Below are 57,588 nucleotides of genomic sequence, written 5' to 3'. Positions count from 1 at the left end.
TGGTACACCCGAGTGGACTCGAACCACCGACCCCTACCATGTCAAGGTAGTGCTCTAACCAACTGAGCTACGGGTGCACTGTTTGAATTTCAAAATTTATACTCTTTGAAGAGAGTGGTACACCCGAGTGGACTCGAACCACCGACCCCTACCATGTCAAGGTAGTGCTCTAACCAACTGAGCTACGGGTGCATCGCAAAATTTAACAAGCTATTCAAAAGCGTTGCGCCTTGGAACGAACGCTATATTAGGGGCATAGCGCAGGGCAGGCAAGCAAAAAAAACAAATTTGTCGTCAAATGGTGAATTGCTGTGCAACTTGCCCAGTGTTTCAACAATGCCGCCGATAAAACCGCAATTTTTTATTCGCTTTACTTCAGAGAATGCATCGAAATCAAACTGATAAACCAAAAGGCGAGCACTGTCGCTCGCCATTAATGCAATCAATGGTGAACACTGTCACCTTCAATAAGGCTCAAATGCACGCCATGCTTTTGGATGTAACGCAGACGAATGAAAAATAACAGCGCTGCTGAGGTCAAGCCCGCAATCAATCCTGCCCAGAATCCATGGGCGCCCATCGCGGGAACGATATGGTCCGTATAAGCTAAGGTATAACCGAGTGACATACCAATCCCCCAGTAGGAAAACAGCGTGATATAAAAAGCGCTGCGTGTATCTTTATAACCGCGAAGAGCACCCGCTGCGACCACTTGAACTGAATCAGATAATTGATACAGGGCTGCCATCAACATCAAGCTGCCGGCTAAGGCAACCACTTCAGGATCACCATTATAAAGTTTCGCAATTTGGAATCTAAATAATACGGTCAAAACCGCTGTCGTTAGAGCAAGGGATAGTGCCAGCCATAAGCCCACTTTAGTAACCACCGCGGAAATATCAGCGCGATCACGGCCTAAGTAATAACCAATCCGAATCGATACCGCGATACCGATAGATAACGGCAGCATAAATACGATGGCAGAAAAGTTGAGTGCAATCTGGTGACTTGCGACCACTGTTGCGCCAAGTGGCGCGAGTAATAGCGCTATGATGGCAAATAAACTCACTTCAAAAAACAGCGCCATTGCTATCGGCATGCCGAGTTTGGTCATTTTCTTCATAGTTTCAAAGTCTGGGCGATGAAATTTACTGAAGGGAGCTAAAGCCGCGAATTTTTTATGCAACTGCATGTAAATGGTCATGGCAACTAGCATGGCCCAGAATACGAGAGCAGTGGCGATACCACAGCCTGCACCGCCCATGGCCGGTACGCCAAAGTGTCCATAAATAAAAATATAGTTAGCGGGGATATTTACGGCTAGACCGACAAAACCAATGACCATGGTCGGTAATGTATAAGAAATCCCTTCACTACAGCCGCGCAGCACTTGATATAGTACAAATGCGGGCGCGCCCCATAAAATACCGTCGAGATATCCTATGGTTAAGCGGTATAATTCAGGCTCCAAGTCCATGTGGCCAAGCACAAAGGGTGCTGATGCAAGGAAAACCATCACACCAATGCCGCCTATAATGGCAAGATAGGCACCTTGAAAGGCCAAAGGTTGGATAGCTTTTTGATTATTAGCTCCATTGTAGTGGGCAAATAAAGGCGTAAAAGCCATCAGTAAACCTTGGACGAACAGAATAGCGGGTAACCAAAGGCTAGTGCCGACCGCAACAGCGGCCATATCAACCGCGCTAACACGGCCCGCCATAACGGTATCAATAAAGCCCATCATGGTCTGAGTGACCTGAGCTATTAGCACCGGCAGCGCCAATTGGATTAAACGTTTGGCTTGATAGCCTGAATGATTCATAAATACAGCCTTTAACGATTAAGCGAGCAGAAAATGTTTACAGGTATAGTTCAAGCCACCTGCGAGGTGGTTGCAATACATAAGAAAGATGGCCTAAATACCCTTGAGGTAGCGTTCGAACCTGATTTGCATGAGGGACTTGCGATTGGTGCAAGTGTGGCAAATAACGGGGTATGTCTTACTGTGACTCAGGTCGTTGATGATAGGGTATTTTTCGACGTAGTGGAAGAGACCTTGCGACTGACGAATCTGGCTAATTTGTCTATAGGTCAAAGCGTTAATGTTGAGCGTTCGTTAACTTTCGGTAGTGAAATTGGTGGGCACATTCTCTCTGGCCATATCCATACTAAGGCCAAAGTCATCGATATTAGCCATACAGAACAGCATTATGATCTGACACTGGGCATTGAGCCTAAATGGATGGATTACATTTTTTATAAAGGTTTTGTTGGCGTTAATGGCTGTAGTTTAACGGTTGGCGAGGTGAGTGACTCCGGTTTTAAGTTGCACTTAATTCCTGAAACCCTAAAACTGACCAATTTAAGTCAGTATAAAGTGGGTGGTGAACTCAATATTGAGATCGACAGCCAAACACAAATTATCGTCGACACAGTCGAGCGCGTGCTGGCCAGGCGTTTTAACGAACAAGCACGTTAGTTTTGTGACATCGCAGCGTGTAGTGCAATCTCGTTTAATAGATTTGCTCGTCGTCTGAATCGATATACAGCTCAACCGTTCGTCTCGATTCATCGATGTGTAAGCGTAAGTGAATCGGATTACAACAAATTCGGCAGTCATCGTAATAATCTTGGTCTCCACAGCTGGCATCGATACTGATATCTTGATGGTGCCCGCAGTGGGGACAAGCAATAACTTTGTTCATGACTCTCATGGTGCAACTCCTTATCGCCAATAGAGCGAATCGCTCTGCTCAATCAACGCATCTCATACTTCGTACGCTTATCGCTTATATTGTCTGCACTTTGACGATTTCGAAACCTGAGTGCGCTTTATGTGCTTCCTATTTGAGTATACAGCAGAGTGCAGTGCACTGACTTAGATGAAGTCGGTCTCAAAACGCAGCATGATAGACCTTCTGGTTAAATATTTTCTTGTTGGATCATTATCTCTTCTAAAAACTAGTCCTTTGCCGTCACTAACCCCTCCATTTCATTGCTGTGTAACACGCCATCGCGGGCATCTTGGGTAATATCCAGCGTTAAACGCTGCATCTGTTGCTCAAGTTCACTTTTAATATCAACGAGTAACACTTGAGTATCAATCAAAGATTTGCTTGTGATTTTCACCTGCGGCTCAGGTAAAGCGGTTGCTGTGTGCGTGAGTGTTACAGCCAGTAGAATGCAGTTCAACATATCAACTCCCTTGTCATGTTTTCAGTGATGCCCAATAAACTGGCGCTAGAATAGGGGAGTTAGATGACCAAGAAGTTACCAAGACACTGCAAAATCATGAATTTGCTTTTTGTTTCCAATCCCAATTCTGGTCAATATGCTTGCGCCTTTTAGCTACAATCCCTTAGAATAAACGCCCTGCTACGCAAGGCGGCTAAGACTCCTGTACTGTCTTAACCTAGCGAGCATTTCTCTTACATTAACTAAAACCAAGTGGCCCTACGTGTGGGTCACCACTGGAAAGGACATTTCATGCCTGTAATTACACTTCCCGATGGTAGCAAACGCGAGTTTGCTCATACTGTATCGACCCTCGATGTTGCCGCCGATATTGGCCCTGGTTTAGCGAAAGCTTGTATCGCTGGCCGCGTTAATGGCGAATTAAAAGATGCTTGCGATCTCATTGAAACCGATGCTGAGCTATCAATCATTACCGCCAAAGACGAAGAAGGTGTTGAAATTCTTCGCCATTCTTGCGCGCATTTATTAGGTCACGCGATTAAGCAAATGTGGCCAGAAACCAAGATGGCGATTGGTCCTGTTATCGATAATGGCTTCTACTATGATATCGACCTTGAGCACAAGTTGACTCAAGATGACATCGACGCATTAGAAAAGCGCATGCTTCAACTAGCAAAAACTAACTATGACGTAGTAAAACGTGTCGTTAGCTGGCAAGAAGCCCGTGATACATTCGCTGCGCGCGGTGAAGATTATAAGATTGCCATTCTGGATGAGAACATCAGCAAAGACGCGACGCCTGCGCTGTATCATCACGAAGAATACACTGACATGTGTCGTGGACCGCACGTACCTAACATGCGTTTCTGCCAACATTTTAAATTAATGAGCATTGCCGGCGCTTATTGGCGTGGCAACTCAGAAAACAAGATGTTGCAACGTATCTATGGTACCGCTTGGGCCGACAAAAAAGCCTTGAGCACACACTTAACCCGTCTTGAAGAAGCGGCTAAGCGTGACCACCGTAAAATCGGTAAGCAGCTCGACTTGTATCACATGCAAGAAGAAGCACCGGGTATGGTGTTTTGGCATAACGACGGTTGGAGCATCTTCCTCGAATTAGAAAGATTCATTCGCCGTAAGCTAAACCAATATACTTACCAAGAAGTGAAAGGCCCATTAATGATGGACCGCGTGTTGTGGGAACGTTCTGGTCACTGGGATAAATACTCAGAAGCCATGTTCACGACCAGCAGCGAAAACCGCGAATACGCCATCAAACCAATGAACTGCCCAGGCCACGTGCAGATCTTCAACCAAGGGTTGAAATCTTACCGTGATCTGCCATTGCGTATGGCTGAATTTGGTTGCTGTCACCGTAATGAACCTTCAGGCTCGTTACACGGATTAATGCGTGTACGTGGCTTTACGCAAGATGACGCCCATATTTTCTGTACTGACAGCCAAGTTCAAGAGGAAGTGAGTGCCTGTATCCAGATGGTTTACGATACTTACGCGACCTTCGGCTTTGAAAATATCGTAGTAAAACTGTCGACTCGCCCAGAGAAACGTATCGGTGACGATGCGATGTGGGACAGAGCGGAAGAAGCACTTAAGCAAGCTCTGCGTGCCAATAATATTGAATTCACTATTTTGCCAGGCGAAGGCGCGTTCTACGGACCAAAAATCGAATTTACTTTACACGATTGTTTGGACCGAGCGTGGCAATGTGGTACTGTGCAGCTCGATTATGCGTTGCCAAGCCGTCTTGGTGCAACTTACGTTGCCGAAGATAACAGCCGTCAGACCCCAGTGATGATCCATCGTGCTATTTTAGGCTCTTTGGAACGATTTTTGGGTATCTTGATAGAAGAATATGCAGGACGTTTCCCAACTTGGTTAGCCCCAATGCAAGTTGTCGTGATGAATATCACCGATAAACAGGCTGATTATGTTGAAGAAGTCGTAAAATTCTTCAAAGAACAAGGTATTCGAGCGTCTTTTGACTTGAGGAATGAGAAAATAGGCTTTAAAATACGCGAGCACACCTTAAGGCGTGTCCCTTATTTGTTGGTCGTTGGCGATCAAGAAATGGAAAATAAGGAAGTAGCGGTGCGTACCCGTGATGGTATCGATTTAGGTAAGATGCGACTTGAAGATTTCGCCACTAAAATCCATCAACAGATTTCGCTCCGTAGTCTCAAATTGTTGGAGGAATAGGTCATAAAGATCAAAAAAACAGCAGGGCGTCAGCCGGCCCCTAATAGAATCAATGAAGAAATCACAGGTGTACCAGAAGTACGCTTAACAGGCATTGATGGTGAAGCTATTGGTGTGGTAAGCATCAGAGATGCTCAGAATTTGGCAGATGAAGCAGGTGTAGACCTAGTAGAAATCAGCCCAAATGCTGAACCTCCAGTATGTCGCATTATGGACTACGGTAAGTTCCTTTTTGATAAGGCTAAGTCAGCCAAGGAACAAAAGAAGAAGCAAAAGCAGGTTCAGGTCAAGGAAATTAAATTCCGTCCTGGAACTGACGAAAACGACTATCAGGTAAAACTACGCAACCTGATACGTTTTCTGGAAGACGGGGACAAAGCGAAGATTACGCTTCGTTTCCGAGGTCGCGAAATGGCACACCAAAACCTGGGTATGGATCTATTGAACCGTATCAAGGCTGATTTGGACGAGTATGCGGTTGTTGAATCTTTCCCGAAAATGGAAGGCCGACAAGCAATTATGGTGCTAGCGCCTAAAAAGAAATAAGTAGGGCAAAACTTAAAGTAGCAAAGGTCTATGGCCTTTGCTCGCCTTGCTTTTTATTAAACATCCCAATGCGGAGTTTTAGAAATGCCTAAAATGAAAACAGATAAGGGTGTAGCGAAGCGTTTTAAGAAAACCGCTAATGGTTTCAAGCGCAAGCAAGCACACTTACGTCACATTTTGACGAAAAAAAGCACTAAACGTAAACGTCACTTACGTGCCAAATGTTTAGTATCAAAAGCTGACGTTCCAGCAATCGCGCGTCAATTACCTTACGCTTAATTTAGGAGTTTAGAAAATGCCAAGAGTTAAGCGTGGTGTAACCGCTCGTGCTCGTCACAAGAAAGTTTTAAAACTAGCTAAAGGTTATTATGGCGCTCGTAGCCGTACTTACCGTGTTGCTGTTCAAGCAGTAACTAAAGCTGGTCAATATGCTTATCGTGACCGTCGTCAGAAAAAACGTCAATTCCGTCAACTTTGGATTGCACGTATTAATGCTGCCGCTCGTCAAAATGGTCTGTCTTACAGCCGTTTCATCAACGGTCTGAAAAAGGCGTCTATCGAAATCGATCGTAAGATTTTGGCTGACATCGCTGTATTCGACAAAGTTGTATTTGCAACTTTAGTTGAAAAAGCAAAAGAAGCGTTAAACTAAGAAATTAGTTTGTTGCTGTAGAGAAGGGACCATTTGGTCCCTTTTTTTGTGCGCCATTTTTGACTTAACCTAATGATGTTATTTACCTAAACACTTATAAGCGCCCATCTAACTGGTACAAGATTAAGAATCGTGAAGGAAAGACACGTGCGCGCGTGAACAGTACTTACTGGTAAGCCCGCAAAAATTTTGCTATTGCTTAACGATTTTGACCTAAAAAAATAGCAGGCTAAACCTGCTATTCGTTGAAAAATCGAGTCTAGTTACTTCTTAGCGTCTAAATAACGCTCTGCATCGAGTGCAGCCATACAGCCGGTGCCAGCAGAAGTAATGGCTTGACGATAATGTTGGTCCATCACATCACCACAGGCATAAACACCTTCGATACTGGTTTGCGTGGCGTTACCTTGCAAGCCACTCTGAACTTTTAAATAACCGTGGTTCATTTCCAACTGGCCTTCAAAAATACCGGTATTAGGGCTGTGACCAATAGCGACGAACACACCAGCAACGGCTAAGTCAGTGATCGAGCCATCTTTAGTGCTCTTCATCTTCAGACCTGTCACACCCATGGCATCACCAACCACTTCATCCATGGTTTGATCTAAGTGAAGGATGATGTTGCCATTGGCGACTTTGTCCATCAGACGGTCGATTAAGATTTTTTCTGAGCGGAAGGTGTCACGGCGATGGATGAGGTGAACTTCAGCAGCAATATTGCTTAAATACAATGCTTCTTCAACGGCGGTGTTGCCGCCACCGATAACTGCGACTTTTTGATTGCGATAGAAGAAGCCATCACAGGTTGCACAGGCTGATACACCGCGACCTTTGAAAGCTTCTTCTGACTCTAACCCTAAGTAACGGGCAGAAGCGCCAGTTGCGATGATCAGTGCATCACAGGTGTACTCGCCATTGTCGCCTTTCAAGCGGAAAGGGCGCTCGGTTAAAGTGACTTCGTTAATGTGATCGAACAAGATTTCAGTATCGAACTTTTCAGCATGCTTCTGCATACGTTCCATCAAGGCTGGACCCGTTAAGTCGTCCGCGTCACCTGGCCAGTTTTCAACTTCAGTCGTCGTGGTTAATTGACCGCCTTGCTGCATACCTGTGATCATCACAGGTTTTAAATTCGCACGCGCAGCATAAACGGCTGCGGTATATCCTGCTGGGCCTGAACCCAAAATCAATAAGTTACAATGTCTGACCTGGCTCATTTTTATCTCCGTGCCTTTAGCAAATTGCAAGGATTGTAGGGAATTTACCTGTGGGGGTAAAGTGTTGGAGGGCGATTCTTTTAGATTGCACTAATCGAGTCCATCCGTTTTAGTATGGAGAGTGTCAGTTTTACTTTACTGTGAATAAATAGCTTAAGTGTGAACCACGAAATGAAGCACGGGATGAGCTTGTATAAATATGATGGTGCGATCGTAGTGGAGCCTATTTCTACCCAATAAAAAATCGGCCTCAATAGTATCGAGACCGATTTGAATTACATACTAAGTAAAGCCAGCTTAAATCCACATAAAAAGTTAAGTTAATTAAAAACTTATACTAATAGTGTCGCAGGAGATGTGAACGCTAAGTTTAGGGCGTGAGCCACTTCCTTACACACCACTTTACCGTGCATGACGTTTAAGCCATTAAGAAAATGCTTGTCTTGCAACAGCGCTTCTTTATAGCCTAAATTTGCTAACTTGAGAATGTACGGTAAGGTTGCATTATTAAGCGCAAATGTTGAAGTACGAGCGACCGCACCAGGCATATTTGCAACACAGTAATGCACAACATCATCAACGATATAGGTAGGATCTTGGTGAGTAGTGGCATGTGAAGTTTCAACACAACCGCCTTGATCGATCGCCACGTCAACGATAGCGCTGCCAGGTTTCATACGTGAAATCATGCTACGAGTAACCAATTTGGGCGCCGCAGCACCTGGAATTAGTACACCACCGATCACAAGATCGGCCTCAATAACATGACGTTCAATTGCATCCGCAGTTGAGTAAATGGCTTTTACAGCAGAACCGAATTGCACATTTAAACGACGTAGAGCATCAATACTGCGATCAAGCACAACAACATCAGCACCCATACCAACTGCTACTTGTGCTGCATTAGTACCAACCATACCGCCGCCAATAATGACGACTTTAGCAGGCTCAACCCCCGGTACGCCGCCCAATAACATACCGCGGCCACCAGAAGATTTCTCTAATGCCATAGCGCCAGCTTGGATTGACATACGACCAGCGACTTCAGACATAGGGGCAAGCAAAGGCAGGCCACCACGATCGTCTGTCACAGTTTCGTAAGCGATACATACGGCACCACTTTTGATTAAATCTTCAGTTTGCGGTAAATCTGGAGCAAGATGCAGATAAGTAAATAAAATCTGATCGTGACGCAACATAGCGCGTTCAACTGCTTGAGGCTCTTTTACTTTTACAATCATCTGCGCTTTAGCAAAAACTTCAGCAGCAGTCGCTAAAATTGTGGCGCCAGCATCAATATAATCTTGATCTGAAAAACCAATACCTATGCCTGCATTTGTTTCAACAAAAACGTCGTGACCTTTGATCGCCAACTCGCGAACACTAGAAGGAACCATACCGACACGATATTCGTGGTTTTTAATTTCCTTGGGAACACCAATAATCATCTTTGAGCCTCAATTGCCTGAAATCCCACTTTTAATGGGCATAATTGTTATTTTATCGTGACCTGAACGTGATTAATTCAGGGATATCTAGTATAGTATCGGCGACGCAGTTTATGCTGCTGAACTTTCGGCATACGTAGAATAAAATGTTGTTTTAGTGATAAAGCAAGGTTAAATAAATGGCATATAATAAAAAGAGTCCTGTAAAAGACTTGGATCGCATCGATCGCAACATTCTTAATGAACTACAACTTGATGGCCGCATTTCAAATGTGGAATTGTCAAAAAGAGTCGGACTAAGTCCAACTCCGTGTTTAGAAAGAGTAAAACGTCTCGAAAAGCAAGGTTACATCAATGGCTATACCGCATTGGTGAATCCTCATTTCTTGGGTGCATCCCTACTGGTATTCGTGGAAATCACATTAAGCCGTGATACTCCCGAAGTGTTTGATAAGTTTAACCGTGCAGTGCAACTACTCGATGATATTCAAGAATGTCATCTGGTTTCAGGCGATTTTGACTACTTACTGAAAACTCGTGTTTCAGATATGTCGGCTTATCGTCGCTTGTTAGGTGAAACTTTATTGAAATTACCTTCAGTTTCCGACACGCGTACTTATGTTGTGATGGAAGAAGTTAAGCACACCAGTCGTGTAGCGATAAATCATCTACTCTCAGATATCTAAATTACCCTGATTGTTTGGTTTTACAATAAGGGGCTTAGGCCCCTTATTTATCAGTAACGTCGATATATTCATCTCATTTAACGCCTATTACTATTCGCCTTGTATTGCCCTTAAGTTTGCTAACTTAGGGGCTTCTTTTTGTGGCATTTTTAAACAAATTTGTTAACGGAAGTGTTTGTGTAATAACTCATTCCTCCCTAAAAGCACACTAAAACACCTCAATAGACTAAATTTTGCCAATCATGACCAATTCTGTATAGAAAAACAGGCTAATGTGCTCCACATTTAGTGGGATTCTGGTATCGTTAGCCCACCTGTTTTCACTTTTATGGATTACGTCGTTTGTCTCAAGGAAATAGTGTACGCACGCTCACTGGCCTGCAACGTCTGCTGGAAGGCGGACTCATCATTTGTTGTGTTCTCGCCACTTATATTTTGCTCGCATTGACGAGTTTTAGTCCGTCTGATCCTGGTTGGAGTCAGTCGCATTTTCAAGGCGATATTAAAAACTGGACCGGAGCAGTAGGGGCTTGGATTGCCGATATTCTGTTATATTTCTTCGGCGTTACGGCTTATATCATGCCAATTATTGTCGCATCGACGGGTTGGTTATTGTTCAAACGTGCCCATCATTTACTTGAAATTGATTACTTTTCAGTGGCCCTGAGATTGATAGGATTTTTACTGATCATTCTAGGATTTTCTGCTTTGGCGAGCATGAATGCCAACAATATCTACGAGTTTTCGGCAGGCGGAGTGGCGGGTGATGTGATCGGTCAAGCCATGTTGCCGTATTTTAATAAACTCGGCACTACCTTATTACTGCTGTGTTTCTTGGGCTCAGGCTTTACGCTGTTGACTGGGATTAGCTGGCTGACGGTGGTCGAGAAAATCGGCTTAGTCTCTATTTGGATTTATAAAAAGTTAAAATTATTGCCGCAAGCGATGAAGCGTGAGCATGAAACCGAGGATACCCGTGGTTTTATGTCCGTGGTGGATAAGTTTAAACAGCGCCGTGAATCCCAATATGTGCTAGAAAAGCCCCCCATAGTTGAAAAGCCTAAGGTGCGTGAGCGTCATATTGGTCGTAGAGCTGAGATAACCCCAACGCTATATGCTGCCACTGATGATATGGTCATTGAACCAGAAGGTATTATTACTGAAACTGAGAATAATTCGTCGCCAAAAAACAAACTATCGGCGCTTGCAAAAATTCTGAGCTTGAATGGCAGTAAAAGTAAGAGTGCACAACGGGTTGAGCCACAAATCGATAATGATGATTTGGCCGCCCATGGCAATTTTGAAGCGCCACCTTGGTTAGCTGAACCTCAGCATTCAAATGCCGATGAGCAAGGTAGTGCCGATTTTAATTCGCATTCATTCGATCATGATGACAATGAGCCAGTGTTTAGCAGTCAAGCATTTACAGAAAATGAAGACGATGAAAGTCTCGGTTTTAGCGATGATGACGTCATTGATTTTGATACTAAAGTGTCAACAGGTGCAGTGAATCAAGCGCAGCGTAATAAGCAAGATCAAAAAGCTAAAATTGTCGATGGCATTGTGGTATTGCCAGGACAAGAAGACAAACCCGCACCGAAAAAACCGATGGATCCTCTGCCGAGTATTAACTTGCTCGACATACCTGACCGTAAGAAGAATCCGATCAGCCCAGAGGAATTGGATCAAGTCGCTCGCCTTGTTGAGCTTAAATTGGCCGATTTCAACATCATCGCCAATGTGGTGGGTGTGTATCCAGGCCCTGTGATCACACGCTTTGAATTAGAATTAGCGCCGGGCGTTAAAGCGTCAAAAATCTCTAATCTATCAAAGGATTTAGCTCGTTCATTACTGGCTGAAAGTGTGCGCGTGGTTGAAGTTATTCCGGGCAAGGCTTATGTCGGACTCGAATTGCCCAATAAATTCCGCGAAACCGTGTTTATGCGCGATGTGTTAGATTGTGCCGCCTTTACTGAGAGTAAATCCAACTTAACTATGGTGTTAGGCCAAGATATTGCTGGTGACCCAGTTGTTGTTGATCTTGGTAAAATGCCACATTTATTAGTAGCGGGGACTACAGGCTCTGGTAAGTCTGTGGGTGTAAACGTGATGATCACCAGCTTACTGTATAAGTCTGGCCCAGAAGATGTACGCTTTATCATGATCGACCCCAAAATGTTGGAATTGTCTGTCTATGAAGGTATTCCGCATTTGCTATGTGAGGTAGTTACCGACATGAAAGAAGCTGCCAATGCGCTGCGTTGGTGTGTCGGCGAGATGGAGCGTCGCTACAAGCTGATGTCTATGATGGGCGTACGTAACATCAAGGGCTATAACGCTAAAATTGCCGAGGCGAAGGCCAATGGCGAAGTGATTTTAGATCCTATGTGGAAGTCTTCTGACAGCATGGAGCCAGAAGCGCCTGCGTTAGATAAGCTGCCATCGATTGTTGTCGTTGTCGATGAATTTGCTGACATGATGATGATTGTTGGTAAAAAAGTTGAAGAGTTGATTGCCCGTATTGCCCAAAAAGCGCGTGCCGCAGGCATACATTTAATTCTTGCAACCCAAAGACCGTCAGTGGATGTGATTACCGGCTTGATTAAGGCCAACATTCCCACACGTATGGCGTTCCAAGTGTCATCGCGTATCGATTCGCGCACCATTTTAGATCAACAGGGTGCCGAAACCTTGCTTGGTATGGGTGACATGTTATTTTTGCCACCGGGTACTGCGGTACCGAATCGTGTTCATGGTGCGTTCGTTGATGATCATGAAGTTCACCGTGTCGTTGCCGATTGGTGCGCCCGTGGCAAACCGCAATATATCGAAGAAATCCTCAACGGTGCCAGTGATGGTGAACAAGTATTATTGCCTGGTGAAACCGCAGAATCAGACGAAGAATACGATCCGTTATACGATGAAGCAGTCGCCTTTGTGACTGAAACTCGTCGCGGCTCGATTTCAAGCGTACAGCGTAAATTTAAGATTGGTTATAACCGTGCAGCCCGCATTATTGAACAGATGGAAGCACAAGGTATTGTTTCTGCTCAAGGCCACAACGGTAACCGTGAAGTCTTAGCGCCGCCAGCACCAAAACATTATTAAGCCGCGCTAAGGCGTAGCTTTGATACACCCAAGGGTTTACAGGGTAAGGAATAAAATGAAAAAACGATTATGCGCTGTGTTGTTAGCTTCACCTTTGCTATTTAGCTCGGCTGTGTTTGCCGATGATGCGCAGCAGCTCAGGGAAAAATTGATTGGTACCGCGTCACTAAAAGCCGATTTCAAACAAACCGTAACAGATGTCAATAAAAAGGTTATTCAAACAGGGTCTGGCATTTTTGCCTTAGCGTATCCGAATCAATTTTATTGGCATTTAACCCAGCCCGATGAATCGCAGATTGTCGCTGATGGTAAAGATTTGTGGATCTACAATCCTTTCGCCGAAGAGGTGGTCATCATGGATTTTGCTGAAGCAATCAATGCATCTCCCATCGCATTGCTCGTCCACCGCGACGATGCGACTTGGTCACAGTATTCAGTGTCCAAGAAACAAGATTGCTATGAGATCAAACCTAAGGCGATTGATTCGGGCATATTGTCCGTCAATGTGTGTTTCAAAAATACCCAGTTAGTCAACTTTAATGTTGCCGATGATAAAGGTAATTTAAGCCTGTTTGATTTAAGCAATCAGCAAGCCATCACAAATAAAGACAAAGCCTTGTTCACCTTTGTGATCCCAGACAGCGTCGATGTTGATGATCAACGTCGTAAAGCAGCGCATTAGGCTATCGCGTGAGCAGTTTATCGTTTAATTTTGCACCCGATTTTCGTCCCTTGGCCGCGCGCATGCGGCCAAGAACGATTGGCGAGTACATAGGTCAAGCCCATTTACTGGGTGAGGGCCAACCACTACGCAAAGCATTGGAAGCTGGGCGCGCCCATTCCATGATGTTGTGGGGACCGCCGGGCACAGGTAAAACAACCTTAGCTGAATTAATCGCACATTATTCAAATGCTCACGTTGAGCGCATTTCCGCGGTCACCTCTGGCGTTAAGGACATTCGCGCCGCGATTGAGCAAGCAAAAGCAGTTGCAGAATCTCGTGGCCAACGTACTCTATTGTTTGTCGATGAAGTCCACCGATTTAATAAGAGTCAGCAGGATGCCTTTCTGCCATTTATTGAAGATGGCACAGTGATCTTTATCGGCGCGACCACAGAAAATCCGTCTTTTGAAATCAATAATGCCTTACTCTCGCGGGCAAGGGTCTATCTTATCAAGCGCTTAAGCCATGATGAAATCGCCCATATAGTGACTCAAGCCTTAAACGATAACGAGCGCGGTTTAGGCCTACGACGATTTGTAATGCCAACCGATGTGCTCACCACATTGGAACAACTTTGTGATGGTGATGCCCGTAAAGCGTTAAATCTTATTGAGTTGATGAGTGATATGCTCATCGACGGTGGCACCTTTACCACTGAAATGTTAATTCAAGTGGCGGGGCACCAAGTTGCTGGTTTTGATAAGAACGGTGATCAGTTTTACGATTTAATCTCGGCTGTACATAAATCCATTCGCGGATCAGCACCCGATGCCGCGTTGTATTGGTTTTGTCGAATATTAGAAGGCGGTGGCGATCCGCTTTACGTGGCAAGGCGCTTACTGGCGATTGCCTCTGAAGATGTGGGCAATGCCGATCCTGCGGCGATGACAATCGCACTGAATGCCTGGGATTGTTTTCACCGTGTTGGCCCCGCCGAAGGTGAGAGAGCAATAGCACAAGCCATTGTTTATCTTGCCAGTGCGCCTAAGAGCAACGCTGTGTATACCGCATTTAAGGCGGCGCGTGCGTTAGCTCGCGAAACAGGGCAAGTCGAAGTGCCGCACCATTTACGCAATGCACCGACTCAGTTAATGAAAGACATCGGCATGGGAGCTGGGTATCGATATGCCCACGATGAAGCCAATGCCTATGCCAGTGGTGAAAATTATTTCCCCGAATCCCTGCAAACAGCACAGTTTTATTTTCCGACTGAGCGAGGGTTTGAGAAGCGGATCAAAGATAAATTGGCGCAATTAGCCCAGTTAGATCAAGCCAGTGAGAACAAAAGATATGACTAACATCTTATTAGTGGCTTTCGGCGGGTCAATTGGAGCAGTTTTACGCTATCTTATTTCAATATTCATGATCCAAGTATTTGGCAGCAGTTTTCCTTTTGGTACACTGTTGGTTAATGTTATAGGTTCATTTTTTATGGGCGTAATTTACGCTCTGGGGCAAATGAGTCATATCAGCCCTGAACTCAAAGCGCTTATAGGTATCGGTCTATTAGGTGCTTTGACAACGTTTTCGACTTTCTCTAATGAAACCTTGTTGCTGATGCAAGAAGGGGATTGGCTGAAGGCGATTTTGAATGTGGTGTTGAATCTAAGTCTATGTTTATTCATGGTGTACTTAGGTCAACAACTGGTTTTTTCTCGCATTTAACTATTAAGAATATATCACATGTTAGATCCTAAATTTTTGCGCAACGAATTAGAAGTTACCGCTGAGCGACTGGCTACCCGTGGCTTTATTTTAGACATAGCTCATCTCATTCAATTAGAAGAAAAGCGTAAGTCACTGCAAGTGGCTACCGAAGAATTACAAGCGTCGCGTAATGCCATCTCCAAATCCATTGGCCAAGCTAAAGCCCGTGGTGAAGATGTTGACGCAATCATGGCGCAAGTGGGCGATTTAGGTTCACAGTTGGATGCCAAAAAGATTGAACTGGCCGCTGTACTTGAAGAAGTCAATGCCATTGCCATGTCTATGCCTAACCTGCCTGATGAATCAGTACCAATGGGTGCCGATGAAACAGAGAACGTTGAAGTGAGACGTTGGGGTACGCCACGCACTTTTGATTTCCCGATTAAAGATCATATCGATTTAGGCGAAGGCCTAAACGGCTTAGATTTTAAAAATGCCGTTAAAATTACTGGCTCACGTTTTATCGTAATGAAAGGCCAAGTCGCCCGCTTAAACCGCGCCATTGGTCAGTTCATGTTGGACTTACATACCACAGAGCACGGTTATACCGAAGCCTATGTGCCATTACTGGTAAACGAGGCAAGCTTACTCGGCACAGGCCAGCTACCTAAGTTTGGTGAAGACTTATTCCACACTAAACCTGCGACTGAAGAAGGCCAAGGCTTGAGCCTTATCCCAACCGCAGAAGTGCCATTAACGAACTTAGTTCGCGATAGCATTGTTGATGAAGACGAGCTGCCAATAAAGTTAACAGCGCATACTGCATGTTTCCGCAGCGAAGCGGGCTCATACGGCAAAGATACCCGTGGTCTGATCCGTCAGCACCAATTCGATAAAGTTGAAATGGTGCAAATTGTTAAGCCTGAAGATTCAATGGCGGCACTTGAAGCGCTGACAGGTCATGCTGAAACTGTGTTGCAACGTTTAGGTTTACCGTATCGAACAGTGATTTTATGTACTGGCGATATGGGCTTTGGCTCAAGCAAAACCTACGATATCGAAGTCTGGTTACCAGCACAAAATACCTATCGTGAGATTTCTTCTTGCTCAAACATGAAGGATTTCCAAGCCCGTCGTATGCAAGCGCGTTACCGTGTGAAAGCAGACAATAAGCCTGCGCTATTGCATACGTTAAACGGCTCAGGTTTAGCTGTAGGTCGTACTTTAGTGGCTATTTTAGAAAACTATCAAAATGCTGATGGCAGTATCACAGTCCCTGAAGTTCTGCGTCCTTACATGGGCGGTTTGACTCAAATAGGCTAATGGAACACAAAATAATACTATGGATAAAGGCCAGCGCTATCTCCGTTGGCTTTCCTATACCGCTGTGATTGCAGTATTTTTTGCTGTAATGCTTGCCACCGTAGGCAAAGCCATCTGGGTTGTGTTAGAAAACGTCAAATAACCCTATCAACTTTGTTCAAGTAAAAAGAAAGGCATGTTTCCCAAGGGAACATGCCTTTTTGTTTGTATCATGTTTACGTGATGACTTAACCCTTTGCCATTAAATACACTTAGCTGGTTTGGGCAGGCCCGCGATTTTCGTTGCTTGTTTCGCAGGTCCAATCGGGAATAGGGTATATAAGTATTTTGAATTGCCTTTGTCTGGTCCTAAGGCTTGGCCAATGGCTTTAACTAATACACGGATAGCAGGGCTCGTTTTATATTCGAGATAGAAATCTCGAACAAAGTTAATCACTTCCCAATGGGCTGGCGTAAGTAAAATTTGCTCTTCTGCTGCTAACAACAGGGCCATATCGGGTTGCCAATCGTTAAGATTTTTTAAATAACCTTGATGGTCACGGGCGATTTCTGCGCCATTAAATTGCAATGGATTTACCACGTTATCACCTTGTCATGGAGTAATGATTGAGCCACAAACTCATTGTAATCGATAAGCATCACGTTCTTTAAACGTTCGGATAGGCCACGTGCGATAACATCGTCTTTTAAGACCATCAACTTGAAGGGCGATAATGCCATTGCCCACTGGCGCAGCAGTAACGCGTTAACGCCATCGCTCGATAATAAAATCGCATCTTCCTTACAGGCGTAACGTAAACAAAGTTTCAGCGCGCTATCTCGACTGGGAGATGTTTGAATATGATGTAAAATCATTAGAATACTAAGACCTCATCCACTTGGTTTAAATGGGCTGCGATGGCTTCATCGTTGATTACTGTGACTGGGATCGACAGTAAGCCATGGCTTAAGCCGTAATCGGCTAAGGATTGCTTACAGACTAACACAGAGCCAATATCATACAGCGGCAGTGCTTTAAAGGTGGATATGTAATCTTTAGCACCGATAAGCTCAGGCTGTTGCTCTTTAATCAAATGCAACACACCTTCATCAACAAACACTAAACTCACTTCTTGTTCGAAGCTAGCGCTAAGCAGGGCAAGATCTAAACCTTCGCGGCCACGAACAGTACCATGTGGCGAGCAGCGAAATAGGATACACAATTTTTTCATAGTAGCCCTGAGAGTTAAAAACTGATCAAACGATCGGCCGATTCAATACCTGTGATTAGCTCACCTAAACCGCCCATGATAAATGACTCGCCCACATTCCAGTGGCTAAGGCCATTCTCGCTGGCATCTTGCTGACTCACAATGCCACGACGTAGCGCTGCAGAAACGCAATTGACTAACGGGACCTGATGGGATTGCGCCAGCTGTTTCCAGTCACTGATCACATCGTTTTCATCGGAGGCGGGTAAGCTTAAATCTGTGGAGTTATACACGCCATCTTGATAAAAAAACACACAGATAATCTGATGCCCAGCTAAAAGTGCAGCTTGGGAGAAGCGTAAGGCATTAACACTCGCCGACGTGCCATAAGCGGGCCCGTTCACTTGGATAATAAATTTGCTCATTTAAAATAAAAATGGCCCTAAAAGTAGGGCCATTCTAACGCAAGTTAAGCTAAAAATCGCTAACTAGGATTAGTCATCGTTGCCTATGCCCATCAGGTGCAACAGCGCGATGAAGAGGTTTAAGAAGTCTAGGTATAACGAGATAGTCGCGCGAATGTAATTAGTTTCGCCGCCATTGACGATACGGCTAGTATCAAACAGGATAAAACCTGTCATCAGTAACGCCAAGCCCGCGTTAATTGCCATAAAGGCAACACTGTTACCCATAAAAATATTAATCACAGCGGCGGCGATCACCACAATCAAGCCGGCGAACAAGAATCCACGTAGGAAAGAGAAATCTTTCTTAGTGGTCACGGCATAGGCTGATAACGCAACGAAAATCACTGACGTTAACCCCAGTGCTTGCATGATCAGCTGTGGACCGTTTGCCATACCCGCGTAGTGATTGAGCATGTAGCCCAGTGAAGCACCTTCCATACCCGTAAAGGCAAACACCCAGAAGATACCCGCTGCAGACTCGGCTTTACGTAACGTGACAAACAACAGTACTAGGCCACCAATCGATAAACCAATGGAGACTAACGGACTGATATTTAATGCCATTGCCAAACCCGCACACAGGGCAGAGAAGGCCAATGTCATCGATAACAGCATATAAGTGTTTTTAAGAAGTTTGTTCACTTCCAGTGTTGACGCACTCGTCGAATATAAGGTTTCTTGGGTCATGTTGATCTCCGTTGACACATTTCCAAACTGATCATTTTGATTTTTTACAGCACACTAAGTTCCCGTAAAATCCTAAAATGAACTTAACTGGTGCAATGATACCGTACATGAGATACGGGTGAAAGTCATAGAACCATGAATAACAAATTGTTAATCTTCAAAATTTTACTCAATTATTTATTTCAACTTTAACTGCAAAGCAAAAAAATAAGATTCTTGTATCTGCGTCTTCATCCACTATGAAGGTAAAGACTTAGTCTGTACATAAGCAGACGGTACACAATCACACTCAATGCTGATTTCAATGACTAGATCAGCATATTGAGTTTAAACCAAGCTTAAGCCAGCCACTCTTTGTGCAATTTTTCAGTATCGCCAAGATATTCCAGCACCCAAGCGAGCGCAGGCGACATCTTGTCAGCATTCCAGGCCAAGCAACAAGGGCTTGTCTGCTTTGGATTTTCCAGTTTTTTTTCAACGAGCGCACCCGCCTTAATAAACACGCTCGCTAAATGCACTGGCATATAACCGACGCCTAAACCTTCACGGAAACAGTTAATGGCACGGATCCAATCAGGTACGACTAACCTGCGTTGATTCTCTAGTAACCAAGTCATACGTTTTGGAATTTCCCGAGAGGTATCTTCTAAACAAATCGAAGGAAAAGGGCGCAGCTCATCGTCACTTAATGGGCGGTCAATACTGGCCAAGGGATGATTTTTACTAACAAGAAACGCCCACTCAATATCCCCCATGTCTTTATATTGGTAAACGCCACCGACTGGAATTGCGGTTGTCGCACCAATAGCAATATCACTGCGACCCGTGGCGAGCGCTTCCCAAACACCGTTAAAGACTTCAATACGAATAATTAATTCAATATCATGGAAGTGTCGATAAAAGTCAGCAATTAATACGCTGATCCTGTCGGCACGGACGATATTATCAAGGGCTATGGACAAGGTGGGTTGCCAACCATTTGCCACGCGCTGAGTGCCACGTTTCATCTCGTCCATCTGCGTGAGCAAGGTTCTGGCTTGCTTCACAAAATGTTCACCCGCTGGTGTTAACGTTACGCTGCGATGATGCCGTTCAAAAAGAATGACGCCGAGTTCTTCTTCTATTTGCTTGACCGCGTAGCTCACGGCAGAGGGCACTTTATGTAGCCGATTCGCCGCCGCGGTGAAACTACCTACACGAGCCACAATATCAATGAGTTCTAGCGCTTGTTCTGAGAGCATAACTGACGTCCATTCCAATGAAAATAATTGATAGCACAAGTCAAAAATAAACGTTTCCAATAAATTTAACAAGTCTTTAGACTGTACACTTTAGTCAATCCGACCCGATTATTTTATGAAAACGTCTAGTAACACCTTTGTAAACATAAAGTTCTTTATGTTTCTATTCTATTTAGCCATGTTGAGCATGCTTGGCTTTATTGCCACTGACATGTATTTGCCTGCTTTCAAAGCAATTGAAGGCTCATTTAACAGCGCACCATCACAGGTGGCGATGTCACTGACCTGTTTCCTTGCGGGTCTTGCCTTAGGTCAGCTGCTTTACGGCCCGTTAGTCAATAAAATCGGCAAACGTTGGGCACTGATCTTTGGCCTTGTTTTATTTGCCATTGCTAGCGTGTTTATTGCCAACAGTGATTCTATATTAATGCTCAATACCGCGCGCTTCTTCCAAGCCATTGGCGCCTGTAGCGCAGGGGTTATTTGGCAAGCTATTGTGGTAGAACAATATGATGCCGATAAAGCCCAAGGTATTTTCAGCAACATTATGCCATTGGTCGCATTATCGCCTGCATTAGCACCGATCCTTGGCGCTTATATTCTGAACGAATTAGGCTGGCGTGCAATCTTTATCTCCTTGTGTGTTATCGCTTTTCTGCTGGTATTGATGACCTTGTACTTTGTTCCAGGCAAGAGTCAACATAAACACAGTGAACATGTTGCTGTATCTTATGGGCAAATTTTGAAAAACACCCGCTATTTAGGCAACGTCGTGATCTTCGGTGCCTGTTCCGGTGCTTTCTTTGCCTACTTAACTGTGTGGCCGATTGTGATGGAAATGCACGGTTATCAAGCGACTGAAATTGGGTTAAGTTTTATCCCGCAAACCATCATGTTTATTGTCGGTGGTTATGCGAGTAAGTTACTGATAAAACGCATTGGCGGGCATCAAACACTCAATATCTTGTTGTCAGTTTTCGCAGCCTGCGTTATTTCGATCATCATGTTCACGCTGATTTATCCCGCGAGCACGATTTTCCCACTGCTTATTTCGTTCTCGATTTTGGCCGCAGCTAATGGCGCTATTTACCCAATAGTCGTGAACAGCGCGCTACAGCAGTTTAGTCAGAATGCCGCTAAGGCCGCAGGATTACAGAACTTCTTACAGATCAGCATTGCCTTTGGTGCATCAAGCTTAGTCGCTATGTGGGCAAGTCTTGGTGAAGTGGCGATTGGTTGGGGTATCCTATGTTGCGCTATTTTAGTTGTGGTCGGCTATATACTTAAGAGTCAACAAGAGTGGGGCGACTTTGCCAAACATTTCACTAAGCCAGATCCCGCACGGGTAGGCATAATGTCCGATGTGAAGCCAAATCCAGCGGATTGAGTGTAATAGCAACAATCGGCGCATAATTGAGAGTTAGTGCTTTACAGTCAACAGACTTACTTATATTATGCGCCTCGTTCGGAGGGGTGGCAGAGTGGTTTAATGCACCGGTCTTGAAAACCGGCGTGGGTTTATAGCCCACCCAGGGTTCAAATCCCTGCTCCTCCGCCATATTTTACGGAAAAGCCATCAGCAATGATGGCTTTTTTGTTTATATAATTTGAACCCTAGGTTCCTCATTCTAAGCTCAGTTCCTCCGCCAGATTTCGTCAAAAAAGCCGCTAAGCAATTAGCGGCTTTTTGCATTTTAGCTATTTTAGCCTTGCGTTTCTGATCCGAAACGCAGTGCCTCAGCCATATTTCACAAGTAAGACCATCAGCAATGAAGACCTTTTTTGTTTGTATTATTTAACTCTAGATTTCCTCATTCAACATGATGCCTGACAATCTCAGCCATCATTACACTTTGGGGAGTTTGTGTTGGATCATGGCAAGAGCAAAGGAATGCCAATCTGCATTAGCATAGCAGCTCACCAGATCCCGGAGTGTTGTCGGTCTGCCAGCATTACCCACCGGTTGCAAAATTATCGGCAAATTCAGCGCATTGAAGTAATCCCGCCGCTCCACCACAAAAAACTGCTTCTTGTAGGGGAGTAGCAATGTGTCCTCAACTTGCGCATTAAAATCACGCGCGGCTAAATAGCCAGTAAACCAATGATTGAGTAATGTGTCGCATTGTTTAGTATGGAATAAACTTCCCCAATCATCCCCAAGTATGGCTTGACCCGACAGGACTCGCTGGCAATGATGAAAATCGATAAACCCTAGCTCACGTGTAATCACTTGTTGGCAATGCTTAAGCTGGAGATCTGAGTGTGATATGCCCAATTTCGCCATTAAGGTCGCGACTCTTTGCTTGGCTAACGGCTCACCCTGCTGACAAGCTTTGAGCAGTTTTTTAGCGCGAGCTTTGGTTTCATTTAATGCGATGGCGTTTGAGTCTTTCATCTTGGCTAACTTCATTTTGCATTACCTCCATGACAGACTCGATTTGCTCGTGGCACGTGAATGAAAGGCAAAATACTGATGATCAATAAACTCAAGAGACAAGCTAAAATGTCCGCAATTGGAAAGGCCATCCATAACTCAATCAAAGCGTTTGGCATAATATTAATGTTTAATGCACCTGTGATAAATGAAATATCTGCAAAGGATTGTTGAGGTAACAGGACCAGCAGGGGCAGTAACAAACCATAGATTTTTATCCCAGATAATAGCAATGCAAGCTTAGGGCGATTTGTGCCTTGATACACAGCAATCGCAATACCTGTGATCCCCGCCAAAGGTAGGGTGATAAACGTCACACTCGAGATTTTAATACAGGCGGCTATGAGTGCGAGGTCATCGGTGAACACGCGAAATACCGAGTTAGGAAAACCCATAAATACGATTGTCACTATACTCAGATAACAGCAGGTCAAGACGATTCCCCATTTAGCACACGCTAACACCCGAGAAGATGCCATCGCCCCATAGTTATACGCACTGATTGTTTGTGCTGCACAGGTAAGTGCCATGAGCGGCAGGGCGATAAAGATATTAAAGCGTCCGATCAAACCATAAGCGCTAATCATGTACGCAACCTCATTCGCCGCTGGCGTATGGGGCACTACATTGGCTAAATGACTGACTAAAATATGATTTACCGATGAGATCACGCAGGCAATCCCAAGATATGACAATAATATCGGGCTACCCAAGCCAAGAATCGCTTTTATCTCAGTGAGATTGAGCTTTATCTGCTCCATTCTAAAACAAATAGGCTGGGTAGCTTGCTTATGAAGCACCTGTTTACTGGCAAAGCGGTTATTTGAGACAAAATAGACAACAGCGATAAATAGACTCACACATTGACCCGCCACCGTTGCCCACGCCGCACCACTCACGCCCATCTCCAAAACAGCAATAAAGAGTGTATCGAACAAGATGTTCATGACCGCCGACAACAAGATAACCAGCAGCATCAACACGACTTTGCCTTGTGCTCTGAGTAAATCGCCGCTAAGAGATAACAAAAAAGTGAATAGACTAAAACAGAGAATGGGTTGTAGATACTCTGTAGCAGCTAAGGCAAGTGTTGAGCTTATCCCAAGAAATGCCAATAAATTGTCAAGCTGGGCGAGCGACACGATAGTCACTATCAGGCCGTAAGCTAAGGCTAACGCAAAACCAGTGTTCGCGATTTGACTCGCCTTATCAAACTCGTTTGCCCCTAAAAATCGGCTTACTAAGGTCGCAGTACCATTTCCTATCATGCAGGCCAAAGCAAAAATCATCATTTGTAACGGGAAGGCAATCGTCACCCCAGCCAATGCATCGGCACCGATGTATTTCAAAATAAAATAAGAGTCGACTAAGTTGTAGCTGCCGCTGAGCATCATGGCCAATGCCATGGGTAACGCAAAGCGCAAATACAAAGTAGGGATAGCTAACGTACCTAAGGACTCAGTTGACTGAGATCCTGAGTGATATTTCCCGTGGGAGGGCATTTCGGTGGATGCCAAGGGTACAATGTCAGAAGGTTCAGCATTGATACCGGCGGGTTTGAAAGTGTTAGCGGTTGCATGTTTCACAAACAATTCTCCTAAGTTTATTGGCATTCCGCTAAGCCAAACTTATTTGATTGCTGTGGGTTCGATATGAAATCGATTCGCAACGCTGTTAATTTATCAGAGTGATATCATCTTTTGCGGACAGGCTTCTCTGCAACCTGCCGCGTATTATTCTTACTCATCCGCCCGATGTCAATCATCAGCTTGTCGTATTTGACGGAGGCATTTAACCACTTCCCAGTAGATGAGCGATAAATGACGCCATCCAACAAGCCACTTAAACCACTTTCTGTACCGCAAGTTATCGCAAATTCAGTGCCTAGCGATAATATAAGAGTCTGTTATACAAACTTCCTTTTAGTTATGACACAAGCTGTCGCATCTCTGCGTATAATATTAAAAAATAACGAATTGAGGTGCACTATGGATGGTCTAGTTATTGAGTCAATCAGCCTACTGACCTTGCTTGAAGTGGGTGATGCCTACATTCCGCTCCGCTCTGATGTTATGTTTTGCCAGCTGCCGTTTGCTGTAGTAAAAACGTTATTGTTGATTTTACAGCTCGGGGGTAGGGTGTTGGTTCGACCTTATTTAAGGAAATTGAATTTTTTGCATAAATACTAACGACTCTAAGATCATGCTTCTTAAAACCCACATCATTACCGATGACGAATGTGGGTTTTAACCTTAGTGTCTATGCTTTAAGCTAAATCGTAAGTATATAAGTTTTAACAGGCAACATTGCTTCATTATATGAGTGATAATTGCATCGGTTTTTGTTGCTGGCGTATTTGCAGTACATCTTCAAATTGGCAAAGTGCCAGCACGCGCGACGAGAAGTAGCAACAAACCATCATCAAGTCCCCAAACACAAACTTAGTTAATCGTACTAATACCCAAATAAGAGCAGGTAAGATGGCCAGAAGATATCGGCGAAAAAAAGCAAATTTCAGTCTGCCGCGAAACCTCATTCTGAGTGGCCACGAACACAAAACTGTGGCTTTTCATACAAAATGAGTTTGGGAAATACGTAGAAACCACGAGTTAGAAAATACGATTTTCTTTGGGAGGCTTCAAATTGTCATAATTTATGATTTTAAGCGCTTTTTTGTCAAAAAATATGATTTTAAGCGCTAATAAATCAATCTGCATCTGATTGAAGATTGCCGAAATATGACTTTATTCATATTTAATAATATAGTTTTTAAGTAATTTATCACTCTATTTTTATCAGAAGTGTAAGCATGGAATTAAAACGAAGACTATTTGAATTCAACGAAGACAATCTTTTGAGATAAAAAAGCATGATCAAAATAACTATAGGCCCTCCGGTATGATGGGTTTTTCTTGGTCGAAAGTTCCGATCACTTGGAGGGCTATTAGTTCAAAGTTTCTTATCCCGAGTTCAGGTTAAATAAGGCTCCACGCACTGAAGCCAGCTACTGTATAACTGTCAGCAATTACAACTGTTGGAGTTTATAGCTCGCGCTAGAAGATAGGGGTTTTCATGAAATGACATTTATCCTTACTGCAGCTCTGGTGCGATCTAGAGCGGGAAAGCCGTAAAGTCAAACAGCTAGCAGAGCAGCATCTGACTTAAATTAAAGGGAAGAGCAGTGAGCTACAACAAATGCAGTAAGTACTGCAGCAGCTATCAGATTGCAGCACTGGCGACCCCTGCTCACATTATGCCATTTGGGCACAACTGGTACTGGGTAACATCACAGAAAATAAGCCTTGACCTTCTCCCTGTAGCAAGGTGCAGAATTTTAGCTGCCCACTTAGTAAAGGAGATTTACGATGTTAACGTTAAAAATTACCGATATGACCTGCAACCACTGCTTTGGCTTGATCAACCGTGCAATAAAGGAACTGGACGCCGATGCAGTCGTAACAGCAGATCTCACCAGCCGTAGTATCAATGTACAAAGCAGCCAATCGCAAGACGAAATACTCGACGCTCTGGAGGATATTGGATATCCGGCCAAACCCGAGTCAACCTGTTGCAGTGTAGATAGAAGCAGCAAGTCGCAAAATACCGCCAATTGACAGTACACCTTAGTGGAGGCTTGAGCTGTGTGCAGTGAAAGTTGCATGTACGGTTCTTAGGAGAGCAGCACCTAGTAACAGAGGTGCTGCTTATCCGCCCATAACGAGTTATAAATGGATATAATTTAAGGACAGAGTAATTGAATTTGTTTCCAAAAATGTAATATCACCGCCAATATAATGGTCTGACTCTGTATACCACTGCACCTGCTCCGGTCTAATTTTATTTCAGCACTTAACTTTGAGGCAGTATGGGTAGGTGCGTGTTGGGATAATGCCTTCGTTGGGCGTTTCTTTGGTAGCTTAAAACACGATTGGATTTTTAATATTGCTCAATCAACAAGAGAGTTTTTGAAGCTAGATGTGACTGCTTAAATGAAATATTAGAACTTGGAGTGACGTCATTTTGCTAATGGTGAACTGTCAACTGTAGAGTTCGAAAATTCTCAATTAAAATTGTCTAGTATGGGTTGAACAGTACACTGAACGCTCACAAACAGAAGTAAATCTAATGCAATTAAGGCAATGGCACTCATGCGCTAGCCTTGATCAAACACCTGAGGGATCTCCACGAATTTAATCATAGTATCAGCTCTTCTTCATTTTGATTACTGCTCAGTCTGACACTTAAGGCCAGAACATCATTTCCTTATTTTAGCTTGTATCTGCTTAGTTCTAAGCTCTAAGTTTGCGAGCTTACATTCCTCATACCCAAGTAGTCGAACGGTAAAACTCGCCAGTGTTTAATGCTGTTTGCTTGGAACTGCAATCAGGCCATTTCTGCTGTCAGCCCTAACATGAATGCAACCCGTCGGCTAAAGCTGCCAGCAGTAACAACACTTCCAATCGCTCTCATTTGTAAGTGCAGTGGTCGTAGCAGCCAAGGCCGTATGTCTGGCTTTTTTGTCGAGGAAGTTTTCTTCTATGTGCATGCCTTAATACTTAGCGATTTTCGTCGCTGATCATGATTTTTTCGTCATCAGAGTTAGACTTCGCTGTGTCTCGCAAGGCCCCCTTACTAATCAAAAAAAACACTTGACCTTCTAAGCGTAGTAAGCCGGATAAATACAGTAGGAGCTACCTCGGCTCAGCAAAACTAAATGTCGACTGCTATCGAGAAAGGAAAAAATGATGAAGGTCAAACGCATAACCATAACCACTGTGGCGCTAAGCGTTGCACTCGCTATCGCAGGATGCAAGGAGGCTATTCCCTCTGTCAGTCCCGCAAAGCCACCAAGCGTTCCGGTGGCCGAAGTGATCGTTCGTCCGGTGACGCCATTTGTCGAACTCACAGGTTCGCTGACCGCGGTCAAGCGGGTTGAGCTGCGCCCGAGGGTTGCAGGCTATATTCAGAACGTAAGCCTGCCCGAGGGACGCTTCGTCGAAAAGGGCAGCGAGCTCTTTCTCATTGATCCTCGGGTGTTCCAAGCCGCGCTGAACGCCGCGACGGCGCACCTGCGCCAGGCTGAAGCGGCATCGATACTTGCCCAAACGGAATATGCACGAGCCGAACAGCTATTTGCCCAAAAGATCGTTGCTCGTGATCGCTTCGACATCGCAACCGCCTCTATGAATGCAAGCAAAGCACAGGTCGACGCCGCAAAGGCAGCGGTGGATGCCGCACAATTGGATCTGAGTTTCGCACGTGTCACGGCGCCGATCAGTGGACGTGTCGGCCAAGCCCTCGTTACAGAAGGCAACTACGTCTTCAGCGGCGAGACGCCACTCACGACTATTGTTTCTATCGATCCCATCCACGTCTATTTCGATGTAGACGAACGCACTTATTTGCGATCGCTCGCCGCAGGCCGAGACCACACTACCACGCATGGTCCACAGGCGGAAAAGGTCATGGTGGCACTGCTCACCGACAAGACGTATTCGAGGCCAGGCCGTGTCGACTTCCTCTCCAACACCAGCGATCGTGGGACGGGAACAGTGCGTATCCGCGCTGTTGTCAACAACCCCGATGGGCATTTGACGCCCGGTCTTTTTGCCAAGGTTAAACTAGAGACCGGAGCGCCGCAAGCTAGGGTTCTGGTTTCCGATCATTCGATTGGTACCGATCAAGGTAGCCACTATGTGCTCGTTGTCGGCAAAGACGACAAGACGGAATATCGGCCAGTCGAGCTGGGTCCGCTGGTCGAGGGGTTGCGCGTGATCGAACAAGGTCTACAGCCCGGCGAGCACATTATCGTCAAGGGGCTGGTAGGCCCGGGCATGCAGGTCACGCCACAGTCCGCTGCGATTGACGGTACACCTATTGCGGTGTCACAAACCTCGGGAGCAGTACAATGACATTCCCACGTTTCTTCATCGATCGCCCGATTTTTGCCATCGTTCTTTCAGTTTTGATGGTGCTCGCTGGCATCGTTGCTTTCTTCCAATTGCCGCTCAGCGAGTATCCGACCGTGACGCCGCCGACGGTTCAGGTGACCGCTTCCTACCCGGGCGCCAATCCCAAGGTGATTGCAGAAACGGTAGCCGCGCCACTCGAGCAGGCGATCACCGGGGTCGAGGGCATGCTATACATGTCGTCGCAATCAGCCACTGACGGCCGAATGATCCTGACCGTCACGTTTGCGCAAGGGACGAATGCCGATATGGCACAGATCCAGGTACAAAACCGCGTCTCGCGCGCTCTGCCGCGTTTGCCGGAGGAGGTGCAGCGCCAAGGCGTCATTACGCAGAAGACCTCGCCGGACATCCTGATGGTGGTTCACCTGTTATCGCCAGACAAACGCTACGACCCTCTCTATATTTCGAACTACGCTTACCTCCAGGTGCGCGACGATCTGTCCCGTATCCCGGGAATCAGCGACGTTCTGGTTTGGGGAGCTGGTGAATATAGTATGCGGCTCTGGCTCGATCCGAGCCTGATCGCCGCACGAGGGCTGACAGCGGGCGATGTGATTGCCGCTGTGCGCGAGCAGAACGTACAGGTAGCAGCTGGCTCCGTCGGTCAGGCTCCCAATTCCAGTGCCGCGTTCCAAGTGACAGTGAACACGCTCGGGCGGTTAACTGATGAGGAGCAGTTCGGCGACATCATCATTCGAACAGGCGGCGACGGCCAGGTGACGCGCTTGCGCGATGTCGCCCGCATTGAGATGGGGGCCGATACCTACGCATTGCGCAGTCTGCTTGACGGTGAACCTGCCGTCGCGCTGCAAATCATCCAGAGTCCGGGCGCTAACGCACTCGACGTTGCGCAGGCGGTGCGTACAACCATGCAGCGGCTTGAAGGCAACTTTCCGGAAGGACTCAGCTCGCGCATCGCGTATGACCCGACGGTGTTTGTCCGTGCCTCGCTGGAGTCGGTGGTAACCACCTTGTTGGAGGCGATTCTTCTTGTCGTTATCGTGGTGGTGCTGTTCCTGCGCAACTGGCGTGCTTCGCTCATACCCCTTATAGCGGTGCCGGTGTCGCTGATCGGCACCTTTGCCGTCATGCATCTGATGGGCTTCTCACTGAACACGTTGTCGTTGTTTGGCCTGGTGCTTTCAATCGGGATCGTCGTCGATGACGCGATCGTAGTGGTCGAGAATGTCGAACGTCACATCGAAAATGGTGAGGAACCCATTCAGGCCGCACGGCTTGCCATGGACGAAGTCACCGGTCCTATTATCGCGATCACCTCGGTACTTGCCGCCGTTTTCATTCCGACCGCTTTTCTAAGCGGCTTGCAGGGTGAGTTCTATCGACAGTTTGCGCTCACGATTGCGATTTCAACCATTCTGTCAGCAGTTAATTCACTCACGCTCAGCCCTGCGCTCGCAGGACTCTTGTTGCGCCCGCGCCAGGCGGCAATAGTGCGAGTTCCGCGCAGTTTGCGTGGCCGCGCCGATCAGTTGTTTCGGACACTAGGCCAGCCGTTCCAGCATGCACCTGACGCTTATGGCAATACGGTGCGCAAGGTCGTGCGGATTAGCGGCGTGGCGCTTCTAGTTTACGCCGGACTCCTTGCATTGACCTTCTTCGGATTCAAGGCCGTCCCGCCCGGCTTCGTGCCCATGCAGGACAAATATTATCTTGTCGCAATCGCCCAGCTGCCAAACGCCTCGTCACTGGACCGCACCGACGCAGTCGTCAAACAGATGTCGAAGATCGCGCTGACCGAATCAGGTGTCGAAAGCGTCGTTGCGTTTCCCGGCCTTTCTATCAATGGTTTCATCAATGTGCCAAATGCCGCGGTCATATTCATCATGCTCGACCCGTTTAAAGATCGCACTACACCCGATCTCAGCGCGATGGCGATTGCGGGGCGCTTGCAAGCCCAATTTGCCAGCATCCCCGATGGTTTCCTCGGCGTGTTCCCGCCACCTCCGGTGCCTGGCCTTGGCGCGACGGGCGGATTTAAGATGCAGGTCGAGGACCGCAGCGGTGCTGGGCTAGCAGCTCTGGTGCAGCAGACCCAGATCCTGATGACAAAAGCTACCGAGTCGGGCGAGGTGGCTGGGCTTATGACCAGTCTTGACATCAATGCGCCGCAGTTAGATGTCACCATCGATCGCACTCAGGTCATGAGCCAGGGGGTTCGTCTGGCGGATGTGTTTGAGTCGCTTCAGGTCTATCTCGGCTCTCTATATATCAACGACTTCAACCGCTTCGGTCGAACCTATAAGGTGACGGCCCAAGCCGATGCAGACCACCGCATGCAAGCCGAATCTATCGGCCGACTGCAGGTGCGCAACGCGGCCGGAGATATGCTGCCGTTGTCCTCCTTTGTCACTGTGACACCAAGTGCCGGCCCAGACCGCGTGATGCACTACAACGGTTACCCTACGGCCGACATCTCGGGCGGTGCGATGGCTGGCGTCAGCTCAGGGCAGACTGTTGCGGTCATGGAACGATTAGCCAAGGAGGTTTTGCCTGAAGGCATGAGCTTCGAATGGACTGATCTTACCTACCAGCAAAAACTGGCTGGCGATTCTGCGCTGTTCATTTTCCCATTGTGCGTGCTGCTCGCTTATCTCATCCTCGCCGCGCAATACAACAGCTGGCTGCTGCCTCTGGCGGTTCTGCTGATCGTGCCGATGTGTCTTTTGAGCGCGATTACCGGTGTCTGGCTGGCTGGGGGCGACAACAACGTCTTTGTTCAGATTGGGCTTATCGTGCTCGTCGGTTTGGCGGCCAAAAACGCAATTTTGATCGTCGAGTTTGCACGCAGCCTCGAAGCTGCAGGAACAAGTGCGCTGGAGGCGGTCGTTGAGGCTTGTCGATTGCGGTTGCGGCCTATCGTGATGACCTCATTGGCATTTATTGCTGGCGTCGTACCGTTGATATTGGCAAGCGGTGCTGGGGCCGAAATGCGCCAGGCTATGGGGATTGCGGTCTTCGCAGGTATGCTCGGCGTGACATTGTTCGGATTATTCCTGACACCGGTTTTTTATGTAGTGATACGTGGCTTGGAGGCTCACTTCGAGCGGCACAGTTACAGTTCAAGTGCTAAGCCGCACATAGAGGAGATCATGTCATGAGAAGTCCCTACCAAGCAGTTCTGTTACCCCTGAGTGCGCTCATCTTGACTGGATGCACGGCGGTGGGCCCAAACTACTCACTACCTTCATCGCAGTTTCCGACCAGTTTCAGTGAGCCTCCCGCCGGTCTTGGAACAGGGGCCGTTGAGGTGAAGTGGTGGGGCACCTTCGACGATCCAGCTCTGAACATCATGATCCAGCGGGCGCTCGCGGCGAACCATGACATAGGTATCGCTGTCGTTCGGATCGAAGAGGCAAAGGCCATGTTGGGTGAGAGCCGTCAGGGCTTCCTGCCGAGCGGTGGCGCTGAGCTTGGTTATGAGAACCGTCGCCGGAGTGAGGTCGAGACGCCCCATAGTCAGTCGCGTCAGATAGAAACCTATCGCGGCGCGGTAGACGCTTCCTGGGAAATCGATCTTTTTGGCCGTGTGCGGCGATCGGTGGAGGCCGCTCAGGCGCAAGCAGGCTCCCGCGAGGCTCTGCTGCGTGGTGTGCAGGCGGGGGTCGCTGCTGCGGTGGCTGCCACTTGGTTCGAGCTACGCGGTATCGAGGCCGAACTAGCTGTAGCCGCCGACATCAGCCAAAGCCAGCGCGAAAGCCTGAGCCTGGTCGAACGTCTCGTGCACGCCGGTTCTGCCAGCGAATTCGACCAGCTCCGTGCCGAGGCCTTGTTGCACCATGTCGAGGTGGCCGTGCCCGAATTGGAGCGCCGCCGTGCGGCCTCCAGCAATGCACTGGCCATCCTTCTTGGCGAAACGCCCCAGACGTTTAGACCACCCGCTGTAACGCCTGCGCGTGAAGCGCTTGCTGTTCGAATAATCGCCGTGGGCGATCCCGCAGCACTCCTTTCTCGGCGTGCTGATATTGCGGCGGCTGAACGGACTCTCGCTGCGGCGACCGCTCGGATTGGGTTCGAGACGGCTGGTCTCTACCCCGAGATCCAAGTGCATGGTTCAATCGGGCTCGTTGCTGGAAGTCTCGATGAAGTAAATGGCTCCGGAGTGTTGTCCAGCTTCCTCGGCCCAGTCATTCGCTGGTCTCTTTTCGATACTGGGCGCGTGCGTGCCCGCATCGCCGCCAGCGAGGCTCGTACCCAAGAGGCGTTGATCGTCTACGACCAGACCGTGTTGCGCGCACTGCAGGAAACCGAGGATGCCTTCAAAGCCTATGGTGCCGCGGGTAGCACGCTTGAGCTGCGTCTGCTTGAGTCAGCCGCAAATCGCGAGGCGGCTCGTCTTGCCCGTGTGCGGTTCTCAGCAGGTGAAGGCATCTACCTTGATGTGCTCGAAGCCGAACGGTCCGACTTTGCAAGCCGGCGTGCGCTGGCAATCGCTCGCACCCACCAACGGCTTGCCGTTGTCAGCATCTACAAGGCGCTGGGTGGCGGCTGGGAGATCTGCGCGCAGGCGGAGCAGGACTGCAGTGGTGCAGACGGCATTTCGAACGGACGCGTCGTGAAATAAATCACATATAGGACTTGACCTTCCCATAGCTGGAAGCATTAAGCTTTTTTTAACTCAACATTTAAGGAGTAGTTCAATGGCTTCTGTTTCCTTGCCACAAAACGCCAATCAATCCGTGTCCGCAGGCACTCGTCTGAGCCTGCCTGTCGAAGGCATGACGTGTGCATCATGTGTCGGCCGTGTCGAGCGAGCGTTGAAAGCGGTCCCTGGGGTGCAGACGGCCGTGGTCAATCTTGCCACCGAGCGCGCCGACATGACTTTCACCGGCGTAGCCGATCCGCAGGCGGTTGTCCACGCCATTCAGAACGCTGGCTACACCATTCGCGAAGAGACCATCGAGTTGGCGATCGAGGACATGACCTGCGCATCGTGTGTGGGCCGGGTAGAGAAAGCGCTCGTAAAAATTCCGGGTGTGCTCGAAGCCACTGTAAATCTGGCGACCGAGCGCGCGAGGGTGCGCCATTTTGCAGGGGTCGTCTCCACGGCAGATCTTGAAGCCGCTGTCGAACAGGCGGGTTACAAGTCCCGTCGCTTGTCCGCCGAAACGGCGAATGCTGGCGATCAGGACACTGAGCGTCGTGAGAGCGAGGCGCGGGCACTGCGACGTTCTTTCATCACTGCAGCCATCCTCACCTTGCCCGTATTCATCCTTGAGATGGGCTCTCACCTTATTCCCGCCATGCATCATTGGGTGATGGGGGTTCTGGGGCAACAGACCAACTGGTATGTGCAGTTCGTGCTCGCCACCCTGGTCCTGTTCGGTCCGGGTCTGCGCTTCTTCCTAAAAGGGGTACCGGCGTTGCTGCGTGGTGCTCCCGACATGAACTCACTGGTCTCGGTCGGCACCGCGGCGGCTTATGGTTATTCGATCGTCGCAACCTTTGCCCCTGAAGCGCTGCCGCAAGGCACTGCCAACGTCTATTTTGAAGCTGCTGCTGTCATCGTTACCTTGATCCTGCTCGGACGCATGCTGGAGGCGCGCGCCAAGGGGCGAACCTCGCAAGCGATCAAGCGGCTCGTCGGACTTCAGGCTAAGACCGCACGCGTCCAGCGCAACAGCGAAACGTTCGAAATACCGCTCGATCAGGTGATGACTGGTGACATAGTGCTCGTTCGTCCGGGCGAGAAGATTCCGGTCGACGGCGAAGTCGTTGAAGGTGCCTCTTATGTTGACGAGAGCATGATCACCGGTGAGCCGGTGCCCGTATCTAAAGGGGTGGGAGCCGAAGTTGTCGGTGGCACTATCAACAAGACGGGCGCTTTCAGTTTTTGCGTCACCAAGGTCGGCACGAATACTGTTCTCGCGCAGATCATTCGTCTGGTCGAGCAAGCGCAGGGGTCAAAGCTGCCGATCCAGGCGCTGGTCGACAAAGTGACCATGTGGTTCGTCCCAGCGGTGATGGCAGCTGCCACGCTGACCTTCCTAGTCTGGCTAATCTTCGGCCCGTCCCCAGCGTTGACCTTTGCGCTCGTTAATGCGGTCGCGGTTCTTATTATCGCTTGTCCGTGCGCTATGGGACTGGCAACGCCGACCTCAATCATGGTTGGCACCGGCCGTGCGGCCGAGCTCGGCGTACTCTTTCGTAAGGGCGAAGCCTTGCAGGCGTTGCGCGATGTGAGCGTTATTGCGCTCGACAAAACCGGCACGCTGACCAAAGGACGCCCCGAGCTGACCGATCTCGTGCCTGCCGAGGGATTTGAATACAACGAAGTTCTTGCTCTTGTTGCGGCCGTCGAGACCCGCTCCGAGCACCCGATTGCCGAATCGATCGTCACAGCCGCAAAGCAGTTGAACCTCACCCTTGCACCTATCGAGAGCTTCGACGCAACACCGGGCTTCGGCGTGTCGGCCAAGGTCGCAGGTCGTACCGTCGCCGTCGGTGCGGATCGGTTTATGACGCAGCTCGGTCTGGATGTGTCGAGCTTGCAGTCCACCGCCCTGCGTCTCGGCGAGCAAGGCAAGAGCCCACTTTATGCCGCGATCGACGGCCGCTTGGCAGCGGTGATTGCAGTCGCAGATCCAATCAAAGAAACAACGCCCGAAGCAATCAAGGCGCTGCACGCGCTCGGGCTGAAAGTCGCGATGATCACTGGCGACAATGCGGCGACCGCTGCGGCGATTGCCGAGCAGCTTGGCATCGATGAAGTCTTAGCCGAGGTCCTCCCCGATGGTAAAGTCGAGGCGCTGAAGAAGTTCCGGAACAATGGCGCGCAAGTCGCCTTCGTGGGAGACGGTATCAACGACGCGCCAGCACTCGCCGAAGCTGATGTTGGGCTCGCTATCGGCACGGGAACCGATGTAGCGATAGAAGCTGCTGACGTGGTGCTAATGTCGGGCGACTTGCGTGGAGTGACGAATGCGATCGCGCTTAGTCAGGCCACGATCCGTAACATTAAGCAGAACCTTTTCTGGGCCTTCGCCTACAACGCCGTGTTGATCCCGGTTGCGGCGGGTGCGATCTACCCGTTGAATGGCACCTTGCTTTCGCCAATTTTCGCAGCGGCCGCAATGGCACTTTCCAGTATATTTGTGCTCGGCAACGCGCTCCGACTCAAGCGTTTCAGGGCTCCGATGATGGTTTAAACCCACACCAAGTCATTGGCTTTTGGGGTGGTAGCGCAAAAGTCACGCTTGGTAGACGAATATTGTTGAAGGAGTTACACAACATGTTTTCACCAAATACGCCCTTGGATCACCTCAAGGACGATTATAGCGACGCCCGAGAACATCTCTTTGCCACTGCAAGAGTCGTCACACCTGAGGTGTGGCGGGACTATATGCATTTGATCACCACATTAGCTCTGAGCAATCTTCAGATGGAATATAGACAACATGAATGCGATCTGAATACCTGTATGCCGACGTGTTCTTTACGCCCAGAGAAATATCTGTGCGTAGGTAAACCTAAGTTTTTGGGCGTATTTGATTAATTTACTAGAAGGAGAGAATGATGAATATTGGTCAAGCAGCCAAGTTGTCCGGCATCTCGGCGAAGATGATTCGCTACTACGAACAGATTGGCTTGATACCCAAAGCTAACCGTTCTGATGCTGGCTACCGAAATTACAACTCGGCGGACGCGCAAAGCTTTCGCTTCATCCGTCGCGCACGCGACCTTGGCTTTTCTGTCGAACAAATCTCGGAACTCTTGGTCTTGTGGTGCAACCGAGATCGCGCGAGCGCCGACGTTAAGGCGTTGGCGCTCTCCCATGCCGACGGACTGAAGGCGAAGATCGTTGAACTACAAGCTATGGTGCAAACGCTCGAGCAGCTAGCTGAAAATTGCCATGGCGATGGCCGCCCGGATTGCCCGATCCTTGCGGATTTGGCTGAGCCAAGCGCTGCAGCTAAAGAACGTTCGCAAGTTCCACATAGAACACCTCGATTTGGGAGTGACACACCCGCCTCGTCACGCCATCGTCCGCCACGGTGACTAACTCGTGAGCTTCTTCGATGGCGGCGTTTTCCAAGTTAGTTGCCACTATTGACTTACGCATCGAAGAAGCCCAAAAAGCACAATCATCAAGTTCTGTACAAGAACCAATACTAATCAAAACCAGCTCCAGAGGATGACCTATATGATGAATGTTCAATAAAATTACGCTAAGCGCGATAATCATTTTTTGTTTTTCAGCCCAGGTATAAAGCCAACGCCAGCAATACAATTTACATTAATTATGTGGCCTAATTGATATTCGCTTTTTAATTATAAAAAATATGAATAATCCGAACATCGTAGCCTTAGTAAATCGGAGAAAAGTGCACGCAAACGTAGGCGCTATTTAGGCTTACTCCATTTCAGCGAAGGTAATTCTCGTACCGCTCTCGCAAGTATGCTGGTCAGTAGAATCAGTGTGAAACGATGGATAACAGTGTTGTGGGAAACCGGTTAGATTGCTGTTTGATGAAACTAAATTTTACTTCATTATTTCTCTCGCAAAGAAGGCGCTGGCCTCGGTGTGCCCCTTGGGTATTTTTATCATTTCTTTCTCCATGCGTAATAATTTTTTTATATACGAAATTTCTTCAACTCATTACGTTCAGTCTATTCTAAGGTAAGGCCTTGCTACAAGGCTTCGTGTTTTTCCTTCCAGTTGTAAAGCAGACTAGTGCTAACTCCAAGAGGCTTTTTCGCATCGGCAACGCTATAACCTTGCTCCAGCACCATCAAGACGGCTTCATCCTTAAATGCCTGCGGATAACTCTTATGTGATTTGTTCAGACTCATATTGACCTCTTAATTTATTGACCATACTGTCTCAAAGTTAAGTGTCCGATGGGATTAGACCAGAACACGCTATCAGGGGCAGTGTTATGGATATCAATCCCATTTAAAAGTCATTCGTATTAATAACTAACCGTAACTGTTCAACATTAAGCTACTCAGAAGTTATGGAGGTTAAACCGCTTAAGTAGGCGTTATCCATAGAAATTTTAATTCTAAATTCACTAATTCGAGCTAAAAGTCTAACTTGAAAATGTCCAGAAATGAGCTGGGTGGGGTCGAGTTGAGATTGTCCGATTAAGTCTAGCAATTTAATCAACGCTGTCAGTTCATATATGAGCTAGTACACATAATGATTTTTTGTCCCAAAGAAGGTTAGGGCGCTTCACTCGATATCTATAAAAACTCCTGAAAATGACATATTTATGTCCATAGCGGCTCAAAATCGGCAACATCTTAGTATTTTATTGTGACTTTTGGGACAAGCATAAGCGCGTTGCTAGGTGTTTCTGGCTAGTTTGCGAGTCCAATATACCAAAGCATTCACGTAGCGACGATTAAATTGTTTAAGATACAGTCAAGTGGAACTGGTGATGTGTTCGAACGACTCCGATGTTGATAAATCACGTCATCAACATTACAACAAATTAATAGGTAAGATTAAGCAGTGGAAATATAGCTACGAACCAATTTCAATTAAGCTTGGTAAACCGATGAATTATTGTAAGTAATCATTCTAATGGAGCGACATAATTTGATTGGGGCATTGTTTCATAAAATTCATTTCTAACACGTCATCTATACTTCAAAAGTGTTCGCATAGCTGCGTGTGAGATGCGCTTTGTCAAAAAGCAGCAAACACAAAGTTTAATGCGCTCTGGATGAACAGCTTTGCACCATAATGGAGCAAAGCTGTTGGCGGAGTGAATTATAGCCTTGATATATAATAACAAAAGTCAGACTCACGAAATGACACAAAACTCATTTGGAATGACAAGCCACACACAAACAGAGCGGCAATGGGAACCATATAGAACGCATTTAACATAATATACATTGTGCGCAGCTTTGTATCTAATCACTCTATGCCTTTCAAATGGTCGATTGGTTTGTTGAATGCACTTTCATGACGTTCAATTTGGCTTGTGTGCAAATATTGCGATGTAGTGTCGATACTTTCGTGGCCAGCATCGGCTTGTACATGGGATAACGGTCTGCGGTTGATATTGATATCGTGCGTAATGCCGGTGTGACGAATATTGTGGGCAGTAAGTTTGCGCATCTGCGCCGCATCTTGTGTAAAGCCATCGATTTCTATACGTTCTGCAGCCAGATTAATTATTTTTTGAATTTCGTCGCGAACATGACGAATGCCTAGATTGGCATTGAGGATACCAACATCTCGGCCGCGTCCAGCAGCTTTGTGCCGTACAAACAAAGGATGATTTTCGTCTGGTCCTGGATAATCCGTTAATCCTAAAAACTGACGATATTTGACTAATGCATCGAGCAAAGCTTTTGAAATCGCAACACTGCGTCTTTTACCACCTTTACTCAACGGAATATGAAAACTCCAGATGCCCGTTTGCTGATTACGTTTGAACTGGTTCATCACCGGCGAATAACCCGCACGTGCAGACACATCTGAAATGCGTAAATAACAGCAATAAATCAATATAACGAGGAATAAACTTCTTTGATGTAACTCAGGAAATTCTTCTGCTAGTCCAGTAACGGTCGCCATAATATATGACCACTGTAACTCAGTGAATGCGAGACTATTTTCATCTTCATGACTTTGACGCTGATATTGCCTGTTTGCTGCAAATCGACTGTGATTAAGCCAGATTTGAGCAGGATTCCGCTCACAATATTCTTCACTTGTCAGATACGAATAAAACGAAGACAAAATGGCCATTTTTGTTTTTAACGCATTATCGCTTAACACATAAGGCTGGATTTGCCCGAGTTGTTTTTTGCCGACAAATGGTCGCCATTGCGAGTTTGGAACCCGTTCATCATGCAGTTTATCGTACTTAAACTGTGGCACATTAAAATAACCGATCAGTGCTATCGGCGGTGCTTGGCAATAATCAACGTAACGGCTCATGTCTTTGCGCGTAACTTGAATGGGAGACATTGAAACTACATCAAAACACCAATGCAGAAACGTAGTGAGTTCACTGCGATAAGCTTTATAGTTGTTTTCGTTATGCTTTTGCTCAAATAGCCAATCACTGGCATGCTCGATGACTAAGCCCGCATCAACCACCTTTTTCATGCTAATTTGGGTGATATATTGGTTAACAATACTATTGCCAACTTGTATGAATTCAAATGAGTCAAATAACGGGATTACTGGAGGAAGTTGCATATTACATCTGAATTATAAGAGTTTCTTGTATGATAATACTTAAACGCAAATGCCGATAATGTTATTTATCGGCATCAAGATATGTCAGATTTTTAGCGCAACTTGAAAATGAACATTGCTGACAAGTAATACGCTTTTTGCAACAGATCAAGCATAGCTGCCACACTTGCTGTTTCGATTGACTATCTAAGCACGTGAAGTCAGATGCGCAGATGTGTCCATCATGTATTAGCTGTGCCAATTTATGTGCTGAAATTGATAAGTTAATTCGATTAGTCATGCCCTTTCCCTCCCTATCATTGTTTGATAGTAATAGAATACACAAATGAGAATTGTTATCAACAATGTAATTTAAGGAGTACCACTCACCTCGCTATTTTATGCAAGATTTTGCACCGCTTTGAAATGTGTCTACTACACTGATTATGTGATCATTATTTTTACTTGAATGAGGTATCGGATGCTGATTGATCTTGCAAAGAAAAACCCTCTTTTTTCCGGTAAAAAGTCTACCGAGACAACAGAGTCTGGTATTCCTTGGAAGGTATTAGTGGTCGATGATGAACCTGATGTTCATACCGTCACTAAGCTTGCCCTCTCCCGCTTTAAACTTGATGGCCGTGCCCTCACCTTTATCAATGCTTATAGTGCCGAACAAGCAAAAGAATTACTCAATCAAGAACATGACATCGCCATTGCCTTTATTGATGTTGTCATGGAAAGTGACCATGCAGGGTTAGAACTAGTAAAGTGGATCCGTGAAGAATTATTGAATAAAACCACTCGATTGATCTTACGTACAGGCCAGCCAGGGCAAGCACCTGAAGAAGACGTTATCGTCAATTACGATATTAATGATTACAAAGCAAAAGCTGAACTGGATTCCCGTAAGCTGATGACCAGCGTCTACTCAGCCCTTCGCTCTTATCGCGATATCATGGAAATCGAGCAAGCAAGGCGCACCCAAATAAATCACCGTAAGGGCTTAGAAAGAGTACTAGAAGCCACCTCAGGATTATTTGAACTGCGCACCCTACATAAATTCGCCGATGGGCTACTGACTCAAGTGGCCACTCTACTTAATCTCGATTCAGAAACGCTACTGCTGACTTGTAATGCGATTGATGCAATTAGTGGTCATGTTGAACCTGTTAATATAGAAATCCTTGCAGGTACTGGCCAATTTGCGAATAAATCCCACATTACGCAACTACCTGAACATATTGATCGTCTACTGCGCAGTGCGCTCACCCAACAGCGGTGCCTTTATGAAGACAATTGTTTTATCGGTTACTTTCCCACCAAAGGCGGTTTAATCAATCTACTTTATATGGATGGTATTGATAGAATTGATGATATTGATAAGAAACTCATTGATATTTTTGCCATCAACGTGGGCATAGCCTTTGAAAATTTGCTGCTCAATCAGGAGGTGGAAGATACACAATCAGAGCTTATTTTACGTTTAGGTGATGTTGTTGAAAGCCGCTCGAAAGAAGCTGCCAATCATGTGAAACGTATGGCGGAGTATTGTTCTCAATTAGCATTACTCGCCGGTTTAAGTGAATACGAAGCCGATTTACTGCGCCGTGCCTCACCAATGCATGACATAGGCAAAATTGCGATCCCCGATGCTGTCCTACTTAAACCCGGCAAATTAGATGACGAAGAATGGAAAGTTATGCGTCAGCACCCTATGATTGGCCATCAAATTCTTGCAAATTCTGAGCGACCAATACTAAAGGCCGCATCAATTATTGCACTGCAACATCATGAAAAATATGATGGTTCTGGTTATCCTGCAAATCTAAAACAAGACGAAATTCACATTTTCTCGCGGATTGTAGCAATCGCAGATGTGTTTGATGCCCTTTCCCATGCCCGCTGCTATAAAACAGCTTGGCCTTTAGAAGAGGTTTTAGCTGAAATGCGTAAAGGGGCGGCAACACACTTTGATCCGCACTTATTACAGCTCTTTATTGAAAATGTAGATATTTTTGTCAAAGTAAAAGAAAACTGGAAGGATCACTAATCTGTATAGTTGATTGTCTTGATGTTTAGAAATCCATATCAGGCACTTTCAAAGATATATCTAACCATTGTCATCTGCGAGAAAATCAAAAACAGCCGTTTTAGTTTCACCATTAACGCTAAAACTCACAAAGCCACGCCAAACCATGTAGCCACTACTACAAGAACCATAGACTAACTGACCGATATAAGTCATTTCGTCAGTTTGCTTCACATTTACAGAAATAACGCCCATAAACATGTCTCTTCCTTCTAAGCGGATTTGCACATTAGAAATTGGCATGGAAGATAACAACTGTAATGTCAATGGCTTTTCGCTTGGTGCACTCTCTGGTGACAAGCGAAAAGTGAGCTCAACATCCTCAACTTTTTTAACACAATCCCCCTTAGAAAATTGGCAAAGTGAAGGATCAAGACTGCTTTTAAGTGTGACTTGCTTTGCATCTTCCTTACAAGCTGTGAGATTGAAGCTAAATAATGCGATAAATAAATAGGGACTCAGACGAGTTAGCACAAAGATTAACCTTATGATGCAATATGTTAACATTCTATGGCGTAGGTTGATCTAGATCAACTTTCCACACCCCTTCTTTGGTATCTTTTTTGATATGGCTCAAGTATCATTGCGAAACCTCATATTTGAGCAAAAATATGCAGGGTAACGCATTGACATCGCTCAGCAACCTTAATAGGGAGGCTGAGTTTTATGTCATTTATAACAGGTAAAGCTTGTCTTTACTAAAAGTAAAAGTAATAAGCAGTGGAAGCATTATGATGAACCATTCCCAGCCAACAGGCGCTGATTACAATTACGCCATTGTCCGCCAATTTGCCTTAACCACAGTTTTGTGGGGTATTGTTGGTATGTCAGTCGGCGTATTAATTGCGGCTCAGTTAATCTGGCCTCAGCTGAACTTTGACACTCCTTGGTTAACGTATAGTCGCTTGCGACCATTACACACCAATGCGGTGATCTTCGCGTTCGGTACATCAGCCCTTTTTGCAACATCCTATTATGTCGTACAACGCACCTGTCAAACCCGACTATTTGCACCTAAGTTAGCCGCATTTACGTTTTGGGGATGGCAAGCCATCATTCTGTCAGCAGCTATCTCTTTACCAATGGGTTTCACCCAAGGAAAAGAATACGCTGAATTAGAATGGCCTATCGATATCGCAATTACTATCGTTTGGGTGTCCTACGCTATCGTGTTCTTCGGTACTATTATCAAACGAACAACTTCGCATATTTATGTGGCGAACTGGTTCTTTGGTGCCTTTATTATTACCGTTGCCGTACTACACATAGTTAACTCTATGGCAGTACCAGTCAGTCTGTTCAAGTCATACTCTCTGTATAGCGGCGCTGTCGATGCTATGGTGCAGTGGTGGTATGGTCACAACGCTGTAGGTTTCTTATTAACCGCAGGCTTCTTGGGGATGATGTATTACTTCGTACCTAAGCAAGCAGGTCGTCCTGTGTACTCTTACCGTCTTTCTATTGTCCACTTTTGGGCACTGATCGCACTGTATATCTGGGCTGGTCCTCACCACTTACATTACACAGCGTTACCTGACTGGACTCAGTCTTTAGGTATGGTGATGTCACTGATCCTATTCGCACCTTCCTGGGGCGGTATGATTAACGGTATCATGACCTTGTCTGGTGCTTGGCATAAACTGCGTACTGACCCTGTGTTACGTTTCTTAGTTGTTTCTCTGTCTTTCTACGGTATGTCTACCTTTGAAGGCCCTATGATGGCAATTAAGACAGTTAACGCATTATCACACTATACAGACTGGACTATCGGTCACGTTCACTCCGGCGCGCTAGGCTGGGTTGCAATGGTGTCAATCGGTTCTCTGTATCACTTGATCCCTGTATTGTTCGGTCACGGCCGTATGTACAGTATCAAGTTAATTAACGTCCATTTCTGGTTAGCGACTATTGGTACTGTACTTTACATCGTCTCTATGTGGATTTCAGGTGTAATGCAAGGTCTGATGTGGCGCGCAGTGAATGCTGACGGTACTTTGACTTATAGCTTTGTTGAAAGTCTGGAAGCTTCTTATCCTTTCTACTTTGTACGTTTCCTTGGCGGTTGTTTCTTCCTGACCGGTATGCTGATCATGGCATATAACGTGATCCGTACTGTGAAAGCCTCTAAAGATTCATTGCCAGCATTGGCTGAACCAACAGCGGCTTAAAGGAGCAAACTCGATGAAATTTAATCATGAGATAGTTGAAAAAAACATCGGTTTGTTAGCGATTTTTACCGTTATCGCTATCAGCTTCGGTAGTCTCGTTGAAATCACACCGTTGATTTTTCAAAAAGATACGACTGAGCCAGTTGAAGGTTTAAAGCCATACACTGCCCTGCAAATTGAAGGTCGTGACATCTATGTTCGTGAAGGTTGTTATAACTGTCACAGCCAGATGATCCGTCCTTTACGTGCAGAAACTGAACGTTATGGTCACTACTCTGTCGCGGGCGAATCAGTTTGGGATCATCCATTTCAATGGGGTTCTAAGCGTACGGGTCCTGATCTTGCACGTGTTGGCGGTCGTTATAGCGATAAATGGCATGAAGTTCACTTAATCGATCCTCGTGCTGTAGTTCCTCAATCGAATATGCCAGGGTTCCCATGGTTAGCTGAAAACAAGTTAGACGGCAAACTAACGGGTGACAAGATGACTATCCTACGTAACCTGCATAAAGGTGGTTACAAAGGTAATGATCTTTATACCGATGAAGAAATCGCAGGCGCACAGCAAGCTGTTGCAGGTAAGACAGAAATGGACGCCTTGATTGCATATCTTCAGTCTTTGGGTCACGCACTCAAATAAGGAGGCAATATATGGATTACGGCACATTACAAGGCATTTTGACCATCATTGTGATGCTGACCTTCGTCGGTATATTTGCTTGGGCATATAGCTCGCGTCGTCAAAAATCATTTGATGAAGCAGCTAACCTTGTGTTTTCCGATGAGGAAGTCAACAAGGTATCGAAGGACTCAGGAGAGAATAAGTGATGAGTAGCTTCTGGAGTGTTTGGATTACTGTACTCTCGTTAGTCGTGATCGCGGGTTGTTTTCTATTACTGCGTGTGTGTTCTAAGAACACCACTGACGTAAAAGAAGGCGAATCCATGGGTCACAGTTTCGACGGTATTGAAGAACTCAATAACCCACTGCCAAAATGGTGGAGTTATATGTTCTATATCACTATCGTGTTTGGCTTGATCTATTTGGCACTATTTCCTGGTTTAGGTAACTACAAAGGCTTATTAGGCTGGACGAGTTCTAACCAGAGTATCGGTACAGAGCATGGCATTAAAGCCGATTCTGCCGCAGCGATTGAGCTAGCAGCAAAAGAAGGTCTTTATGTTCAGTATGATCAAGAAGTAAAACACGCTGATGAAAAATATGGCCCAATCTTCGCAGCTTACTTGGCAACACCACTAGAAGAATTAGTGAAAAACCAAGAAGCGTTGAAAGTGGGTGGCCGTTTGTTCCTGCAAAACTGCGCTCAGTGCCATGGTTCTGATGCACGTGGTAGTAAAGGCTTCCCTAATCTTACCGATGGTGACTGGTTATATGGTGGTGAATTAGCCACGATTAAGACCACTATTATGGCAGGTCGTCATGGCATGATGCCACCCAAAGGTGGTTTGCCAATCGAAGATAGCGAGATTGCTGGTTTAGCTGAATACGTTGTTAAATTGTCTGGTCGTGAGCATGACGAGAAACTCGCTGCCCAAGGTCAAGGCTCATTCATGAAAGGTTGTTTTGCGTGTCATGGTATGGACGCTAAAGGCAACAAGTTTATGGGTGCTCCTAACTTAACTGACGATGTTTGGTTATATGGCGGTAGCCGCGGCATGATCGAAGAGACCATTAAACATGGTCGCGCAGGTGTGATGCCAGCGTGGAAAGACGTTCTCGGTGAAGAGAAAGTTCACGTCATTACAGCTTATGTTTATAGCTTGTCAAACAAGTAATTAGGTATAAGTAACACTAAGGCCTCGAAGACTTCGAGGCCTTTTTTTTAAAGTGCTAAAACCGTCTTTTAACGGTAAAATGGCGCAAATTTTTTGAATGGGTATCTGACATGAGCGAACAACAAGCCTGGTATAAGCAGTTCTGGCCTTGGTTTTTAATTATTCTTCCTTTATGTGCCGTCGTCGCAAGTTTTACCACGCTAAAAATTGCCCTTACGAACTCGGACTCTTTAGTCGCCGAGGATTACTACAAAGATGGCAAAGCCATTAATATGGACTTAAGTAAAGTGAAGTATGCCAAACAAATAGGCATGAATTTTTCACTCGATCAAGCCAATAATGAGATTTTACTGACGCAGCAAGGGGGACCTGCATATCAAGCCGCCTTGAAAGTCGAGTTCTATCATCCAACCATTGCCGACAGAGATATGAAACTCACTGCTACGGCCGATGCCAGTAATGTGTATCGGATTACCATTCCTACTACCCTAACCGGCCCTTGGGAAGTTCGCCTCGAAAGTTACGACGGTAAATGGCGAATTCACCAACGCGTTGAATTAAAAGATCACGTCCAACTTTGGCTGAATTGATTGTGGTTAAATAAGTAGCGCTATGACGTATCCAAGTTGTTTTCACTGCCAAGAGCCCGTTCTGACGGGCCAGCAGTTTGTGACTCACATTAATGACCGTGATGAACTGATGTGTTGCCCTGGCTGCCAGGCGGTTTCTCAAGCGATTGTCGATGCGGGATTACTCAGTTATTACAAGTTCCGCACTGAACCTGGCAATAAACAGAATGCCCTGGTCCCCGAAGCATTAACACAATTTAGCGCCTATGACTTGCCCGAAGTGCAGCAAGACTTTGTGCATTCTGAGGACAATGTCGAATCAGTGTCACTCTCCATCGATGGTATCACCTGTGCCGCCTGTGCTTGGTTAATTGAACACAAAGTCAAACAACTTGTGGGCGTGAGCCAAGTGCTAGTCAACTCAACCACCCAACGCGCCATGATCAGTTGGGATAAACGCAAGGTAAAACTTAGCGATATTCTCGGACAAATTAGTCGTATCGGCTATCAAGCCGCGCCCTACCAAGTTGACGAACAAGAGCTCAACAATAAACTCAATAGTCGCAAATTTTTACTGCGTTTAGGCTTAGCTGGCTTTGCGACTATGCAAGTTATGATGTTCGCCCTCGCCCTTTATACTGGCTACTTCACCGATTTAGACGTGCAGTATCGGGACTATTTCCGCTGGGTTAGCATGATTTTTGCCACGCCTGTGGTGCTTTATTCGGCGCAACCCTTCTATTTTAGCGCCATTCGTACCCTGCTCAGCGGCAAACTCAATATGGATGTGTCAGTTTCGATTGCCATTGGAGGTGCCTATACCGCAAGCTGTTTTGCCACAGTGAATGGCACAGGCGAAGTGTATTTTGAATCCGTATCCATGTTTACTTTCTTTTTGTTACTTGGGCGTTACTTCGAGCAAAAGGCAAGACAAAAGGCCTCGGTCAGCTCCAGTAATTTACATAAATTGGTGCCGCTCACTGCACACTTAGTCACTGAAAATGGTCAAGAAGAAATTCCGGCCAAAAAGTTACGCCTCAATGATGTGATCCTTGTGAAACCAGGGGAAATGGTTGCGGCCGATGGTGTGGTGATTGAAGGCCACACAAATATCAATGAAGCTATGCTCACAGGTGAGCAAATGCCCATTGAAAAACAGCAAGATCAGCAAGTGTACGCTGGTACTATCAACGTCGACCAACCGATAAAAGTTAAAGTTACCGCATTGGGGCAAGACCAACTCGTGGCTGAAATTATTCGACTGCAGGAACTGGCATCCAATACAAAACCTGCGATAGCCCTATTAGCCGATAAATTATCCCGCTATTTCTCGGGTACGATTCTAACAATCGCGACGATCACCTATTTGGTTTGGCAACAGATTTCCCCAGAGGATGCCTTTTGGGTAACGCTATCGGTTCTGGTCGCGACTTGTCCTTGTGCCTTAGCGCTAGCGACACCGACCGCCGTCACCTGTGCAACCGCCATTTTTACCCGTCTTGGGATCATTACCCGCAAAGCCGGCGTATTTGAAAAACTGCCGCAGATTAAGCATGTGGTCTTTGATAAAACTGGCACCCTTACCTGTGGTACGCTCTCTATCGGGCAAACGCAGTGCATGGCCGATTTAACAAAGACGCAGGCCTTAGCTATTGCCGCAGCGCTGGAAACGGGCTCTCGTCATCCGATTGCGGCTGCATTTGCCCTATTTGCCGATAATACCTTGGTCGCAGAACAAGTTCACCATGAAGTCGGCTTTGGTGTTCGAGGCCGTATCGAGGGGACTGATTATTTAATTGGTAATGCTGTATTTACTGGTGCACGTGTCGATACTCAGGACCCAACCCAAAAGATTTGGTTAGCACGCTCAGCCAATGAGCAGCTTGAAGTGCTTGCAAGTTTTGAGATCCAAGACAATATTCGTCAAGACAGTAAGGCCACGATTGAGATATTAAAGCAACAAGGTTGCCGCATTAGTATCGCCAGCGGCGATAGCTCCGGACATGTGCATCAATTGGCCAAAGAGCTGGGAATTGAAGATGTGCACAGCGGATTAACCCCCGCGGGTAAACTTGCCCTAGTAACGAAATTACAACAGCATACTCGCGTGGCGATGTTTGGCGATGGCATCAATGATGCGCCAGTACTTGCGGGGGCTGATTTGTCGGTCGCCATGGGCAGTGGCAGTGCGATTGCCAAAAACAGTGCCGATTTGATTTTACTGGGCGATCATCTATCCCGTTTCACCCAAGCTGTCGCGGTCGCTAAACTGACCACGCAAATTATTAAACAAAATTTAGCTTGGGCGCTGGGTTACAACGCCCTAATCTTGCCTTTAGCTGTCACTGGTCATGTGGCACCTTATATTGCCGCGATTGGCATGTCGGCGAGTTCTTTGATTGTGGTCGGTAATAGCCTGAGATTATTACGGGTAAAAGTGTGATCATAATAAAACGTTTAACCAGATAGTAAGAGGTCATTATGGAAATTATTTATGTGCTTATCCCCATTGCCATGATCTTCGTCGCCATTGCGGTAATGGTATTTTTTTGGGCAGTGAAATCTGAGCAATTTGATGATCTTGACCGTCAAAGTGTTTCTATATTGTTTGATGAAAATACTGACAAACCTGGCCATCTAGCCACCCCCGCCATTCAGTCAACAGCAGAACATGATGACATCGCAGCGCAGCAAGCGATAAAAAATCAGCAAAAAGGCATGCCTTTGTGATTGAGTACAATGTCACCGGTGCCTTTCTCGTCGGCTTGATGGGAGCTGCACATTGTTTTGGTATGTGTGGCGGTTTAGTGGGCGCTTTTTCCGCCCAAATCCCTCATCCTAAAATAGGTAACCAGCTGGCCCATCAGCTTAAATATTTACTGAGTTACAATTTAGGCCGTATTTTAAGTTATACCTTAGCGGGCGGCTTAGTGGGCGCATCGTCGGCAGGTCTTGGTCGCTTATTTGAGCTGGATATTTATCTGATTGTCCTGCGCATGATTGCCGGACTGATGATGATCGCAACAGGACTTTACATCGCTAAAATTTGGGTTGGAATAGTGCAAATTGAGCGTGTAGGTCAATGGCTATGGCAATATTTAAAACCGCTAGCGCAGCGCCTTGTTCCAATCAAGAATCCGAGCCAAGCAGTCATGGCAGGATTCATTTGGGGCTGGCTCCCCTGCGGCCTCGTCTATAGCACCTTAACTTGGTCGGTTGCATCTGGCTCTGCCAGCCAAGGCGCCTTAATTATGTTAGCCTTTGGCTTGGGTACTTTACCCGCGCTATTAAGCGCTGGCGTTGCGGCAAAACGCCTTGCTGCATGGGTACAAAAGAAAACCGTTAGACTATTGAGCGGCTTACTGTTAATTGCTTTTGGTGGTCAAACTTTATATATCGCACTCGCGCAGCTAAACTAGCCCAAGTGAGTGAATTGGTTTAACATGGTTGCAGTGGATAAACTTGAGAATCAACATGACAATTGAACAAAATAAGAATCGTCGTCCTGCCGCTAGCGGATGCACAATCCATTGTCACGATTGCAGTATGGGTACCCTTTGTATTCCTTTTACCCTCAATGCAAGTGAGCTAGATCAGCTCGATGATATTATTGAGCGTAAAAAGCCAATCCAGAAAGGCGAGCAAATTTTTAAGTCAGGTGATGCATTGAAATCCCTGTTTGCGATCCGCTCTGGCACCATCAAAAGTTACACTATTACCGAGCAAGGTGATGAGCAGATAACGGGCTTTCATCTCGCGGGTGATGTGATTGGTTTTGATGGTATTCACGCTCAGTTGCACCAGAGTTTTGCACAGGCCCTCGAGACCTCTATGGTCTGTGAAATCCCCTTTAATATCCTCGATGAACTTTCGGGCACTATGCCTAAGTTACGTCAGCAGATCATGCGTCTAATGAGTAATGAGATCATGAGCGATCAAGAAATGATCCTGCTGCTCAGTAAGAAAAATGCCGAAGAACGTCTAGCAGCGTTTATCAGCAATTTAGCAAATCGTTTCGGCAGCCGTGGCTTCTCACCCAAAGAATTCCGCTTAACCATGACCCGCGGTGACATTGGTAATTATCTCGGTTTAACCGTTGAAACCATCAGCCGCTTACTTGGACGCTTCCAAAAGTCAGGCTTGATTGAGGTTAAGGGTAAGTACATCACTATCCTCGACTCGCAAGAGCTAAATCTGTTAGCGGGTAATTCTCGCATCGCGAGATAGTCAATCGCAAGAGCATTAACCGTGAGAGGTCAAGCCTAAATAATTGTCGCCAATAGCATAACAGTTTAATGGTAAAAGCTGTGCTTGCTAGACATGTCATGCAGATTAAGGCATGATTTTTAAGCGAGTTTTAATCAATTTCAAATGAGTTTGATCTAGAACAATACAGCTCACTGCCAAAGGCTCATGATGATATTGAGCCTATGACTAAAGGAACCAAACATGAAGGATTATCAAAAAATACTGGTTGTGGTTGACCCTACCACTGAGAATCAAGTTGCCCTTGCACGAGCGGTCGCCTTGGCCAGTAAATGCAACGCTCAAGTCACTGTGTTTCTTTCTATCTTCGACTTCTCTTACGAAATGACTTCGATTCTGTCGAATCAAGAACGCGAAGCCATGCGTCAAGGTGTCATAGATCAACGGCTCGCTTGGATCCAAGACTTACTAGCCGCTTATACTCATCTGCAACTCAATATCGATACTCAAGTCATTTGGCATAACCGCCCCTTTGAAAGCATTATTAATCATGCTATTTCAGGGCAATACGATTTGATTGTTAAAGGCACCCATGCCCACGACAAACTCAAGGCGGTGATCTTCACTCCAACTGATTGGCATTTGATGCGTAAAGCCCCTGTGCCAGTGTTGATGGTGAAAGCCCATGACTGGCCAGCCACGGGTAAAATCCTCTGTGCTGTGAATGTGGCAACCGAAGATACTGATCATCAAATGCTTAACGGTAAAATTATTGAACATGCAAAAGATTTGGCGAAAAAGTTCTCTGCTGAAGTACATTTAGTTAATGGTTATCCCGGCACGCCAGTTAACTTAGCCATCGAGCTTCCTGACTTTGATGCTCAGTCATACAACGAAACCATTCGCATGCAGCATGAGCAGCGCGTGAGTTATCTTGCTGGCGCTTATGATATTAATCCAAGTCATTGCCATGTAAAAGAAGGTTTACCAGAGGATGTGATCCCTGAGCTTGCTGAAAAACTTGATGCTGAATTGGTGATCCTAGGGACTGTCGGTCGTACCGGATTTTCAGCAGCACTGATAGGCAATACAGCTGAACATGTTATCGATAGCATCAACTGCGATTTATTGGCTATAAAGCCCGACGGTTATAAATCACCGTTAGAAGAAGCCTAAGCAATACGCGGCTCTTTACCCCGCCAAAGATAGCTGGAATAATACGCGCCCTGAAACTGTGTTACTGGGCGCTTTTTTATGCTTGAAGCTATATCTGAAGTTACGGTAAATCCTATGCCGGAAGAATTATCAAAAAAACAAACTACCCGTCTGAATAAATTACAGAAGCGGCTTCGTCGTGAAGTGGGTAGCGTGATTGCCGATTACAATATGATTGAAGATGGCGATAAGATCATGTGCTGCCTCAGTGGTGGTAAAGACAGCTACGCCATGCTCGATATTTTGATGAATCTGCAGCAACGCGCGCCCATTCAGTTTGAAATCATTGCGGTTAATTTAGATCAGAAACAACCAGGCTTCCCTGAGCATGTATTGCCCGCCTATCTCGATAAGCTCAATGTGCCTTATCACATCCTCGAGAAAGATACTTACTCGATAGTGAAAGACAAAATTCCTGAAGGTAAAACCACCTGCTCCCTATGCTCTCGCCTGCGCCGCGGCACGCTCTATGGCTTTGCCCAGCGTATCGGCGCCACTAAAATCGCCCTAGGCCATCACAGGGATGACATTATTGAGACCTTGTTCTTAAATATGTTCTTTGGCGGTAAGATGAAAGCAATGCCGCCAAAGCTGCTGTCGGATGATGGCGCTAATATCGTCATACGTCCCCTAGCCTATTGTCGCGAGAAAGATCTCGAAGAATATGCCAGCTTAAAAGAATTTCCAATCATTCCATGCAACTTGTGTGGCTCACAGGAAAACTTAAAGCGCGCCGCAGTCAAAGACATGCTGAATCAGTGGGATAAACAATACCCCGGACGCATTGAAACGATTTTCACCGCCATGCAAAACACCGCACCATCACAGGGTGTTGACCGTGAGCAGTTCGACTTTGTGTCTCTAACACGTGACCCAGATGCGCCTATGCGTGGTGATGTTGCTGAAGCCAATCTACCTGCATTCGATTTTCTTGATATCGCCAATAGCGGTCGTATCGATTTGGATGCAGCAAAACGCATTGATATTGTTAACACTTACGAAGTCTAACTTAGACTGAATTTAGCGCCTAGTCAGTAAGAGAAGTTAACGAACCGAAAGTAAGCAAGATAAATTAGCACAACAAAATGCCCACTTAATGTGGGCATTTTTATGGCTACAGAATAAGTTTATCTTTGAGCCAGCGCTTCTGAATCGCTTATCTCAAGACGCCTATTCAAAGATACAAAGATGATTACTTCACCCAAGGACTCAGCACTAATGGCTGGGCACTGAAGCTTAGCGTGGTGATGCTTTCAAGCTCATTAGCGGCTAATTTATAACTGCCTTTTATCGCTTCTTCTCGACCATTAAGGCGTACATAGACTTCTTGTTCAGGTGAGAATTCAAAGTTTAAGCCAGTAATGGATTCCCTAAAATAACGCATCGGGAAGCCTTGCATAGCACCGAGCAGCGTGTCCATCTCAGTCATGATTTGTTGTAAGCGCGTTTTATCGTATTCGGCTAATGTCTGTTTTGCTCTAACTTGCATTGCAATACCACATCCCTCAGCGCTGCCAGCGAAATTCAGATTAACCAAGGCTCGCTGATCTTTTAAATCATCATCTAAGGGAATGAATAACCGCTGATCATCAGTATACGTCAGTGGCGTTGAGGTTTTTTCACTGGAAATAGAACCACTTTGGATCAAACAATTCTTTTGCATTGGAACACTAAAAGCCACTTCCACGAGTTGATAACCGCCTTTATTGACTTGTTTCAACCTATCATAAAAGCCTTTATATTCAAGGGATACAGTTTCTGCAGCGGCGCTAGTTGCCAAAAAAAATAGGCTACTAAACAACAGTTTTTTATACATCGACATTCACCAAATATTTTTCATTATGACGTAACATATCAAGCAGCTCATCAATATAAGCCTCTTGTCTTTCAGAATAATTCACTAAACCGTAAATCAATTGATCCGCTGTTGGCTCTAGCTCCTGTGAACGTAAATCTGCTCGAATAGAGCGAAATAACGCATAGGCAGTATTAGAATTTAAATTACGCATATAGGATGAAACCGATTCATCGACCGATGAAAACACTTTCACCTCATGACTTTTACCCGAACCACGTGAGGACGGCACTATGCCGCAGCCAGAAGTAAAACACCATTCACCAAAAAAGTTAAAACCTTCTCTCGCAAAACGTGAACTCCCCCAACCCGATTCATTCGCGGCTTGAATTAACACCATAGATTCCGGCACGATATCGACACGTTTAAGTAAGCTTGCTAATGACTTAGCATCTACGTTACGCGCCGCATATTGGTATTTATCGAATAACGCATTGATCTGCGCTAATTCGGTATTAGATAAACTCTTACCATTATCGACTAAGGCAAGCATCTCATTGATAAAGCCACGCTCCATCAAGATAATGGCATTCTGTTGCTGAACAATCGGCCGCAGGAAATCAAAAAAAGCTTTCTTCTTTTCGGTAATGTCGCTGATCGCTGAAAAGTCAGGGACTTGCGTAACAGGATCGACATCGCTGACGAATTGGGGCGCAATAGCGGATGAGTCATTCGAGTGAGGAATGATCCAAACTCGTAATGCAAAAATCGCCACTATGACCATGGCTAATGCCAATGTAAACGAACCGATTCTACCCGTTTTCAATCATTCACCTTAGGTGTAACGCCCTTATTGGGCAAATAAAGGCCGGATTATAAGCTATTTGTCAGATTTCACGAAATTTGCCCATCATCATGATCACGAACTCAGGTACAATATTACGCCTGAGGCACCATTATCGAGTCGAGCTTGCTATTACGCCGTCATTTATAGATGCAAGCATTTGACTGAGTATTTATACTAAGGTTCCTTAGCGTTATCACCATTGCACAACGGCTCATGAGTCATCCCGCTTATAGCGACAATGGATGGCTATGACATTAAATTTTCGGGTATTCAGGAAGGAAAAACCCAGATGCAGCATTTGATGTTAAATCAATTTGAACGTGTCGTCGCCATCGGCGGAGGCCATGGTTTAGGCCGAGTATTATCCTCGCTCGATTTTTTAGGCAACCGCCTTACAGGGATTGTCGCCACCACTGATAATGGCGGTTCTACTGGTCGACTGAGAGCCGAACAAGACTGCATTGCTTGGGGTGATTTACGTAACTGCTTATCCCATTTAGCTAATCGTCCTTCCGTTGGCTCGCAATTGTTTGAATACCGTTTCCAAGGTGCCACTGAACTCAGTGGCCATAATTTAGGTAATTTAATTTTACTGGCTCTTGATCAACTCTGCGTTCGTCCATTAGAAGCAGTTAATCTCATCCGTAACTTACTTAAGATAGAAACCCAACTTATTCCCATGTCAGAGCAGCCCACTCACTTAGTGGCTCTGCAAGCCTGTGGCAGTAAAGTCTTTGGGGAAATTAATGTCGACAGTATGAATGAGGCGCCTATCGCGCTCTGCCTTGAGCCACAGGTCGATGCCACCTTTGAAGCCTGTGAAGCTGTTCGTCAGGCGGACTTGGTCATCTTAGGCCCTGGGAGTTTCTTAACCAGTATCATGCCGCCGCTGCTGTTACCTAAGTTCGCGAAAAGCCTCGCTGCTACTAAAGCGCAGGTGATCTTTATCGATAACCTGGCCGAAGAAGCCTCACCCGCGGGTCGATTTAGCATTGAGCAACGTATCGCTTGGTGTCATCAGGTGATTGGCAAGCCCATTATTCACAAAGTACTTCGCCACGGTGAACAAACGCGTTTAGGGCCACTGATTAACTATTTTCCGTTAAAGAATCGCCATAATCCCAATCTACATGATCAAGCGAACTTATTAGATGCATTAAGCGCCCTGCTGCGGATCAATGATCTCACTCAACAACCGCTTGCCTGCTAGCGCTTACCTGTTAATCATTCAATCGCAATAATAAAGGACAGCAAGTGCTGTCCTTTATATTGTAAAGCTAAAAGGAATGTCCCTTTAGTCTGTCTATAAGGCTGCAATAACCATTACAACACTTGTGCTATGGCTTTACAGATAACAGGCATATTCGTCTTAGTCATGCCTGCAACGCTAATGCGTCCAGAGCCGACAATATAGACACCAAACTCGTCTTTCAAACGTGCCACTTGGGCTTTGTTTAAACCTGAGAAACTGAACATACCATTTTGGCGAGAAATAAAACTGAAGTCCTGAGTCACGCCCTCAGCCTTTAAGCTATCAACAAACAGAGTACGCATTTCGGCGATACGTTCACGCATCTCTTTGACTTCCTGCACCCACATGGCTTTCAGAGCTGCATCATTTAATATCGTGCTGACGATCAGTGCGCCGTGGGCTGGCGGATTAGAATAGTTGGCGCGTATGGTACGTTTCACTTGGCTAAAAGCACGTACGGCAGCATCAGCATCTTCAGCCACCACAGTCACGGCGCCAATACGCTCGTTGTATAAACCAAAGTTTTTAGAGAAAGAGTTAGCGACCAGCAACTCAGACACTTTAGACGCGACTAAACGCAGACCTGCCGCATCTTCTTCAATGCCAGCACCAAAACCCTGATAAGCAAAGTCAAACAGTGGCACGAGTTTCTTATCAGCACACAATTGAGCAACAAGTTCCCATTGCGCCAACGTTAAATCGATACCCGTTGGGTTATGGCAGCAACCGTGTAGCAGCACGACATCGCCCGCATTGGCGTGAGACAAGTTAGTCATCATGGTATCGAAATCGATGTCATGGGCTTCTGCTTTGTAATAACCGTACTCTTTAACCGTTAAACCCGCCGTTTCAAAAATATTTTGATGGTTGGCCCATGTTGGATTACTCACCCAAATCGTGTGCGAATCGGTATTACGCAGTAAAAACTCAGCAGCAATACGCAGTGCTCCTGTACCACCAGGAGCTTGCGCTGTGGCAGCACGGCCAGAAGAAATTAATTCACTGCCTTCGCCGAACAACAATGTTTGTACTACACGGTTATAAGCTTGAACGCCTTCAATGCCTAAGTAGTTTTTGGTCTTCTCTTGCTCAAGTAAAATGGCCTCGGCTTTTTTCACTGAAGCCAGAACGGGAGTCTGTCCTGCCTCATCCTTATAAATGCCAACACCAAGATTAACTTTATCCTGACGCGGATCAGCTTTAAAGGTATCGGTTAAACCAAGAATTGGATCAGCGGGTGCGAGTAATACTTGAGAGAAAATCATGACTACGTATCCTAATATGCGCGTGTAGGGGGAAATTTCGGCTTATTTATACCACTGTCTTTAAGGGGGTAATAGCGACTTAAGTCCCTTCTTAGGGAAATTATTACACTATTGTCGATTCAACAATAAAAAGTACATTTTATTACGCAATTATTACCAAAATAGTGACATTACTTAAATAAAGCGATTTACAACATCTAGATCACAAAATCACTCAGTTTTGTATTGTAGAAAAGAAACAGGTCAGAAGTCGCAATACTGAATGAGTAAAATAGTAGGCTTGGGCCTAACCAATCTATAGCTGTAGTGATACTAGATTAAGAATCATGAAATGTGGGTGTAGAAGTTATAAAGCAAAAAAGCCCTGACATCAGTCAGGGCTTTTCTGTTTTTTGGTACCCGAGGCCAGACTTGAACTGGCACGCTGTTACCAGCGAGGGATTTTAAATCCCTTGTGTCTACCGA

Annotated in this window: 52 protein-coding genes, 3 tRNA genes and 3 pseudogenes; 36 read left to right on the top strand and 22 right to left on the bottom strand. The window is 46.1% G+C overall.

Annotated features, from left to right (window positions below; translation table 11 throughout):
- The 3 genes from HGO26_RS21415 to HGO26_RS21405 form a co-directional block, all read right to left on the bottom strand.
- A tRNA-Val gene (locus HGO26_RS21415) sits at positions 1–77 on the bottom strand.
- A 38-nt stretch (positions 78–115) separates the two neighbouring features.
- Positions 116–192, bottom strand: a tRNA-Val gene (locus HGO26_RS21410).
- A 250-nt stretch (positions 193–442) separates the two neighbouring features.
- Positions 443–1,822, bottom strand: a complete 1,380-nt coding sequence (locus HGO26_RS21405; RefSeq protein WP_168827724.1) for an MATE family efflux transporter — start codon at positions 1,820–1,822, stop codon at positions 443–445.
- Positions 1,823–1,855: 33 nt separating this feature from the next.
- On the opposite strand from HGO26_RS21405, the gene HGO26_RS21400 reads away from it, so the two are divergent.
- A complete protein-coding gene (locus HGO26_RS21400; protein ID WP_168827723.1) occupies positions 1,856–2,479 on the top strand; it encodes a riboflavin synthase subunit alpha in 624 nt (207 codons plus the stop codon).
- Positions 2,480–2,513: 34 nt separating this feature from the next.
- Here the strand turns inward: HGO26_RS21400 and HGO26_RS21395 are convergent, their stop codons facing one another.
- Together HGO26_RS21395 and HGO26_RS21390 are read right to left on the bottom strand one after the other, a co-directional pair.
- Positions 2,514–2,714 carry a CPXCG motif-containing cysteine-rich protein gene (locus tag HGO26_RS21395; protein WP_028759934.1) on the bottom strand — a complete coding sequence of 67 codons (201 nt, stop codon included), beginning with the start codon at positions 2,712–2,714 and terminating at the stop codon, positions 2,514–2,516.
- A gap of 247 nt (positions 2,715–2,961) precedes the next feature.
- Positions 2,962–3,195 carry a hypothetical protein gene (locus tag HGO26_RS21390; protein ID WP_131525575.1) on the bottom strand — a complete coding sequence of 78 codons (234 nt, stop codon included), beginning with the start codon at positions 3,193–3,195 and terminating at the stop codon, positions 2,962–2,964.
- 291 nt (positions 3,196–3,486) lie between these two features.
- Between HGO26_RS21390 and thrS the strand changes: the two genes are divergently transcribed.
- From thrS to rplT, 4 genes are all read left to right on the top strand, one after another.
- Positions 3,487–5,415: a threonine--tRNA ligase gene (gene thrS, locus HGO26_RS21385; protein ID WP_168827722.1), complete on the top strand. Its 1,929-nt coding sequence runs from the start codon at positions 3,487–3,489 to the stop codon at positions 5,413–5,415.
- Positions 5,416–5,418: 3 nt separating this feature from the next.
- Positions 5,419–5,961 (top strand): translation initiation factor IF-3, encoded by a 543-nt coding sequence (gene infC, locus HGO26_RS21380; protein WP_012089240.1) that lies wholly within the window; start codon positions 5,419–5,421, stop codon positions 5,959–5,961.
- Between the two features lie 84 nt (positions 5,962–6,045).
- A complete protein-coding gene (gene rpmI, locus HGO26_RS21375) occupies positions 6,046–6,240 on the top strand; it encodes a 50S ribosomal protein L35 (RefSeq protein WP_006081653.1) in 195 nt (64 codons plus the stop codon).
- A 16-nt stretch (positions 6,241–6,256) separates the two neighbouring features.
- On the top strand, positions 6,257–6,613 hold the full coding sequence (gene rplT, locus HGO26_RS21370) for a 50S ribosomal protein L20 (RefSeq protein WP_006081652.1): 357 nt from the start codon (positions 6,257–6,259) through the stop codon (positions 6,611–6,613).
- Between the two features lie 263 nt (positions 6,614–6,876).
- On the opposite strand, the gene trxB is transcribed toward rplT, so the two are convergent.
- Complete coding sequence (trxB, locus tag HGO26_RS21365; RefSeq protein WP_007647644.1) at positions 6,877–7,830, bottom strand: thioredoxin-disulfide reductase; 954 nt, start codon at positions 7,828–7,830, stop codon at positions 6,877–6,879.
- Between the two features lie 332 nt (positions 7,831–8,162).
- Complete coding sequence (ald, locus tag HGO26_RS21360) at positions 8,163–9,278, bottom strand: alanine dehydrogenase (protein WP_028759938.1); 1,116 nt, start codon at positions 9,276–9,278, stop codon at positions 8,163–8,165.
- A gap of 179 nt (positions 9,279–9,457) precedes the next feature.
- Here ald and lrp point away from each other — a divergent pair, with 179 nt between their 5' ends.
- The 7 genes from lrp (at position 9,458) to HGO26_RS22495 (ending at position 16,908) form a co-directional block, all read left to right on the top strand.
- On the top strand, positions 9,458–9,964 hold the full coding sequence (lrp, locus tag HGO26_RS21355; protein ID WP_006081649.1) for a leucine-responsive transcriptional regulator Lrp: 507 nt from the start codon (positions 9,458–9,460) through the stop codon (positions 9,962–9,964).
- A 342-nt stretch (positions 9,965–10,306) separates the two neighbouring features.
- Positions 10,307–13,072, top strand: coding sequence for a DNA translocase FtsK (locus tag HGO26_RS21350; protein ID WP_105252500.1), 2,766 nt, complete (start codon positions 10,307–10,309; stop codon positions 13,070–13,072).
- A 55-nt stretch (positions 13,073–13,127) separates the two neighbouring features.
- Positions 13,128–13,754: an outer membrane lipoprotein periplasmic chaperone LolA gene (gene lolA / locus HGO26_RS21345; RefSeq protein ID WP_168827721.1), complete on the top strand. Its 627-nt coding sequence runs from the start codon at positions 13,128–13,130 to the stop codon at positions 13,752–13,754.
- A gap of 8 nt (positions 13,755–13,762) precedes the next feature.
- The gene (locus tag HGO26_RS21340; protein WP_168827720.1) at positions 13,763–15,094 is read left to right on the top strand and encodes an AAA family ATPase; all 1,332 of its coding nucleotides are present in this window, start codon (positions 13,763–13,765) and stop codon (positions 15,092–15,094) included.
- Entirely contained in the window at positions 15,087–15,461 is a 375-nt protein-coding gene (crcB, locus tag HGO26_RS21335; protein WP_028759942.1) for a fluoride efflux transporter CrcB, read from the top strand. Before HGO26_RS21340 ends, crcB begins: the two co-directional genes overlap by 8 nt.
- Positions 15,462–15,479: 18 nt before the next feature.
- Complete coding sequence (gene serS / locus HGO26_RS21330; RefSeq protein WP_028759943.1) at positions 15,480–16,766, top strand: serine--tRNA ligase; 1,287 nt, start codon at positions 15,480–15,482, stop codon at positions 16,764–16,766.
- A 19-nt stretch (positions 16,767–16,785) separates the two neighbouring features.
- A complete protein-coding gene (locus tag HGO26_RS22495; protein WP_028759944.1) occupies positions 16,786–16,908 on the top strand; it encodes a hypothetical protein in 123 nt (40 codons plus the stop codon).
- A 99-nt stretch (positions 16,909–17,007) separates the two neighbouring features.
- Here the strand turns inward: HGO26_RS22495 and HGO26_RS21325 are convergent, their stop codons facing one another.
- The 6 genes from HGO26_RS21325 to punR form a co-directional block, all read right to left on the bottom strand.
- Entirely contained in the window at positions 17,008–17,346 is a 339-nt protein-coding gene (locus HGO26_RS21325) for a TusE/DsrC/DsvC family sulfur relay protein (protein ID WP_028759945.1), read from the bottom strand.
- The gene (gene tusB / locus HGO26_RS21320; RefSeq protein ID WP_168827719.1) at positions 17,340–17,621 is read right to left on the bottom strand and encodes a sulfurtransferase complex subunit TusB; all 282 of its coding nucleotides are present in this window, start codon (positions 17,619–17,621) and stop codon (positions 17,340–17,342) included. The genes HGO26_RS21325 and tusB overlap by 7 nt, the downstream gene beginning before the upstream one ends.
- Complete coding sequence (gene tusC, locus HGO26_RS21315) at positions 17,621–17,977, bottom strand: sulfurtransferase complex subunit TusC (RefSeq protein ID WP_168827718.1); 357 nt, start codon at positions 17,975–17,977, stop codon at positions 17,621–17,623. Before tusC ends, tusB begins: the two co-directional genes overlap by 1 nt.
- 14 nt (positions 17,978–17,991) lie before the next feature.
- Positions 17,992–18,381 (bottom strand): sulfurtransferase complex subunit TusD, encoded by a 390-nt coding sequence (gene tusD, locus HGO26_RS21310; RefSeq protein ID WP_028759948.1) that lies wholly within the window; start codon positions 18,379–18,381, stop codon positions 17,992–17,994.
- A 69-nt stretch (positions 18,382–18,450) separates the two neighbouring features.
- Positions 18,451–19,110, bottom strand: a complete 660-nt coding sequence (locus tag HGO26_RS21305) for a Bax inhibitor-1/YccA family protein (RefSeq protein ID WP_028759949.1) — start codon at positions 19,108–19,110, stop codon at positions 18,451–18,453.
- 338 nt (positions 19,111–19,448) lie between these two features.
- On the bottom strand, positions 19,449–20,351 hold the full coding sequence (gene punR / locus HGO26_RS21300; protein ID WP_168827717.1) for a DNA-binding transcriptional activator PunR: 903 nt from the start codon (positions 20,349–20,351) through the stop codon (positions 19,449–19,451).
- 115 nt (positions 20,352–20,466) lie between these two features.
- Between punR and punC the strand changes: the two genes are divergently transcribed.
- Complete coding sequence (gene punC / locus HGO26_RS21295) at positions 20,467–21,738, top strand: purine nucleoside transporter PunC (protein ID WP_168827716.1); 1,272 nt, start codon at positions 20,467–20,469, stop codon at positions 21,736–21,738.
- 80 nt (positions 21,739–21,818) lie between these two features.
- Positions 21,819–21,909, top strand: a tRNA-Ser gene (locus tag HGO26_RS21290).
- Between the two features lie 288 nt (positions 21,910–22,197).
- Here HGO26_RS21290 and HGO26_RS21285 read toward each other — a convergent pair.
- Both HGO26_RS21285 and HGO26_RS21280 read right to left on the bottom strand, forming a co-directional pair.
- Entirely contained in the window at positions 22,198–22,761 is a 564-nt protein-coding gene (locus tag HGO26_RS21285) for a hypothetical protein (protein WP_168827715.1), read from the bottom strand.
- The gene (locus HGO26_RS21280) at positions 22,758–24,371 is read right to left on the bottom strand and encodes an MATE family efflux transporter (protein ID WP_168827714.1); all 1,614 of its coding nucleotides are present in this window, start codon (positions 24,369–24,371) and stop codon (positions 22,758–22,760) included. The genes HGO26_RS21285 and HGO26_RS21280 overlap by 4 nt, the downstream gene beginning before the upstream one ends.
- Positions 24,372–26,150: 1,779 nt before the next feature.
- On the opposite strand from HGO26_RS21280, the gene HGO26_RS21275 reads away from it, so the two are divergent.
- From HGO26_RS21275 to HGO26_RS21235, 9 genes and pseudogenes are all read left to right on the top strand, one after another.
- Complete coding sequence (locus tag HGO26_RS21275) at positions 26,151–26,399, top strand: heavy-metal-associated domain-containing protein (RefSeq protein ID WP_168827713.1); 249 nt, start codon at positions 26,151–26,153, stop codon at positions 26,397–26,399.
- 255 nt (positions 26,400–26,654) lie between these two features.
- A pseudogene (locus HGO26_RS21270) lies at positions 26,655–26,873 on the top strand (IS3 family transposase); the annotation flags it as partial.
- 654 nt (positions 26,874–27,527) lie between these two features.
- Positions 27,528–28,697, top strand: coding sequence for an efflux RND transporter periplasmic adaptor subunit (locus tag HGO26_RS21265; protein ID WP_282097996.1), 1,170 nt, complete (start codon positions 27,528–27,530; stop codon positions 28,695–28,697).
- Positions 28,694–31,876, top strand: coding sequence for an efflux RND transporter permease subunit (locus tag HGO26_RS21260; RefSeq protein WP_168827712.1), 3,183 nt, complete (start codon positions 28,694–28,696; stop codon positions 31,874–31,876). Before HGO26_RS21265 ends, HGO26_RS21260 begins: the two co-directional genes overlap by 4 nt.
- Positions 31,873–33,339 (top strand): efflux transporter outer membrane subunit, encoded by a 1,467-nt coding sequence (locus tag HGO26_RS21255; protein WP_168827711.1) that lies wholly within the window; start codon positions 31,873–31,875, stop codon positions 33,337–33,339. The genes HGO26_RS21260 and HGO26_RS21255 overlap by 4 nt, the downstream gene beginning before the upstream one ends.
- 76 nt (positions 33,340–33,415) lie before the next feature.
- Positions 33,416–35,923, top strand: coding sequence for a heavy metal translocating P-type ATPase (locus HGO26_RS21250; RefSeq protein ID WP_168827710.1), 2,508 nt, complete (start codon positions 33,416–33,418; stop codon positions 35,921–35,923).
- 83 nt (positions 35,924–36,006) lie between these two features.
- Entirely contained in the window at positions 36,007–36,270 is a 264-nt protein-coding gene (locus tag HGO26_RS21245) for a hypothetical protein (RefSeq protein ID WP_105252487.1), read from the top strand.
- 20 nt (positions 36,271–36,290) lie between these two features.
- A complete protein-coding gene (gene cueR, locus HGO26_RS21240) occupies positions 36,291–36,773 on the top strand; it encodes a Cu(I)-responsive transcriptional regulator (RefSeq protein ID WP_105252486.1) in 483 nt (160 codons plus the stop codon).
- A 284-nt stretch (positions 36,774–37,057) separates the two neighbouring features.
- Positions 37,058–37,212: pseudogene (locus HGO26_RS21235) on the top strand (IS630 family transposase); the annotation flags it as partial.
- On the opposite strand, the pseudogene HGO26_RS21230 reads toward HGO26_RS21235, so the two are convergent.
- The 3 genes and pseudogenes from HGO26_RS21230 to HGO26_RS22425 all read right to left on the bottom strand — a co-directional run.
- Positions 37,208–37,568 (bottom strand): annotated as a pseudogene (locus HGO26_RS21230) (transposase); the annotation flags it as partial. The pseudogenes HGO26_RS21235 and HGO26_RS21230 overlap by 5 nt on opposite strands.
- A 1,075-nt stretch (positions 37,569–38,643) precedes the next feature.
- Entirely contained in the window at positions 38,644–39,939 is a 1,296-nt protein-coding gene (locus HGO26_RS21225; RefSeq protein ID WP_168827709.1) for a tyrosine-type recombinase/integrase, read from the bottom strand.
- Positions 39,940–40,000: 61 nt separating this feature from the next.
- Positions 40,001–40,219, bottom strand: coding sequence for a hypothetical protein (locus tag HGO26_RS22425; protein ID WP_105252484.1), 219 nt, complete (start codon positions 40,217–40,219; stop codon positions 40,001–40,003).
- 180 nt (positions 40,220–40,399) lie between these two features.
- Here HGO26_RS22425 and HGO26_RS21215 point away from each other — a divergent pair, with 180 nt between their 5' ends.
- Positions 40,400–41,971 carry a DUF3369 domain-containing protein gene (locus HGO26_RS21215; protein WP_168827708.1) on the top strand — a complete coding sequence of 524 codons (1,572 nt, stop codon included), beginning with the start codon at positions 40,400–40,402 and terminating at the stop codon, positions 41,969–41,971.
- A gap of 60 nt (positions 41,972–42,031) precedes the next feature.
- Here the strand turns inward: HGO26_RS21215 and HGO26_RS21210 are convergent, their stop codons facing one another.
- Entirely contained in the window at positions 42,032–42,517 is a 486-nt protein-coding gene (locus tag HGO26_RS21210) for a hypothetical protein (protein ID WP_211085988.1), read from the bottom strand.
- A gap of 224 nt (positions 42,518–42,741) precedes the next feature.
- Between HGO26_RS21210 and ccoN the strand changes: the two genes are divergently transcribed.
- The 11 genes from ccoN to ttcA all read left to right on the top strand — a co-directional run bounded on the left by ccoN (position 42,742) and on the right by ttcA (position 52,972).
- On the top strand, positions 42,742–44,178 hold the full coding sequence (gene ccoN / locus HGO26_RS21205; RefSeq protein WP_028759964.1) for a cytochrome-c oxidase, cbb3-type subunit I: 1,437 nt from the start codon (positions 42,742–42,744) through the stop codon (positions 44,176–44,178).
- 13 nt (positions 44,179–44,191) lie between these two features.
- Positions 44,192–44,818 carry a cytochrome-c oxidase, cbb3-type subunit II gene (ccoO, locus tag HGO26_RS21200; RefSeq protein WP_028759965.1) on the top strand — a complete coding sequence of 209 codons (627 nt, stop codon included), beginning with the start codon at positions 44,192–44,194 and terminating at the stop codon, positions 44,816–44,818.
- Between the two features lie 11 nt (positions 44,819–44,829).
- Positions 44,830–45,006, top strand: a complete 177-nt coding sequence (locus HGO26_RS21195; protein WP_028759966.1) for a CcoQ/FixQ family Cbb3-type cytochrome c oxidase assembly chaperone — start codon at positions 44,830–44,832, stop codon at positions 45,004–45,006.
- A complete protein-coding gene (gene ccoP, locus HGO26_RS21190; RefSeq protein ID WP_028759967.1) occupies positions 45,006–45,974 on the top strand; it encodes a cytochrome-c oxidase, cbb3-type subunit III in 969 nt (322 codons plus the stop codon). The genes HGO26_RS21195 and ccoP overlap by 1 nt, the downstream gene beginning before the upstream one ends.
- A gap of 110 nt (positions 45,975–46,084) precedes the next feature.
- Positions 46,085–46,564, top strand: a complete 480-nt coding sequence (locus HGO26_RS21185) for a FixH family protein (protein WP_113940485.1) — start codon at positions 46,085–46,087, stop codon at positions 46,562–46,564.
- Positions 46,565–46,586: 22 nt separating this feature from the next.
- On the top strand, positions 46,587–48,986 hold the full coding sequence (locus HGO26_RS21180; protein WP_168827706.1) for a heavy metal translocating P-type ATPase: 2,400 nt from the start codon (positions 46,587–46,589) through the stop codon (positions 48,984–48,986).
- Positions 48,987–49,024: 38 nt separating this feature from the next.
- Positions 49,025–49,273 carry a cbb3-type cytochrome oxidase assembly protein CcoS gene (gene ccoS / locus HGO26_RS21175; RefSeq protein WP_028759970.1) on the top strand — a complete coding sequence of 83 codons (249 nt, stop codon included), beginning with the start codon at positions 49,025–49,027 and terminating at the stop codon, positions 49,271–49,273.
- Positions 49,270–49,962, top strand: a complete 693-nt coding sequence (locus HGO26_RS21170) for a sulfite exporter TauE/SafE family protein (RefSeq protein WP_168827705.1) — start codon at positions 49,270–49,272, stop codon at positions 49,960–49,962. Before ccoS ends, HGO26_RS21170 begins: the two co-directional genes overlap by 4 nt.
- Before the next feature lie 55 nt (positions 49,963–50,017).
- Positions 50,018–50,770, top strand: coding sequence for an electron transport transcriptional regulator EtrA (etrA, locus tag HGO26_RS21165; protein ID WP_006081599.1), 753 nt, complete (start codon positions 50,018–50,020; stop codon positions 50,768–50,770).
- 222 nt (positions 50,771–50,992) lie between these two features.
- Entirely contained in the window at positions 50,993–51,925 is a 933-nt protein-coding gene (uspE, locus tag HGO26_RS21160) for a universal stress protein UspE (RefSeq protein ID WP_168827704.1), read from the top strand.
- Between the two features lie 78 nt (positions 51,926–52,003).
- Positions 52,004–52,972: a tRNA 2-thiocytidine(32) synthetase TtcA gene (gene ttcA, locus HGO26_RS21155; RefSeq protein ID WP_168827703.1), complete on the top strand. Its 969-nt coding sequence runs from the start codon at positions 52,004–52,006 to the stop codon at positions 52,970–52,972.
- Between the two features lie 184 nt (positions 52,973–53,156).
- Here ttcA and HGO26_RS21150 read toward each other — a convergent pair whose 3' ends face one another.
- Both HGO26_RS21150 and HGO26_RS21145 read right to left on the bottom strand, forming a co-directional pair.
- Positions 53,157–53,780, bottom strand: coding sequence for a DUF2987 domain-containing protein (locus tag HGO26_RS21150; RefSeq protein ID WP_168827702.1), 624 nt, complete (start codon positions 53,778–53,780; stop codon positions 53,157–53,159).
- Entirely contained in the window at positions 53,773–54,585 is an 813-nt protein-coding gene (locus HGO26_RS21145; RefSeq protein WP_168827700.1) for a glucosaminidase domain-containing protein, read from the bottom strand. Before HGO26_RS21145 ends, HGO26_RS21150 begins: the two co-directional genes overlap by 8 nt.
- A 310-nt stretch (positions 54,586–54,895) precedes the next feature.
- Here HGO26_RS21145 and HGO26_RS21140 point away from each other — a divergent pair, with 310 nt between their 5' ends.
- A complete protein-coding gene (locus HGO26_RS21140; protein ID WP_028759976.1) occupies positions 54,896–55,816 on the top strand; it encodes a YvcK family protein in 921 nt (306 codons plus the stop codon).
- 113 nt (positions 55,817–55,929) lie between these two features.
- Here the strand turns inward: HGO26_RS21140 and HGO26_RS21135 are convergent, their stop codons facing one another.
- The gene (locus HGO26_RS21135; protein WP_168827698.1) at positions 55,930–57,123 is read right to left on the bottom strand and encodes an amino acid aminotransferase; all 1,194 of its coding nucleotides are present in this window, start codon (positions 57,121–57,123) and stop codon (positions 55,930–55,932) included.
- Between the last annotated feature and the right edge of the window lie 465 nt (positions 57,124–57,588).

The organism is Shewanella oncorhynchi, assembly GCF_012584455.1.
Classification (GTDB): domain Bacteria; phylum Pseudomonadota; class Gammaproteobacteria; order Enterobacterales; family Shewanellaceae; genus Shewanella; species Shewanella oncorhynchi.
Note: the sequence above shows the minus strand (reverse complement) of the source record. Positions and strands in the feature narration are given on the sequence as shown.

Bases quoted from the DNA above. Each gene is read 5' to 3' on its own strand.
- HGO26_RS21185 (WP_113940485.1), top strand. From the start codon at position 46,085: ATGAGCGAACAACAAGCCTGGTATAAGCAGTTCTGGCCTTGGTTTTTA.
- HGO26_RS21245 (WP_105252487.1), top strand. From the start codon at position 36,007: ATGTTTTCACCAAATACGCCCTTGGATCACCTCAAGGACGATTATAGC.
- tusD (WP_028759948.1), bottom strand. From the start codon at position 18,381: ATGAGCAAATTTATTATCCAAGTGAACGGGCCCGCTTATGGCACGTCG.
- HGO26_RS21390 (WP_131525575.1), bottom strand. From the start codon at position 3,195: ATGTTGAACTGCATTCTACTGGCTGTAACACTCACGCACACAGCAACC.
- HGO26_RS21225 (WP_168827709.1), bottom strand. From the start codon at position 39,939: ATGCAACTTCCTCCAGTAATCCCGTTATTTGACTCATTTGAATTCATA.
- HGO26_RS21250 (WP_168827710.1), top strand. From the start codon at position 33,416: ATGGCTTCTGTTTCCTTGCCACAAAACGCCAATCAATCCGTGTCCGCA.
- thrS (WP_168827722.1), top strand. From the start codon at position 3,487: ATGCCTGTAATTACACTTCCCGATGGTAGCAAACGCGAGTTTGCTCAT.
- etrA (WP_006081599.1), top strand. From the start codon at position 50,018: ATGACAATTGAACAAAATAAGAATCGTCGTCCTGCCGCTAGCGGATGC.
- HGO26_RS22495 (WP_028759944.1), top strand. From the start codon at position 16,786: ATGGATAAAGGCCAGCGCTATCTCCGTTGGCTTTCCTATACCGCTGTG.
- uspE (WP_168827704.1), top strand. From the start codon at position 50,993: ATGAAGGATTATCAAAAAATACTGGTTGTGGTTGACCCTACCACTGAG.
- HGO26_RS21265 (WP_282097996.1), top strand. From the start codon at position 27,528: ATGATGAAGGTCAAACGCATAACCATAACCACTGTGGCGCTAAGCGTT.
- ccoO (WP_028759965.1), top strand. From the start codon at position 44,192: ATGAAATTTAATCATGAGATAGTTGAAAAAAACATCGGTTTGTTAGCG.
- HGO26_RS21395 (WP_028759934.1), bottom strand. From the start codon at position 2,714: ATGAGAGTCATGAACAAAGTTATTGCTTGTCCCCACTGCGGGCACCAT.
- ccoN (WP_028759964.1), top strand. From the start codon at position 42,742: ATGATGAACCATTCCCAGCCAACAGGCGCTGATTACAATTACGCCATT.
- rplT (WP_006081652.1), top strand. From the start codon at position 6,257: ATGCCAAGAGTTAAGCGTGGTGTAACCGCTCGTGCTCGTCACAAGAAA.
- ttcA (WP_168827703.1), top strand. From the start codon at position 52,004: ATGCTTGAAGCTATATCTGAAGTTACGGTAAATCCTATGCCGGAAGAA.
- lrp (WP_006081649.1), top strand. From the start codon at position 9,458: ATGGCATATAATAAAAAGAGTCCTGTAAAAGACTTGGATCGCATCGAT.
- HGO26_RS21275 (WP_168827713.1), top strand. From the start codon at position 26,151: ATGTTAACGTTAAAAATTACCGATATGACCTGCAACCACTGCTTTGGC.
- HGO26_RS21135 (WP_168827698.1), bottom strand. From the start codon at position 57,123: ATGATTTTCTCTCAAGTATTACTCGCACCCGCTGATCCAATTCTTGGT.
- HGO26_RS21210 (WP_211085988.1), bottom strand. From the start codon at position 42,517: ATGTTAACATATTGCATCATAAGGTTAATCTTTGTGCTAACTCGTCTG.
- HGO26_RS21195 (WP_028759966.1), top strand. From the start codon at position 44,830: ATGGATTACGGCACATTACAAGGCATTTTGACCATCATTGTGATGCTG.
- HGO26_RS21405 (WP_168827724.1), bottom strand. From the start codon at position 1,822: ATGAATCATTCAGGCTATCAAGCCAAACGTTTAATCCAATTGGCGCTG.
- HGO26_RS21260 (WP_168827712.1), top strand. From the start codon at position 28,694: ATGACATTCCCACGTTTCTTCATCGATCGCCCGATTTTTGCCATCGTT.
- lolA (WP_168827721.1), top strand. From the start codon at position 13,128: ATGAAAAAACGATTATGCGCTGTGTTGTTAGCTTCACCTTTGCTATTT.
- HGO26_RS22425 (WP_105252484.1), bottom strand. From the start codon at position 40,219: ATGACTAATCGAATTAACTTATCAATTTCAGCACATAAATTGGCACAG.
- HGO26_RS21150 (WP_168827702.1), bottom strand. From the start codon at position 53,780: ATGTATAAAAAACTGTTGTTTAGTAGCCTATTTTTTTTGGCAACTAGC.
- trxB (WP_007647644.1), bottom strand. From the start codon at position 7,830: ATGAGCCAGGTCAGACATTGTAACTTATTGATTTTGGGTTCAGGCCCA.
- HGO26_RS21180 (WP_168827706.1), top strand. From the start codon at position 46,587: ATGACGTATCCAAGTTGTTTTCACTGCCAAGAGCCCGTTCTGACGGGC.
- serS (WP_028759943.1), top strand. From the start codon at position 15,480: ATGTTAGATCCTAAATTTTTGCGCAACGAATTAGAAGTTACCGCTGAG.
- tusC (WP_168827718.1), bottom strand. From the start codon at position 17,977: ATGAAAAAATTGTGTATCCTATTTCGCTGCTCGCCACATGGTACTGTT.
- punC (WP_168827716.1), top strand. From the start codon at position 20,467: ATGAAAACGTCTAGTAACACCTTTGTAAACATAAAGTTCTTTATGTTT.
- HGO26_RS21215 (WP_168827708.1), top strand. From the start codon at position 40,400: ATGCTGATTGATCTTGCAAAGAAAAACCCTCTTTTTTCCGGTAAAAAG.
- ald (WP_028759938.1), bottom strand. From the start codon at position 9,278: ATGATTATTGGTGTTCCCAAGGAAATTAAAAACCACGAATATCGTGTC.
- HGO26_RS21400 (WP_168827723.1), top strand. From the start codon at position 1,856: ATGTTTACAGGTATAGTTCAAGCCACCTGCGAGGTGGTTGCAATACAT.
- ccoP (WP_028759967.1), top strand. From the start codon at position 45,006: ATGAGTAGCTTCTGGAGTGTTTGGATTACTGTACTCTCGTTAGTCGTG.
- HGO26_RS21305 (WP_028759949.1), bottom strand. From the start codon at position 19,110: ATGACCCAAGAAACCTTATATTCGACGAGTGCGTCAACACTGGAAGTG.
- ccoS (WP_028759970.1), top strand. From the start codon at position 49,025: ATGGAAATTATTTATGTGCTTATCCCCATTGCCATGATCTTCGTCGCC.
- HGO26_RS21285 (WP_168827715.1), bottom strand. From the start codon at position 22,761: ATGAAGTTAGCCAAGATGAAAGACTCAAACGCCATCGCATTAAATGAA.
- punR (WP_168827717.1), bottom strand. From the start codon at position 20,351: ATGCTCTCAGAACAAGCGCTAGAACTCATTGATATTGTGGCTCGTGTA.
- HGO26_RS21140 (WP_028759976.1), top strand. From the start codon at position 54,896: ATGCAGCATTTGATGTTAAATCAATTTGAACGTGTCGTCGCCATCGGC.
- rpmI (WP_006081653.1), top strand. From the start codon at position 6,046: ATGCCTAAAATGAAAACAGATAAGGGTGTAGCGAAGCGTTTTAAGAAA.
- crcB (WP_028759942.1), top strand. From the start codon at position 15,087: ATGACTAACATCTTATTAGTGGCTTTCGGCGGGTCAATTGGAGCAGTT.
- cueR (WP_105252486.1), top strand. From the start codon at position 36,291: ATGAATATTGGTCAAGCAGCCAAGTTGTCCGGCATCTCGGCGAAGATG.
- HGO26_RS21255 (WP_168827711.1), top strand. From the start codon at position 31,873: ATGAGAAGTCCCTACCAAGCAGTTCTGTTACCCCTGAGTGCGCTCATC.
- tusB (WP_168827719.1), bottom strand. From the start codon at position 17,621: ATGATTTTACATCATATTCAAACATCTCCCAGTCGAGATAGCGCGCTG.